This is a genomic window from Streptomyces sp. NPDC048291 (genome assembly GCF_043201715.1).
Taxonomy (GTDB): Bacteria; Actinomycetota; Actinomycetes; order Streptomycetales; family Streptomycetaceae; genus Streptomyces.
On record NZ_JBICZC010000005.1, the window covers coordinates 461,809 to 518,353 of the forward strand.

Here is a 56,545-nt window from a genome sequence, read left to right on the forward strand (position 1 = left end):
CGCGATCGTCGCGGCGTACGTCATCGTCATCCGGGCGCCCGGGGTCAGTTCGGTCGCCGGCCAGTCCGCGCGCGCCAGGTCGAGCCCCTTGTACGCCGGCAGACTGCCGCCGCACAACTTCCCGTCCGGAATCACCTGCCGGTCCCGGCCGTCGACGCCCGCCACCCGGATGTCGTCCCACGCTACGAAGTTCTGCCCGCTCGCCGTGATCGCCGCCTTGCAGGCCGCCGTCGAGGCGCTGCCGCCGCTGGGGGAGCAGGCGTAGGCCCGGCTGACCGGATAGGTGGGCGCGCCGTGCGCCCGGGCGGACCCCGCCGCCCACGACAGGAGCAGGAGCGGGGCCGCGACGGAGGCTCCCGCGACTTTCAGGCGGGCGGTCGTCCGAGTCATGAGGCACGTCTCCTCGGCGGGCGCGGGTACGGGTACGGGATTCTGCCGAGTTGAGTACGGGAACCGGCGACGCACCGTTCAACGCGGTTGGTCACAGGGCCGGTCGAAGTGCACGCCGCCGACCGGATCGTCCGTTTTGCCGACTTGCCGGGCGCCATTGAGAACCAACCGCGCGGCTCGTATCGTGGCGATCATCGACGGCCGCCCGGTCGGCCGCGGTGCTTGCGGAAGCCGGCGCGAACACGAGGGAGGGGTGCGTTCCGATCTCGTCCGTTCGTGCACCGTGGACCCTTGTTCGCGTGGTCGCAGGCGCGACTTGCACATGTCCGTCACCGGGTCCGCACAGTTGCCTCCCGTTGCCGCACGGTGAGCTATCGTGTGCACGGGGTAAAAAACAAACCGCATGCCCCGTCGGTTTGGAATGGCGTCGTCGAAGTCGAAGCCGTGAAGTCGTGATGTGTCGAGAAGCCGTGAAGGAGCGTCGAGTCGATGGCGAGGCAGTTACGCGCGGAGCAGACCCGCGCCACGATCATCACGGCCGCCGCCGACCTCTTCGACCGGCACGGGTACGAATCCACCAGCCTGAGCGAGATCGTCGAGCACGCGAAGGTCACCAAGGGCGCGCTCTACTTCCACTTCGCGGCCAAGGAGGACCTGGCGCACGCCATCATGGAGCTCCAGTCCCGCACCGCCGGCCAGTTGGTGAGGGAGATGGACAGCCGCGGCTACTCCTCGCTGGAAGCCCTGATGCGCACCACGTTCGCGGTCGCGCGGCTCTCCGTCGACGGCCCGATCCCGCGCGCCGGCCTGCGCCTGGCCACCGCGGACGTCACCGTACGGCCGCCGCTCAGACACCCGTTCACCGAGTGGCTGGAGTTCGCCACGCGCAAACTCCTGGGCGCCGTCAAGGAGTCCGACGTCCACCCGGACATAGACGTCGGCGCGGTCGCGCACTCCCTGGTCTGCTTCTTCGTCGGCACCCGGGTCGCCGGCCGCAACCTGGAGCCCGTGGGGCGGCTGCCGCGCAGGGTCGCCGAGATGTGGCACCTGATGATCCGCGGCCTGGTCCCGGTGCACCGGCGCGCCCGCTACCTGACCCTCGCCACCCAGCTGGAGCGCGAGATCAGAACGACATGACGGCATGCGGGGCGGTGTCAGGGACGGCGTGACAGGCACCGTGCGGTGCGGTGGAGCCGGGCGGTCCGCGCGATAGCGTGACGCCCATGCCCGACTCCGCCGCACCGCCCGTGATCCTCGGGACCACCGGCCCGTTCCCGCACAGCGTGCTGGCCGAACGCCACCCCGCGATCATCCGCCAGGTGCGGGACGCCTTCCCGTACGGCCCCGAGCAGCACCGCGCCCTCGACGCGCTGCTGCACAACTGCACCGAGGGCGTGATCGAACCGCTGTCCGGCGAGGCCCCCGGCGCTCCCGGTGCCCCGGGCGACTGGCGCGGCTGGGGCCTGGACGCCCACGTCGGCCGGTCCTGGTTCGACGTGCCGTGGCTGTGGTCGGAGAGCTGGTTCTACCGCCGTCTCCTGGACGCCGTCGGCTACTTCGCCCCCGGACCCTGGCAGGGCATCGACCCCTTCCGCCCGTTCAAGCTCGCCGAACTCGACGCCAAGGAGACCGACGAGGAACTGGCCGCGCTGGACGACCTCGGCGGCGACGCGGACCGGGCCCTGCTGCACGGCTCCCTGTGGGGCAACCGCGCCGACCTCGGCTTCCGGCTCTCCGCCGCCGAGTCGGGCGAGGCCGTCGCCGCCCTGGTCGCCGACGACAGCGCCGCGTTGTGGCCGCTGCTCCACGGCGGCACCCTGTGCCTGGTCGCCGACAACGCGGGCCGCGAACTCGTCCCCGACCTGCTGCTGATCGCCCACCTCCTGGACACCGAACGCGTCGCCCGCGCGGTCCTGCACGTCAAGCCCTACCCCTACTACGTCTCCGACGCCACGACCGCCGACGTGCTCGACGCCCTGCGCAGGCTCACCGCGGCCCCGGGCACCGCCGCCGGGTACGGCCGCACCCTGTGGTCGGCGATGGCCGACGGCCGCCTCACCGTGCGCGCCCACCCGTTCTCCTGCGCCCCGCTGCCGTACGCCGAGATGCCCGGCGACCTGCGCGCCGAGTTCGCCTCGGCGGCGCTGACGATCTTCAAGGGCGACCTCAACTACCGCCGTCTGGTGGGCGACCGGCTCTGGCCGCCGACCACCCCCTTCGCCGACGTCACCGCCTGGTTCCCGGGCCCGGTGGCGGCGCTGCGCACCCTCAAGTCCGATGTGATCACCGGGCTCTCCGCGGACACCGAGGCGGCCCTGGACGCGGCCGAGGGGGAGCGCTGGCGCACGGCCGGCACCCATGCCCTGATCCAGGTCAACCCAGGTGCGTCGGCAGCGACTTGAGCCCGTTGATGAAGTTCGACACGAGGCGCTCGGCGGGGCCCGCCGGCCGCAGGACGGCCGGCGCCTGCGCGTAGAGCGTGCGCAGCTGGAGCCGGGCGAAGTGGGCGCCCAGGCAGACGTGCGGCCCGTCCCCGAAGGAGACGTGCGGGTTCGGCGCCCGGGTGAGGTCGAGACGGTCGGGCCCGGCGAAGGCCCGCTCGTCCCGGTTGGCCGAGGCGTGCAGGACGACCACCTTGTCGCCCTTCCTGATCTGCCGCCCGCCCAGCTCGGTGTCCCGTGCGGCGGTACGGCGGAAGGTCAGCACCGGCGGGTGCCAGCGCAGCAACTCGTCGACCCCACCGTCCGGTCCGGCCTTCCCGGCGCGCAACAGGCGGTACGACCGCGGGTGTTCGGCCAGTGCCAGCAGTCCGCCGGGGGCGGCCGAGCGCACCGTGTCGTTGCCCGCGACGGTCAGCAGGAAGAAGAACATCTCCAGTTCGCCGTCGGCGAGTTCCGGGTCGTGGGCGAGGGCCGTCATGACGTCGTCGGCCGGGTTGCGGCGCTTGTGCGCGGCGAGTTGCCGGGCGTACCCGAACATGTCCCGGAGCATCGCCGGCGACCGCGGATTCACCGGCCTGCCCTCGCCGTCGAGCGTCTCGGGCCCGGCCTCGTCCGGGTCCTGGTAGCCGATCACCCGCTGCGTCCAGTGCAGCATCAGCCCCCGGTCGCTCTCCGGGACGCCCAGCAGATCGGCGAGGTTGAGCAGCGCGTACTCGTCGGTGACGGCGGCGACCAGGTCCACCGTGCCGTCCCCTGCCCGCGCCGACTCCAGCGCCCGGCCGAACAGCGCCCGGGCCCGCTCCCGCACCGCCGCCTCGAACCGCTCGGTCCGCCCCGGTGTGAAGGCCCGGCTCACCGTCCGCCGCAGCCGGCCGTGGTGCGGCGGATCCTGGTTGAGCATCATGCGCCGGATGAACGGCAGGTCCTCCGGGTCCGGGTCCCGGATCTGGGTCGCGCCCAGCCACGACGAGTACGTCCCCGGGTCCTTGAGCACCCGCACCACGTCCGCGTGCCGTGCCACCGCCCAGAACCCCGGCCCGGCCGGCCACCCCAGCACCTCCGGCTCCTCCTGCCAGGCCACCGGGTGGTGGTCGCGCAGGACGCGGTAGTCGGCGTACGGCACGGCGACCCCGTACCGGCGCGGATCGAACACATCGGGGACGGGCGGGGCTTCACCGGCGTCGGGAGAGGTGGTCATGCGACCACGGTGGCCCGTGCGGCGGGGCCGGGCAAGACGGGCCCCAGCAGGGACGCGGCGGGACCGCAGTCCGAGGGGGCGCTCCGGAACGTCGCGCAGGAGCCCTGTCCGCCCGGAGTTCCCGGATTCCGCCCCGGTTCACGCGATGGTGTGATCATGTGCCGCGCGCCGGATGGTCATCGAGGCGCGCGGGTAGGGCCCGGCCATGACGCAGCCGTTCGAACTCCCGCACTTCTACATGCCGTATCCCGCGCGGCTCAACCCGCACCTGGAGGAGGCCCGGGCCCATTCCACCGAGTGGGCCCGCGAGATGGGCATGCTGGAGGGTTCCGGGATCTGGACCCAGGCCGACCTGGAGGCACACGACTACGGCCTGCTGTGCGGCTACACCCACCCCGACTGCGACGGCCCCGCCCTCTCGCTGATCACCGACTGGTACGTGTGGGTGTTCTTCTTCGACGACCACTTCCTCGACATGTACAAGCGCACCCAGGACCGCGCCGCCGGCAAGGCCCACCTCGACCGGCTCCCGCTGTTCATGCCGCTCGACCCGGCGACGCCCGTGCCGGAGCCGCGGAACCCGGTCGAGGCGGGCCTCGCCGACCTGTGGGCGCGCACCGTGCCGTCGATGTCGGTCGACTGGCGGCGGCGCTTCTCGGTCGCCACCGAGCACCTGCTGAACGAGTCGATGTGGGAGCTGTCCAACATCAACGAGGGGCGGATCGCCAACCCCGTCGAGTACATCGAGATGCGCCGCAAGGTCGGCGGTGCCCCCTGGTCGGCGGGGCTGGTGGAGTACGCGACGGCCGAGGTGCCCGCCGTCGTCTCCGGCACGCGGCCGCTCAGGGTGCTCATGGAGACCTTCGCCGACGCCGTCCACCTGCGCAACGACCTGTTCTCCTACCAGCGCGAGGTGGAGGACGAGGGCGAGAACAGCAACGGCGTGCTGGTCCTGGAGACCTTCTTCGACTGCACCACCCAGGAGGCCGCCGACACGGTCAACGACATCCTCACCTCCCGCCTCCACCAGTTCGAGCACACCGCCCTCACCGAAGTCCCGGCCCTCGCCGCCGAGAAGGGCCTCACCCCCGGCCAGGCCGCCGCCGTCGCCGCCTACACCAAGGGCCTCCAGGACTGGCAGTCCGGCGGCCACGAGTGGCACCTGCGCTCCAGCCGCTACATGAACAAGGGCGCCGTCCCGGCCTCCCCCTGGCAGCAGCTCACCGGCCCCGGCACCTCCGCCGCCGACGTCGGGGCCCTGCTGGCCGCGGCTGCCGCGGAGCGCCTGCGCGCCTACTCCCATGTGCCCTTCCAGCAGGTCGGCCCCTCTCTCCTGCCCGACTTCCACATGCCGTACGAGGTCGAGCTCAGCCCGCATCTCGACGCCGCCCGGCCCCGGCTGGCCGCCTGGATGCACGGCACCGGCATGCTGTCCGAGGGCGTCTGGGACGAGGACCGGCTGGCCGCCTCCGACCTCGTGCTCTGCGCCGCGGGGCTCGACCCCGACGCCACCCCCGAGGAACTCGACCTGAGCTCCCGCTGGCTGGCCTGGGGCACCTACGCCGACGACTACTACCCCCTCTGCTTCGGCGCCCGCCGCGACCTGGCCGGCGCCCGGCTCGCCACCGCCCGCCTGTCGGCGTGCATGCCCCTCGCCGACGAACCCGTGCCGGTGCCGGCCACCGGCATGGAACGCGGCCTGATCGACCTGTGGGCCCGCACCACCGCCGGGATGAGCGCGGAGGACCGGATCGCCCTCAGGCAGTCCGTCGACGACATGACCGAGAGCTGGCTCTGGGAGCTGTCCAACCAGCTCCAGCACCGCATCCCCGACCCGGTCGACTACCTGGAGATGCGCCGGTCCACCTTCGGCTCGGACCTCACCCTGAGCCTGGGCCGCCGCGGCCACGGCCCCGTGATCCCCCCGGAGGTGTACCGCAGCGGCCCGGTGCGCTCCCTGGAGAACGCGGCCATCGACTACGGCATGCTCGTCAACGACGTCTTCTCCTACCAGAAGGAGATCCAGTACGAGGGCGAGCTGCACAACGCCGTCCTCGTCGTGCAGAACTTCTTCGGCGTCGACTACCCGACCGCGCTCCACGTCGTGCACGACCTGATGACCCAGCGGATGCAGCAGTTCGAACACGTCGTCGCGAGCGAACTCCCCGTCGTCTACGACGACTTCGAACTGTCCGCCGAGGCACGCGAGGCCATGGACGGCTACGTCCGCGACCTGCAGAACTGGATGGCCGGCATCCTCAACTGGCACCGGCACGTCGACCGCTACCGGCCCGACCACCTCGCCCGCCGGACCCACGGCTTCGTCCCGGACCGCCCCCCGCTCGCCCCGGTACTCCCGGTCGGCTGACGGTGCCCGCCGCGCGGGTCCCTACCGGAGGGAGGTGTGCAGCCCCCGGGCCCGCTCGGCCTGCGCCAGGTCGCCCAGCCGTTCGAACTCCCCGGCCAGCCAGAGCAGTGGCGCCGGATCGAGGTCCTTGCTGCTGCCGGGCCGCAGCAGCAGGCTCTGGTCCAGGTATATGTCGTCCAGTCGCCGGATCAGCGCCACCCGGGCGAGTTCGGGCATCCCCTGCTCGGCCGCCAGCCGGGTCCAGGTCGACAGCGGCTGGTCGGCCGGGTCGCCGGGCACCTCGTGCCGTACCGACTCCCACAGGGGCGGCCGGGGGTGGCGGTCCAGCAGGTCGTAGGCGCAGCCCTCGTCCGCGTTGAGGAGGAGGAAGTCGGGCTCGGTGCGCAGCAGAGCCGCGTGCAGCATGCCGAGCAGCTCGACGGGGGAGCGGTCGGGCAGGCCCAGGGCGGTGCGGAGTTCGGCGCGCTCCTCGTCGATGCCGTGGTACTCGCGGATCTCCTCCTCGATCTCGGCCACGCGCGCGAGGATCGCCGTCTCGCCGTCCGCCGGAGTCAGGCTCAGGAGGTCACGCCAGCCCGGCAGGCCGACCACGACCTCCAGCGCCTCGTCGACGGACGACCCCATGATCCCGGCCGAGCCCTCGGAGTCCGCGTACAGCAACGAGCCGTCCGCGCACACGAAGTACGTCCCGCCGGTGTCACTTCCCGCCACCACCTCCAGGGAGCCCCCGGAGGCGAGGCGAACCGGCTCGCCGTGGCCGTGGGCGGCCCGGTCCAGGTCGAAGTCGAACGGAAACGCGGCCAGTTCGGCCAGGCGGCGGTGCTGCCGGAGCAGCCGCAGGCAGTCATCGGTCATGTCACAGAACGTAACAGCCGCCACTGACAACGGCGCCCGACGACAACGGGGGACAGGCCGACCGGACTCTCCCGACCGGATGCGGCGCCGGCACACGGGTCCGGGACCCGGCCGCCGGTCGCCCGTCGGGTTGCAGAGCGAGGCGCCACTGAGTCGCGGCATGCCGGTCACAACATCCGTCGGCCTGCGCAGAGTTGGCGCGCCGGTAGGGTGACGTGTCCGTCCTGGCCGGCGGGGATACGGAGCGATGGATCACGTATGAACGGTGACGCTGACGGCAGCCCCGCGGTCGCTTCGGAGCCCGGGCCACGGGGTCGTGCCCGGAACGCCGCGCCGGACGGGGGCGTCGGCGACTTCGAGACGCTCACGATCCGCCGCGTGTCCGGCTTCGGCACCGAGCGGTCTCCCGGTCTCATGAAGTCCAGCGCTCTGATGGCGGCCGGAACCCTGGTTTCACGCCTGACCGGTTTTCTGCGCACTCTGGTCATGGGAGCCGCGCTGGGTGTGGGAACGCTCAACGACACCTATCAGGTGGCCAACACGCTCCCCACCATGATTTACGTGCTGGTCGGCGGAGGAGCCCTCAACGCGGTCTTCATTCCGCAGTTGGTGCGGTCGATGAAGGAGGACTCCGACGGGGGCGCCGCATACGCCAACCGTCTCATCACCCTGGTCGTCACGTTCCTCGGCTCGGCGACCCTGGTATGTGTCGTCGCGGCGCCGGAATTCATCCGCGTCATGTCGCCCTCGATGGCCACTCACCCCGACCAGCTGCGGGTCGCGGTCGCCTTCGCCCGCTACTGCCTGCCCACGATGTTCTTCATGGGGATCCACGTGGTGATGGGCCAGATCCTCAATGCGCGCGGGCGGTTCGGCGCCATGATGTGGACGCCCGTCCTGAACAACATCCTGATCATCGCCGCCTTCGGGTCGTTCGCCTGGGTTTTCGGTACAGCCTCCCGCTCGGGAATCTCGGCATCGACGATCACACCGCAGGGAATACGACTGCTCGGTGTCGGCACCCTTCTGGGGCTGGCGGTTCAGGCGCTGGCCATGGTCCCCTACCTGCGCGACTCGGGATTCCGGATCCGCCTCCGCTTCGACTGGCGCGGCCATGGCCTCGGGAAGGCTCTCGGCCTGGCGAAATGGACTTTCCTGTTCGTGCTCGTCAACCAGGCCGGCATGGTCGTCGTGACGCGTCTTGCCACCGCCGCCGGTGCGAGTGCGGAGAAGACCGGACACCCCGGCACCGGCATCACCGCGTACAACTACGCGCTCCTCCTCTGGCAGATGCCGCAGGCCATCATCACCGTCTCCGTGATGACAGCGGTGCTTCCCCGCATCGCCCGCGCCGCCGCCGACGGCGACCACGCAGCAGTCCGGGACGACATCTCACGGGGACTGCGTACTTCAGCGGTCGCCATCGTCCCCTGTGCCTTCGCGTTTCTCGCTCTCGGAGTGCCGCTGATCCAACTGCTCTACGCCGGAGCCGGTGAGGAAGGCGCCCGCAACATCGGCTTCGTGCTGATGGCCTTCGCCCTGGGGCTGATCCCGTACTCGGTGCAGTACGTGGTACTGCGCGGGTTCTACGCCTACGAAGACACCCGGACGCCCTTCTTCAACACCCTCGTCGTCGCGCTCGTGAACGCCGGTGGATCCTTCGCCGCCTATCTCCTGCTCCCCGCGCGGTGGGCCGTGACCGGCATGGCCCTCTCCTACGGCCTGGCCTACGTCATCGGCGTCGGCGTCGCCTGGAAACGGCTTCGCAGCCGGCTCGGCGGCGACCTCGACGGCGGGCGAGTCGTCCGTACCTACGCCCGTCTCATCGGGGCCGCCCTTCCCGCGTCCCTGGCGGCAGGATGGGTCGCCGCGCGCCTGATGACGGCGATGCACCCCCCGGCCGTTGCCGCGCTCACGGCACTCGCCGCGGGAGCGACCGTACTGGTCGCTCTGTTCGTCCTTCTCGCACGCATGCTGCGCATCGACGAAGTCGACGCCGTGGTGCGCATGGTGCGGGCACGTCTGGGCCGCTGAACAACACGGCGGCCGGGAGCCGGACGGCGGGCCCCGTTCTCACGCCGACGCGCGTACCCGTTCGTCGGCGTGCGTGACCGCAGCCCGGGCCAGTGCCCGGATCACCGGATGCGGGTGCGAGCCGTCGCCCGACAGCTCCGGCTGGAAGAGCGTGGCCAGGAAGAAGGGGTGGCCGGGCAGTTCGGCGACGCGGACGTGGCCGTCCTCGTCGTGGCCCGACAGCCGCAGCCCGTGGGCGCGCAGGGTGTCGAGGTGGCGGGAGGGGCCGTACGAGCAGAAGTAGCGCTCGACCGTGCGCCCGGAGCCGATCGCCGACTCGGCCAGGGTGCCCGGCTCGACGCGCACCGCGGCCTCGTGGCCCACCAGCGAACAGGCCAGCGGCTCGATCAGGAGGTCCTCGGCGTCGGGGTCGTTCTCGGCGTGCGCGACCCGGGTCAGGCCGCAGACGTCGCGGGCGTACTCCAGGAGCGCGTGCTGGAAACCCCCGCAGGTGCCCAGGAACGGGATGCCCTCTTCGCGGGCGGTGCGGATCGCCCGCAGCACGCCCGCCTCGCTGCGGTACGGGCTGCCCGGCAGCACCCACACCGCGTCGAAGCCGCGCACCGCGTCCGCGTCCTCGGCGTCCTCGGAGGGGATCCAGTAGGCGTCGAGGACCAGCCGGTCGCGCCGGGCCAGGGCGTCCAGGAGGAGCGGGATCCGGGTGTGCGACACGACGTTGGGGGAGCGGTCCCCGACCAGGGCGATCGTGGCGGTCCGAGCTGCGGAGTTCGTCATGGGCCCATCCTGGGCGCGCGCTCCGGTTCACGTCCAACGATGATCGGTGCACTCCCGATAAGCATCACTGATGCCATCCTGGGCGGCATGGACCCGCACCTCCTGCGCACGTACGTCACCGTGGCCCGCCTCGCCTCCTTCTCGGAGGCCGCGCGCGAGCTGGGCTACACCCAGTCCGCGGTCTCCCAGCACATCGCCGCCCTCGAACAGGACCTCGGCGCCACGCTGCTCACCCGCCGCCCGGTGACCCCGACGGCGGCCGGTTGGGGGCACCTCCCACGCCCTTAAGGCAGTGGGGGAGGCTGCTGGAACACGCCGCCCCGCTGCTGCTGCGCCTGGACGCGGCCCGCGCCGACGTCGTACGGATGGCCGCCGCGCCCGAGCCCGGCCTGACCCTCGCCGCCACCCCGACCGCCCTCGGCCCCGCCGTCCTCGCCGCGCTCCCCGCCGCCGGCGTCACCCTGCGCGTCCTGCCCCGCGACGGGATCCCGGCCGCGGTGGCCACCGGCACCGCCGACCTGGGCCTGCTCGACGGCCTCGCCGCCCCCAGCGACCCCCTGCGGGTGCCCGACGTGGCGCCCCTGACCGCGCACGGCGCCGGCGAGGAACCCGTCGCCGTCCTGCTTCCCGCCGGGCACCCGCTCGCCCGCCGCCCCGGCCTGCGCCTCGCGGACCTCGCCGACGCCCGCTGGCTCGACGCCCCCGACGCGGCCCCGCCGCTGAGCCAGTTGCGCACCGCGACCGGTGGCGGCGCCTTCCGCCCGGCCCTGCGCTACGACGGCTCCGACGTCCGCACCCTCACCGCCCTGACCGCCGCGGGACACGGCCTCACGCTGCTCCCTCTGCGCACGGCCACCGGCGTCCCCGGCACGGTAGCCGTCCCCGTCACCGCACCGCGCCTCGTCCACCGGGTGGAACTGGTGTACGGCGGGACCCCCGCAGGGGCGGCGGCGGACCTGGTGGCGAGCCTCCTCGACGGTTCCCGGGGCACAGGTCGGGCCTAAGGCTTCCCGCTCCTGACCCGGGGTCAGTCTCACTCGTTCGTGTCTCGTCGCGCCCGCGTGCGCCGGGTAGGGCTCGGGGTGGAGGCGAACCATGGAACAGACCGCATTGCGTCCCAAACCGATCCCCGGTCAGGAGCGCGGGGACAGCCCCCCACCCGACCCGGCCCACCGCCCGCACGCCGCGCGCCGGCGCGGCCGTCGGATCAGAACCCTGGTGTTCGGCCTCTGCGCCGGCACGGTCCTGGTGCTGTCCGGGGTCGGCATCGGCACGGTCGGCGCCACGGTGATCGGCATGAGCAGACTGGCCGAACTACGGCACCAGACCCCGCCGACGACCCCGCGCCCCGCACCCCCGGCCACCCCCACCCCCTCGCCGACGGCCGCCGCGACCCTGGGCGTGGAGGCCGTGGACGCAGACAAGGTGGGCGCGCTGGTGGTGGGCGTCCACGTGCCGGGCCCGGGCTACACGGCGGGGCTGGTGCGCGGCGACGTCCTGCTCCAGTTCGGCGCCCGACGGATCGACAGCGCCGCCGACCTGGTCCGAGCGGTGACCGACGCCCGCCCGGGGAAGGAAGCCAGACTCACCGTGCGCCACGCGAGCGGTGGCTACCAGCAGCTGACGGTGGTGCCGGGCGTCGTGACGTGACACTCCGGTCGGCAGGTGCGCCCCTTCAGGGGCGCGGGGAACTGCGCGACCAGCCACGACTCACCCGCACCGGCAACGCAACCGCAACCCGCGACGGCGGCTCTGCCCAAACCGGCTCGCGCGGCCCCGCCGCACCCGGCAGGATGCATGCGGAGGCCCGTACGGCCCCGTCACCCGCGCAAGGAGGCCCTGGATGACCGGCACCACCCCCGCCGCCCCCTTCACCGCCGGCGACTACAAGTCCCGTATGGCGCGTGCGGCGCACACCGCGGCGGACGCCGGACTCGCCGGCCTCCTGATCGCCCCCGGCCCCGACATGGTGTGGCTCACCGGCTACACCCCCACCGCGGTCACCGAACGGCTCACCCTCCTCGTCCTCGCCCCCGGCAGGGACCCCGTGCTGGTCGTCCCCACCCTGGAGGCCCCCGACGCCGCGAAGCCGGCCGGCGCGGACGTCCTGACGCTGCGGGACTGGACCGACGGCAAGGACCCCTACGCCGTCACCGCCGACCTGCTCGCGAGGGACGGCCGGTTCGGTATCAGCGACAACGCCTGGGCCATGCACCTGCTGGGCCTGCAGAAGACACTCCCCGACACGTCCTACGCCTCCCTCACCGACGTACTGCCCATGCTCCGCGCCGTGAAGGACGCGGCCGAGCTGGAACTCCTCGCCGCCGCCGGAGCGGCTGCGGACTCGACGTTCGAGGAGATCCGCAAGGTTCCCTTCGCCGGCCGCCGCGAGTCCGACGTCGGCCACGACCTCGCCGACCTGCTGCGCCGCTTCGGCCACGAGCAGGTCGACTTCACCATCGTCGGCTCGGGACCCAACGGCGCCAACCCGCACCACGAGGTCGGCGACCGGGTCGTCCAGGACGGCGACATGGTCGTCCTCGACTTCGGCGGCCTCAAGGACGGCTACGGCTCCGACACCACCCGCACCGTGCACGTCGGCCCGCCCACCGCCGAGGAGCGCGAGGTGCACGACATCGTGCGCGCCGCCCAGGAGGCGGGCTTCCGAGCCGTCCGCCCCGGCGCCGCCTGCCAGGAGGTCGACCGGGCCGCCCGCGCGGTCATCGCCGACGCCGGGTACGGCGAGTACTTCATCCACCGCACCGGCCACGGCATCGGCGTCACCACGCACGAGCCGCCGTACATGATCGAGGGCGAGGAACAGCCGCTCGTGCCCGGGATGTGCTTCTCCGTGGAGCCCGGCATCTACCTGCCCGGCCGCTTCGGCGTGCGCATCGAGGACATCGTCACGGTGACCGAGGACGGCGGCCGTCGTTTCAACAACACCACCCGCGAGATGGTCGTCGTGGGCTGACCGACCCGGCCCCGGCACCCACCATTCGCCCCTACCCCATCCCGAACGGCAACGGCGCGATCCATGACCCAGGCACCGACTCCCACCGCGGACACCGTCCGCCGACTGGTCCGCTCGCTGCTCAAGGAGAGCGCGGACGGCGCCGCGGGCCCCGACGTGCGGCCCGTCGCGGAGGGCGGTGAACACTCCACCTGGTGGGTCGGCACCCGGCATGTGCTGCGCCTCGCCCCCGACCGGGACGCCTCCGTCCGCCAGCGCCGCGAACTGCGCCTGCGCGACCTGATGCGGCCGCACCTGCCGGTCGCGGTCCCGGCCGGCGTGGCGCACGGCGAGTGGGCACCGGGGCTGACGTACACCCTGGACACCGTGATCCCCGGGGGGACGGCCGAGGAGCACGACGTCTCCGCGGTCGGCGAGGCGGACCTGGCCGGGCTGCTCACCGGACTGCGCGAGGTGCCGGTACGGCAGGCGGAGACGCTCGGCGTGCCGCGCACCCCGCCGCGTTCCCTGGAGGCGCTGCGCCGGATGGCCGTGCCCGCCGCCGAACGCCTCGCCGCCGCCGACGAGTTCGACCCCGCCCGGCTGCTCCAGCTCACCCCGCCGGGCGCCGCCCAGCTCGCCGCCCAGCCCGGTACGGCCGTGCTGGCCCACCACGACCTGAAGGGCGAGCACCTGGTGGTCAGCGCCGACGGCAGGGTGCGCGGCGTCCTCGACTGGACCGACGCGGCGGTCGGCGACCCCGCCGAGGACATCGCCGGGCTCGCCCTCGCGGTCGGCTCCGGCGCGGCCGTCCGCGCGGCGACCCTCGCCGGTTACGGCGCCCGCCCGTGTCTGCGCGGCCTGTGGCTGGCCCGCTGCGACACCGTCATCCGCCTCACCGACCGCCTCGAAGGCCGCGACGACAGCCCCCTGCCGCTGCTGCGCACCCAGCTCCGGCGCGCCTGGGAGGCGATCCTGCTGGAGCGGGTGACGGAACTGCGCGAGGAGCCCGAGGACGACGAGGAGCTGTAGCGGCAACCCTGGGTCAGGCCTGGGTCAGGCCTGGGTCAGGCCTGGGTGAGCACCACGCACGACTCGCCCGGCACCCGCAGTACCCCGTCCGGGTCCGGGGCGGCGACGCTGTCCCAGGCGGCCAGGACCTCCACCCGCCCGGTGCCGAGCGGGATCGCGGCCGGCTCCTTGCCCGCGTTCACCGCGACCCGTACGTCCCCGCGTCGGAACGCCAGCCAGCGGGCCGCCTCGTCGTAGGCCACCTTGGTGTCGGCGAGATCGGGATCCGTGAGGTCCGGCTGCTCGCGGCGCAGCGCCAGCAGGCGGCGGTACCAGGCCAGCACGCGCGCGTGCGGCTCGCGTTCCGGCTCCGACCAGTCCAGGCAGGACCGGTCCCGGGTCGCCGGGTCCTGCGGGTCGGGCACGTCCTCCGCGGCCCACCCGTGCGCCGCGAACTCCCGCCGCCTGCCGCGCCGTACGGCCTCCGCGAGGTCCGGGTCCGTGTGGTCGGTGAAGAACTGCCAGGGGGTGCCGGCCGCCCACTCCTCGCCCATGAAGAGCATCGGCGTGAAGGGCGCGGTCAGGCTCAGCGTCGCCGCGCAGGCCAGCAGGCCGGGGGAGAGGGCCGCCGAGAGCCGGTCGCCCTGGGCGCGGTTGCCGACCTGGTCGTGGGTCTGGGTGTAGCCGAGCAGCCGGTGCCCTGCCACCCGCGCCCGGTCCAGCGGACGGCCGTGCCGGCGGCCACGGAAGCCGGAGTACGTGCCGTCGTGGAAGTAGCCCCCGGTGAGCGTCTTGGCGAGGGCGGCGAACGGGGCGCGGGCGAAGTCGGCGTAGTAGCCCTGGGACTCGCCGGTCAGCGCGGCGTGCAGGGCGTGGTGGAAGTCGTCGTTCCACTGCGCGTCCAGGCCGAACCCGTGCTCCGCGCGCGGGGTGATGACCCGCGGGTCGTTCAGGTCTGACTCGCCGACGAGGAACAGCGGACGGCCCGACTCGGCCGACAGGGCGGCCACGGCCGCCGACAGCTCCTCCAGGAAGTGGCACGCGCGCGTGTCCCGCAACGTGTGCACCGCGTCCAGGCGCAGCCCGTCGATCCGGTAGTCCCGCAGCCAGGCCAGCGCGCTGCCCAGCAGATACGCGCGCACCTCGTCCGAGCCGGGCGCGTCCAGGTTCACGGCGGAGCCCCAGGGCGTCTGGTGCGTCTCCGTGAAGTACGGCCCGAACGCGGGCAGATAGTTGCCGGACGGACCGAGGTGGTTGTGCACGACGTCCAGGACGACGCCCAGGCCGAGTTCGTGGGCCCGGTCGACGAAGCGTTTCAGCGACTCGGGGCCGCCGTACGGCTCGTGCACCGCCCACAGCGAGACGCCCTCGTACCCCCAGCCGTGCCGGCCGGGGAACGGGCACAGCGGCATCAACTCCACGTGTGTGACGCCCAGTTCCCGCAGATGGCCGAGGCGGGCGGCGGCGGCGTCCAGGGTGCCCTCGGGGGTGTACGTGCCGACGTGCAGTTCGTAGAGCACCGCGCCGGGCAGCACCCGCCCCGGCCAGGCGGCACGCCACTCGTGGGCTTCGTGGTCGACCACCGCGCTGAGCCCGTCGGGGCCGTCCGGCTGGCGGCGCGAGCGCGGGTCCGGCAGCACGGGGCCGTCGTCCAGGGCGAACCCGTACCGCGTGCCGTCCTCGGCGTCCGCCTCCCCGGTCCACCAGCCGGACCGCTCCGGGTCGTGCTCCAACGCGTGCGTGGCGCCGTCGCAATGGAGCGTCACACGGTCTGCCTGCGGTGCCCACACCTCGAACTGCACGGACGGTCCCCTTCGTCTGGCTCATCGTGAGGTAGTACGTCCATCGTGCCGTGAAAAGAGATCAATCCGCTTTGAATCCCGGCTTTGCGGAACGGGTGTCGTCGTACGTACGCGCGCGTGACGGCCGTTTTCCCGTTTTCTGGACACCCGGGGTTCACTGACCCAGAATCGGCAGCGTGACGTCGTCCTTCGAGTTCCACACGTACCCCGCGCGGCTGTCCGACGCGGAGCGCGACAAGGCGCTGAGCGTGCTGCGTGACGGCGTCGCCATGGGACGGCTGTCGCACGACACGTTCGTGCGCCGCATGGAGCTGGCGCTGGCCGCCCGCCGCGCCGACGAACTCGCCGCGCTCACCGCCGACCTGCCCCAGGAGAACCGCTTCGCGCGCGTGCTCTTCGGCACCGTCGAGGCCGTCTCCGGCTTCACCGTGCGGCTGCGCCGGGCCTGGCAGGCCGAGCGGCTGCCCAAGCTGCTGCTGCCGCACCCGGGCAACGGCCACCCGCTGCGCATCGGCCGCGATCCCGCCAGCGGGCTGCGGCTCAACCACGAGACGGTCTCCCGGGTGCACGCCGAACTCCGCCACCAGGGCGGCCTGTGGGTCCTCAGGGACCTCGGCTCCACCAACGGCACGACCGTGAACGGCCGCCGGGTGACCGGCGCCGCCGTCGTCCGCGAGGGCGACCAGGTCGCGTTCGGCCGGATGGCCTTCCGGCTCGCGAGCGACTGAGCCACGGGCCGGGTCACGGGCCGAGTCCCGCGCCGGTCACCGCCACCTGGACGCCTCCCGCGCGATGGCCGAAAAGTGTTTGTCCGTCGCGGTGTTGACGTACCTTCCGAGTCGTGACTGACTGTGCGTACACCATGCACACCATGTGAACCGACGGCGCCGCTCAGTGGAGGTGTGACCTGCCGCCCCTCCTCCGCTACCCGTCCGTCGAGGAGCTCGCCTCGCGGGCGGCCGTGCTGGCCGCCGACCGCCCCCGGGACGCCCGGCTGCGCAGGGCCGGGACCTCCCGCGCGGGCATCCCGATGTGGCTGCTTTCCATCGGTCACGGCTCCCGTCACGTCCTCGTCGTCGCAGGACCGCACGCCAACGAGCCCGTCGGCGGCGCCACCGTGCTGCGCCTCGCCGACCGGGTCCTCGCCGACCGGAGGCTGACCGAGGACGCCGACGCCACCTGGAACCTGCTGCTGTGCCTGGACCCCGACGGCTCACGGCGCAACGAGGGCTGGCTGGCCGGGCCGTACACCCTGGGCCACTACTTCCGGAACTTCTTCCGGCCCGGCTTCCTGGAGCAGCCGGAGTGGCTGCCCGACGGGGCCGCCGCCGCCGCGCTGCCCGAGACCCGGACCCTGCTCGACCTCCAGGACGAGCTGCGGCCCTTCCTCCAGTGCTCGCTGCACGGCGTCGACGTCGGCGGCGGCTTCGTCGAGCTGACCCGCGAGCTGCCCGGCCTCGACCGGCGCCTCGCGCACACCGCGACCCGGCTCGGCATCCCCCGCGAACTCGGCGCCTACGACACCCTGTACTGGCCCACCCTGGGGCCGGCCGTCTACCGCGTTCCGCCGCCCCGCCGGGGCGACCTGGCCGCCGCCATCACCGAGGCCGCCGTCGAGTCCACCTGGTTCCACCCGTACCGGCACGGCACCGTCACCGCCATCGTCGAGGCGCCCATGTGGGGCGTGGCCGCCGTCCAGGACGGCACCCCGCCCGCCGACCGGGACGCGGCACTGCGCTCCGTCAGCCGGACCCTGCGGCGCGACACGGAGCTCCTGGACGGCGTCCTGGCCCGGGTCAGGACGCAGTTGTCCGCGGCGCCGGACGCGGCCCGGCTGCTCGCGCCCGTCGACGACTACCTGCTGGTCTGCCCCGGCCTCGCCGACGCCTGGGACCCCGGCACGGACGCCGGCAGCGCCCGCCCGCTGCCGCCGCTCAGCTCCGCCCACCTGGCCGCCCTGCGCATCGCCGGGCGCCGGCTGGCCCTGCGCACCGCCGGGATGCTGCACCAGCTCCTGCGCAGCACAGGCCGCGACCCGGCCGCCGCCCTGCCCGACCTGGACCGGCTGATCGACACCTGGTGCGCGGACTACCACGACGCCCTCGGCGCCCGCTGGATCCCGGTCGCGCGCCAGGCCGAGTACCAGACACGGATCGTCCTCAGCGCCTTCGAACTGGCGCACCGCCACATGCGCGGGCTTGCCCGATCGGGTGAGTCGGGCTGGGGTAGCGAGCCCGCCGTGCCGATGCACGGGGAATGACACATCTCAGCAAAGCGACAGCGGCCGGTGGTGCCCTGCTGGCCCTGGCCGCCCTTCTCGCCGCCGGCCCCGCCCAGGCGGCGCCGGGCGTGGCGCACGGCGGCGACTACCTGTACCTGACCGTCACCCAGGGCGAGGACCAGTCCGGCGACGCGCGCGGCGCCGTCCTGCTGTGCGACCCGCCCCAGGGATACTCCCGCGCGGCCGAGGCCTGTGCCGAACTCACCGCGACGGACGGTGACGTCACCCGCATCACCCCGGCCAAGGACGCCATGTGCCCGATGGTCTACGCCCCGGTGACCGCCCAGGCGCGCGGCGAGTGGAACGGCAGGCCGATCGAGTACCGCGAGACGTTCTCGAACTCCTGCCAGATGGCGGCCCGGACGGGTCCGGTCTTCGCCCTCGACGACTGAGCCCCGGGGCGGCGTGCGGCCCTCGGGGACCTGGCATGGAGGCCCCCGAGGGGGCCGGGCTCTCCGGGGCCCGGCCCCGGCCCCGGACCGGACCTCACGCCGCCTGCTCACGGGCGTGCTGCGCGGCCGCCAGCACTGTCCGGGACTGATGCTCCACCTGGCGCTCCAACGGCACCCAGCGGGCCCCGAAACGCTCGCCGTAGGCCTCGCACCAGGCGGCCACCAGCTCCTCCAGCCGCGGCGCCGCGCGGTCGTCCGCCTCCCGCAGCACCCGCAGCAGCATCGACGCGGCCCGCAACGGCAGCCGCCGTCCGAAGGCGTCCACGCTGCCGACGTACGCCATCGTGGTGTCGACCGGCGGTCGCTGGATCCAGTCCTCGGCAAGCCCGGGGATCAGCCCCAGCGCCCAGCGGGCGGCCCGCAGCAGCGGCCCGTCCAGGCCGCCGAGGCCGTCCAGCCGGGGCAGCGCCTCGGCCAGCACCCGCTCCACCTCCCGCGAGTCCCGCAGCAGCCGGCGCGCCAGCCGCCGCATCGCCGCCGCGGGTGCCGGGTGCGGTGCCGGGTCGTCGACCAGGTCGCTCGCCCACATCGGCACCTCGACCACCGCCGTGAGACCGCCGTACCGATGCGCGTGGTACCAGGTGCTGTGCCGTGCGTCGTCCGGCATGCTCGGGTACGCCACCCCCGTCTCCGGACCCGGCATCACCCGCACCCCGGGCCCTGAGTGCGGCCAGCCCGCGGCGTCCGAGGCGCCCGTCTCCACCGGGATGTGCAGCTCCGCCGCGGACTTGGCGAACGGTTCGGCGAGCCCCGGCACGTCCCTCGTCAGCTGTACCCAGCTGCCGCCCAGGTCGGTGCCGTGCAGGGTGACCTGGAGGTAGGGGCGCAGTTCGTCGATCACCCCGAGCAGGGCCCGGGTCTCGGGCGGCAGCCGGTCCGGCGGCAGCACCGAAGGCGACCACTCCGGCTGCTCCGGGCCGGCCGGCCGGTAGAAGCCGAGGTGGTAGTCGAACAGGCTGCGCGGGGCCGGGGTGACGTGCAGGCTCGCCCCGTCCGGGTCCGCGCAGAGCAGGAAGTGCCAGGAGTTCTCCGCCCGCAGCTCCCGCTCGTGCAGCACCCGTTCGGCCAGCACCTGGAGGGTGCCGCCCCCGGTCGGCTCGTTGGCGTGGGCACCCGCGACCACCAGGACCGCCCGCCGGGCGTGTCCGACGGAGAGCAGGTGCAGCGGTCTGCCCGCGCGGGAGAGGCCGATCTGCCGCAACGTGCACAGGCCGGGCCGGTGAGCGGCCAGCGCCCGGGCGGTGGCTTCGAGTTCGGGAACACTGGGGTAACGCAGCTCCGGCAGGAGACTCACCCCCGACTTGTCCGCCCGGCTTCGCATTCCCCAGTCCCGCACGGCATAGGTGAACTGTCAAGAACCTCCCGGGGGAGGCTCCAGGGGGCGCCCAGAGGCATATGTCGTCGGCCGGTGGGGCTCGTCGGCGCCGACAGGGGTGCGAAGCCACTACGGGGCGCGGAACGGCTCCGCGCGCCGATAACCGACGCGGCGGGCGCCCGGCAAGTTTCAGCAAACCGACGGATCAGCCGCATATTCACTCGTACGAGTGAATTCCGACGTCGGTTTCCGTCAGCCGGCGTCTCCCACCCGCTCCAGCAGCGCCACCGGCAGTCCCTCGAAAAGCTCGTCCACGCGCGCGTGCCCGGTGAACTCCCGCCCCGGCGCCAGCACGTCGGCCCACCGGCCCGGCGGCAGCGGCAGGACCGTGTCCCGCCAGCCGCCCGCGGCGGCCAGCCGCAGCGACAGCCGGGTCACCGCCGTGACCACCTCCCCGGAGCGCGCGAACGCCAGACAGTGCGCCGCGGCCGGACCCTCTGCGGTCAGCGGCGCGTACGTCGCCGTGTCGCCGAAGACCTCCGGGCGCCGCGCCCGCAGCCGCAGCGCCGCCGCGGTCACCGCGTCCTTCTCGCCGGGGCGCTCCGGCGGGAAGGAGACCGGCCGCCGGTTGTCCGGGTCCACCAGCGCCCGGTACTCGCCCTCCGTACCCTGGTAGACGTCCGGCACCCCCGGCATCGTCAGGTGGACCAGGGCCGTGCCCAGCACGTTCGCCCGGACGTGCGGCCCCAGCGAGGCCCGGAAGGCCGCCACGCGCTCTCCTGGCGGCCCGCACGGCCCCGCCGCGACGAACGAGACCACCGCCTCCTCGTAGGGCGGCTCCTGCTCCGTCCAGCTCGTGTACAGGCCCGCCTCCCGCACGTGCTTCACCAGCGCTCCCCGGACCCGCTCCGGATCCGCCGGGCCGAGCCCGAACACCGTCTGCCAGGCCGCCCAGGCCAGCTGCGCGTCCGGCACCCCTTCCCCGTCCCGGGTCACCTCGGCCAGCACGTCCGCCCAGCGCTCCGGGGCCTCCGTCAGCACCGCCAGCGCGGCCCGCACGTCGGCGCTGCGCTTGGTGTCGTGCGTCGTCACCACCGTCCCGGTCAGCGGCCAGTCGCGCTGCACGCGCGCGCAGTACGCGTGGAAGTCGCCGGGCGAGACACCCGGACCGCCCGGGTCGCCGCCCACCTCGGTCGCCGACAGCAGCGGCACATAGCGGTAGAACGCCGTGTCCTCCACGGACTTGGCCCGCAGCGCCGACGCGGTCTGCGCGAACCGCGTCCGGAACTCCGCGCGCCCCGGCCCGTCCCCCGTCAGGAGCAGCTCGCGCACCACGTCCACCGCCCCGCCCTCGGCGGGCACCACGAAGGCCCCCCGGGCCTCCTCGGCGGCCTCCTCGGTGACCACGGCCGCCACGTCACCCGAGGCGTACGGCCGGTACACCCGCAGCCGCACCAGCAGCTCCTGCAGCGCGGTGCGCAGCGCCCAGGGCGCCCGGTCGCGCAGGGCGGGATCCGGCGACGTCGCGCACACGCGCGTGGCCGCCCGTGTCAGGCGGTCCGTCTCGGCCGCCAGCTCGTGCGTGATCACCTTGTACGCCGCCCGCCGGACCGTGGCCGCCCAGTCGCCGCCCCGGTCCGTCTGCGGGGCCGCGAACCTCCGGTACCGGCCGAGCAGTTCACCGGCGCCCGCGGGATCCGTGAACACGCCGTCCACGTGCCGCAGGGCGTCGTACCCGGTGGTCCCCGCGACGGGCCAGCCGGCCGGCAGGTGCTCGCCGTCGGCCAGGATCTTCTCCACGACCGTCCAGCGCCCGCCGGTGGCCTCGTGCAGCCTCGCGAGATAGCCGTCGGGGTCGGCGAGGCCGTCCGGATGGTCCACGCGCAGCCCGTCCAGCACGCCCTCGCGCAGCAGCTGGAGGATCTTGCCGTGGGTGGCCCCGAACACCTCCGGGTCCTCCACCCGTACCCCGATCAGCTCCGAGATGCTGAAGAACCGCCGGTAGTTCAGCTCGGTGCGGGCCAGCCGCCACCACGCCGGGCGGTACCACTGGGCGTCCAGCAGCTCCGGCAGCGGCAGGTCCGCGGTGCCGTCGCGGAGCGGGAAGGCGTGCTCGTGGTAGCGCAGCACGTCCCCGTCGACCACCAGCTGCCCGAGCACCTCGCCGACCGGCCCGCCCAGCACCGGCACCAGCAGCTGCCCGCCCTGCGCCTCCCAGTCGACGTCGAACCAGCGCGCGTAGGGCGACTTGGGGCCCTCCCGGAGCACCTCCCACAGGGCGTGGTTGTGCCGGGGGGACATCGCCATGTGGTTCGGCACGATGTCGACGACGAGGCCGAGACCGTGTGCCCGAGCGGTGCGGGCGAGTGCGCGGAGCTCGTCCTCACCGCCGAGCTCCTCGCGCACGCGCGCGTGGTCCACGACGTCGTAGCCGTGGGTGGAGCCGGGGACGGCCTCCAGCACGGGGGAGAGGTGGAGGTGGGAGACACCGAGCGAGGCGAGGTACGGCACGGCCGCGGAGGCCGCCGCGAAGGGGAAGCCGGGCTGGAGCTGGAGTCGGTAGGTGGCCGTCGGGACGGTGGGTGTGCTTCGCTCGGCTGTCATGCGGACCTATGTACCCGTCTGGTCGGCTTCTGTGTCACCGGCTGCGGTACCGCGCCCCGAAGAGGCGCGGGAACTGCGCGACCAGCCCCCCCACCGGCCCGCACTTGTACGACAGCCCGTCGGAGCGCGCATCCCTACGCCGGCCTCTTCAGAACGGTCAGGCTGCGGCCCACCAGCGTCAGGCGTTCGCCCCCGTCCACCTTCAGGCCGGGTGGCACCGGCTCCACCTGCGCGGTGTCGACCACCACCTCCCACTGCCGGCCGTGGTTCACCGGCACCACGAAGTCCAGCGGGTCCGGTGACGCGTTGAACATCAGCAGGAACGAGTCGTCGGCGATCCGCTGCCCCCGCGTGCCCGGTTCCGAGATCGCGTTGCCGTTGAGGAACACCGTGAGGGCCGACGCCGGGGCCGAGTCCCAGTCCCGCTGGGCCATCTCATGGCCTTCCGGCGTGAACCAGGCGATGTCGGAGAGCTCGTCGTGGGTGCCCTCCACCGGCCGGCCGTGGAAGAAGCGCCGGCGCCGGAAGACCGGGTGCTCCTTGCGCAGCCGCGCCATCGCGCGGGTGAAGGCCAGCAGCTCGCTGTCGTCCCCGGGAGCCGGCCAGTCCACCCAGGACACCTCGTTGTCCTGGCAGTACGCGTTGTTGTTGCCCTGCTGGGTGCGCGCGAACTCGTCGCCGTGGCCGAGCATCGGCACGCCCTGGGACAGCATCAGCGTCGCGATGAAGTTCCGCATCTGCCGCTCGCGCAGTTCGAGGATCGCGGGGTCGTCGGTGTGGCCCTCGACCCCGCAGTTCCAGGACCGGTTGTGGCTCTCGCCGTCCCGGTTGTCCTCGCCGTTGGCCTGGTTGTGCTTGTCGTTGTACGAGACGAGGTCGTGCAGGGTGAAGCCGTCGTGGCAGGTGACGAAGTTGATGGACGCCAGCGGGCGGCGGCCGTCGTCCTGGTAGAGGTCGGAGGAGCCGGTGAGCCGGGACGCGAACTCGGCCAGCGCGCGGGGCTCGCCCCGCCACAGGTCGCGCACGGTGTCGCGGTACTTGCCGTTCCACTCGGTCCACAGCGGCGGGAAGTTGCCCACCTGGTAGCCGCCCTCGCCGACGTCCCAGGGCTCGGCGATCAGCTTCACCTGGGAGACGACCGGGTCCTGCTGCACCAGGTCGAAGAACGACGAAAGCCGGTCCACCTCGTGGAACTGCCTGGCCAGGGTCGCCGCGAGGTCGAACCGGAAGCCGTCGACGTGCATCTCGGTGACCCAGTACCGCAGCGAGTCCATGATCATCTGGAGGACGTGCGGGGACCGCATCAGCAGCGAGTTGCCGGTGCCGGTGGTGTCCATGTAGTAGCGCGGGTCGTCCGTCAGGCGGTAGTACGACTGGTTGTCCAGGCCGCGGAAGGACAGCGTCGGGCCCAGGTGGTTGCCCTCTGCGGTGTGGTTGTAGACCACGTCGAGGATCACCTCGATGCCGGCCTCGTGCAGTGCCCGCACCGCCGACTTGAACTCCAGGACCTGCTGGCCGCGGTCGCCCCAGGAGGCGTACGCGTTGTGCGGGGCGAAGAAGCCGATGGTGTTGTAGCCCCAGTAGTTGTTCAGGTCCATGTCGACCAGCCGGTGGTCGTTCACGAACTGGTGGACCGGCATCAGCTCCAGGGCCGTGACGCCGAGCGCCGTCAGGTGCTCGATGACGGCCGGGTGGGCCAGGCCCGCGTAGGTGCCGCGCAGTTCCTCCGGCAGGCCCGGATGGCGCATGGTCAGGCCCTTCACGTGGGCCTCGTAGATCACGGTGTGGTGGTACTCGGTGCGCGGCCGGCGGTCGTCGCCCCAGTCGAAGTACGGGTTGATCACCACCGAGGTCATGGTGTGCGGCGCCGAGTCCAGGTCGTTGCGCTTGTCGGGGTCGCCGAAGTGGTAGCCGTACACCTCCTCGCCCCAGCGCACCGATCCGCTGACCGCCTTCGCGTACGGGTCGAGCAGCAGCTTCGCCGAGTTGCAGCGCTGCCCGCGCCCGGGGTCGTACGGGCCGTGCACCCGGAAGCCGTACCGCTGCCCCGGCATCACGCCCGGCAGGTAGGCGTGCCGGACGAAGGCGTCGCTCTCCCGCAGTTCCACCGCCGTCTCGGAGCCGTCGTCGTGCAGCAGACACAGCTCCACTCGGTCCGCGGCCTCCGTGAAGACCGCGAAGTTGGTCCCGGCGCCGTCGTACGTGGCGCCGAGCGGATATGCCTCTCCAGGCCAGACCTGCATGAAGTCGACTCTTCCAGGTGTGTCCCGCGCCCGGGGGCGCCTTGGTCATGAGTCTGCCCGAAAGTAATGGAACCCCATGTGACTTACACCCCTCTTACCCGGCGACCAGTGCACACAGCGACCCATGTGGCGAAGTGTGCCGAACCAGTGGGGCATACACGTACTCCCTGTGACCAAGGGGGAGTAGGGGGAAGATGTGCGCAAGATAGTGCACCGCCATCTGGGCAAGGTGGTGGCCGGTGCGGGACTGGCGGTGGCGGGGACCGCCGTGATGGTCGGGATCACCCTGCCGGGCACGGCAGGGGCGAACGAGTCGGGAGGGAGCGACGGGACCGGCGCGGTCGCCGGGCAGCAGGCGGGCCAGGGACAGGACGCCGTCAAGCCGGGTGTGGTGGAACAGGCGCCGGCCGAGGGGAAGAAGGGCACGGGCAGTGACCCGTTGACCGACGACGAGACCAGGCGCGTCGAACAACTCGCCCTGTCCCAGCAGATGTTCAGCGCCGGGGAGAACGTCGAGGGCCGGCGCGGTCCGGAGCGGATCAGCGTCGATCTGGCCGAGCCGAACGCGAACGAACTGGACAGTTCGAACGCGCCGCGGCGCGCGGACGTGACGTTCTACGACTACCGGGACGACACCCTCGTCACCCGGACGGTCAACCTGGACACCGGCAAGGTCGAGCAGACCACCAGCCGCACGGGCGTCCAGCCGCCGCTCAGCCACGACGAGAACGTCGAGGCGGTCAAGGTGCTGATCGCCGACCCGCTCGGCGCGGGCCTGAAGGCGGACTTCAAGGACGCCACCGGCTCCGCGCTGACCGACCCGGAGCAGCAGCTGCTGCTCAACAGCGCGGTCTACCGCGCCACTCCGGGCGCCCAGCCGGCCGCGCTCGACAAGTGCGGCGAACACCGCTGCGTGCGGCTCTTCCCCAAGGTGAAGAACGGGCCGTGGATCGACGCCAGGTCGCTCATCGTCGACCTGAGCGCGCGCAAGGTCGTGAAGCTCGGCGGCTGACCCGGCCGGCCCCTCCGTTCACCTCTCCACTCCGCATCTCCCGTACCAGGAGTCACTTCGTCATGCACGTGAACCTGCGCGCGAGCACGCGCGTGCCCAGAATCCGCCATGCCCGCAGGACGGCCGCCGTCGGCCTGTCCGCGGTCGCGCTGGCGGCCGGCGCCACCACCGCGGCCGGACCCGCCGTGGCCCAGTCCAAGCAGGCCGCCGCGCCCGCCGCCGACTGCTCCGCGGCCTACCGCATCGAGCAGAAGCTCTCCACCGGCACCACCTGGCGGATGTGCTGGCGCTACGACAGCAAGGCCGGCCTGGTCCTGGAGCACATCTCCTACCAGCCCAAGGGCGAGTCCGCCCCGATCAAGGTGCTCTCCAGCGCCCGCCTCGCCCAGATCGACGTCCCCTACGACGACGGCAGCGTCGAGTACGACGACCTGACCGGCTTCGGCTTCGCCCAGGGCCTGGTGCCGCTCGCCTCGGCCGAGTGCCCCGGCGGCACCATCAAGACCGTCAAGGTCCCCGAGGCCTGGGACCCGGCCCACCCGAACGTCAACGGCCTGTGCACCACCACCCGTTCGCGCGGCCACGCGTACCGGATGCAGGCCGACACCGGCAACCGGGTGTACCAGCAGCAGGGCAAGGACCTGTTGATCTACACGGTCAACAAGGTCGGCTGGTACGAGTACATGACCGAGTGGCGGTTCCAGGACGACGGCACCGTCAACATGAACGTCGGTGCCACCGGCAGCCTTTCGCCGAACGACTACGACGCAGGCGACGGCCGCGGCTGGCCGATCGGCAAGGGCGCCCACGCCTACGCCACCAGCCACGCGCACAACGTCTTCTGGAAGCTCGACTTCGACCTCGACGGCTCGTCGAAGAGCCGCATCGAACAGTACGACTCGAAGGTCAGTGCCCCCGCGCGCGGTCAGGAAGCCCCCACCAACAAGACCACCCGCACCGACGTCACCAAGGAACTCGCCGGTGACGCCCAGAACATGCGCTGGTGGCGAGTGGTCAGCTCGGTCGGCAAGAACAAGGACGGGCACGCTCGGTCCTACGAGATCGTCCGGGGCGCCAGCAGCAAGTACCCGGGCCACCCGTTCACTTCGCACGACGTCTACTTCACCCAGTACGACAAGTGCGAGCAGTTCGCCAGCAACAACCCGGGCTGCGCGACCGGACACCCCAAGACCGTCGACAAGTTCGTCAACGGGCAGACCCTCACCAACCCCGTGGTCTGGGTGAACGTCGGCTTCCACCACATCGCGCGCGACGAGGACCAGCAGCCGATGCCGGTCCACTGGCAGGGCTTCTCCATCGCCCCGCGGGACGTCACCGCTATGAATCCGCTCACTCCGGCCGCCCTCGCTGATCAGAACGGTCAGCCCGGAAACGGTAGTTGAGAAACGACCTGTCCATCCGGCTGCACCGCCGACCACTCCCGGAGTACCCTTCCTTGATCGTTGGCACAGGGAGAGCTCGGGGGAGCGGAAGGCGGTGCACGGGTGGGCTCGGGAGGCCTGGAGCTGCCCCCTGGTGACGAGGGTCACGAGGGGAACTCCACAGACGTCCCGCCCGGCGCGGTGTCCCTGGCCCGGCCGATGGACGCCACGGGCTCCATCGGACCGGAGCTGGAGTGGGACGCCGACGCCTGGCTGGAGGTGCGTACGCGCGCCCAGCGGGCCGGCCGGGCCTACATCTGGCTGAACCTCGTCGAACAGCGGATGCGCACGGTCGTGGCCGCCGTGCTGCGGCCCATCTACGAACCCGTCCACGGCGACGAGTGGGTGGTCGCCGCGGCCGGTCCGGCCGGCCAGGAGTGGGTCCAGCGGGCCGTCGCGGTCCGCGAGGTCAGCCGCCGCAAGGGCTACCTGCTCGACCCCGCCGACGACAACGTGCTCAGCTTCCTCACCCTGCCCCAGCTGCGCGAGCTGATGGTGCAGCACTGGCCGTGCTTCGAGCCGTACTTCGACGAGCGCCGGGACGTCGAACTCGCCCTGGACGAGCTGGAGGTGACGCGCAACGTCGTCTCCCGCAACCGGGCGCTGTCCGGGGCCGTCCTCGACCAGGCCGAGCGCGCCTCCGCCCGGCTCCTGGAGATGCTCGGCGCGGGCGGCGACGTGCCCTCCGCGCGCCGGCTGCCGGTCGACGCCGTGGAGGACCTGGTCGGCGACCGCTACGCGGACGTCGTCGCCGTCCACCCCGACCGGGTCCGCCTCATGCGCCAGTTCCCGGCCGAGGACCTGTTCGGCGGCGCCCGCCGGCTCGACGCCATCGGCATCGGCCTCAACCTGCTCGTGCAGAACTTCTCCGGCCGCCGCCTGGTCCGCCTCGCCGAGACCGGCTGCCGGGTCCGCCTCCTCTTCCTCAACCCCGCCTCCAGCGCGGTCAAGCGCCGCGAGCGCGAGCTCGGGATGAAACGCGGCGAACTGGCCCGCTCGGTCGAGATGAACATCCTCCACATGCGCCGCGTCCGCTCGCGACTGCGCGACCCGGGCGCCTTCGAGATCCAGGTGTACGACGACACCCCGCGCTTCTCCGCCTACCTGGTGGACGGCGACGGCGCCGACGGTGTCGGGATCATCCAGTCCTACCTGCGCGGGGCGCGGGGGATGGAGTCACCGGTGCTGGTGCTGCGCAACGGCAGCAAGGTGGTCAAGTCGGACGACGTGGTGGAAACGGGACTCTTTCCGACCTATCGCGAGGAGTTCGAGACGGCTTGGGCGGATTCGCGCCCGGTGTCCTGACGCGTGCGTGTGCCCCTGCCGCGCCGGTAAGCGGAACGTGGTCGTCTGATTGTCAGTGGCGCATGCGAGGGTGGAGACCACTGGGGGAAAGCACCACCAAGAAGGGGGGCCGCCCATGGGCTGGCACCAGGAGCTCCTGATCGGCTTCGACCTGGAGACGACGGGTACGGATCCGCGCGAGGCACGGATCGTCACGGGGGCCGTGATCGAGGTCAGGGCCGGGCAGGAACTGGGCCGCCGCGAGTGGCTGGCGGATCCGGGCGTCGAGATCCCGGCCGACGCGGTGGCGGTGCACGGCATCAGCAACGAGCGGGCGGCGGCCGAGGGCAGACCGGCCGACCAGGTCGCCGACGCCCTCGCGGACGTCCTCACCGGCTACTGGAAGACCGGCGTCCCGGTCGTCGCCTACAACGCGACCTTCGACCTCACCCTGCTCTCGGCGGAGCTGCGCCGGCACGGACTCCCGTCCCTCTCCGACCGCCTCGGCGGCCTCGACCCGGCGCCGGTCGTCGACCCGTACACCATCGACCGCTGGGTCGACCGCTACCGCCGCGGCAAGCGGAACCTCGAAGCGGTCTGCGCCGAGTACGGCATCACCCTCGCCGCCGCCCACAACGCCTCGGCCGACGCGCTCGCCGCGGCACGCCTGGCCGGTGCGATAGCCGAACGCCATCCGAAGATCGCGGCGCTGGGGCCGGCGGAGCTGCACCGGCGCCAGGTGGAGTGGTACGCGGAGTGGGCGGCGGATTTCCAGCAGTTCCTGCGGCGCAAGGGGGAGGCCGACGCGGTGGTGGACGGGGCGTGGCCCCTGCGGGAGCTTGTCGACGCCGTCTGAGTGCCGGGCCGGTCGGGTGGTTCGTTCCGCGCGGGCCGGTGGGGGCTGGTCGCGCAGTTCCCCGCGCCCCTTACGGGGCGCGTGAGCGCGGTCAGAAGGGGTACCAGCGCACCGATTCGTCGCCCTCCCGTAGGGATGCCACCCGGCGTTCGAATTCCGCCAGGGCCTTGGGGTTGCTGGGCGCATGCTGGGCGACCCAGGCGCAGCTCGCCGTTTCCCGGGCGCCGCGGAGCACGCCGCACCCCTTCCACTCGCGTACATCCCAGCCGTAGGCCTCGGTGAACGAGTCGTAGGCCTCGGCCGGCATCCCGTAGCGGTCCCGGGACAGGGCCATCACCACCAGGTCGTGCTCGCGCAGGTCGGAGGAGAAGGTCTCCAGGTCGACCAGGACCGGGCCGTCCGGGCCGACGTGCACGTTGCGGGGGAGCGCGTCCCCGTGGATCGGCCCCGGCGTCAGGTGGGGCGTCAGCGCGGCCGCGGCCGTCGCGAAGCCGTCCCGGCGCTCCCGCAGGTATGCCGCGTCGGCGGGGTCGACCGCGTCGCCGGCCAGCCGCAGCCAGCGCTCCACACCGCCGAGGAGTTCGCGGGGCGGCAACGCGAAGGGCGGAGCGGGCAGTGCGTGCACGGTCCGCAGCAGTTCGGCCAGATCCCGTGGCTCGGCCGGCCGCACCGGATCCGGCAGCCGGTGCCACACCGTCACCGGGTGGCCGTCGACGAGCAGCGCCTTCGGCTCGGCCGCGCGTACGGCCGGCACGTCGGCCTCCGCCAGCCACCCGGCGATGTCCAGCTCCCGCCGGGCCCGGTCCAGGAGTTCGGCGTCCCGGCCGACCTTCACCACCAGGTCACCGGCCGCGAACACGGCGTTCTCGCCCAGGGCCAGGAGCGAGGCGCCGGCCGCCGCGCCGGGCAGCACCCCCGCCGCCGCCAGTACGTCCCGCGCCCTTGCCTCGTCCATCGCCCGCCTCCGTGTCCTTCGCCGATGCCCGGGTAGCCGCCGCTGTGCGGGTGCACACGGCGTCGTCTTCTCGCCATCCGGCGGTCAGTCTCGCATCCGGCGAGGTCGGACGGTGTGCGCGGTGCCTTGACGGGACAACCCGCCTTCACGACCATGTCCAGGCCCGACCGGGCCGCGCAAAGGGGGATGACGTGGCATTGGTTACCGACGTGGCGAGTACGAGGCGGCCGGCCGCCGCACGGGTCACCGGCCACGGTGCCTGGTTCCTGGTCCTGCCCGCCCTGATCCCGATCCTCGTGCTGAGCGTCGGCCCGCTGCTCTACGGGATCCTGCTGGCCTTCACCGACGCCCAGTCGGGCCGGACCGCGGCGACCCGGTGGATCGGCGGCCTCAACTTCCGGGACCTGCTGCACGACACGCTCTTCTGGGAGTCGTTCCGGATCGGCCTGGTCTGGGCCGTCGGGGTGACCGTGCCCCAGTTCCTGCTCGCTCTCGGCCTCGCCCTCCTCCTCAACCAGGAGTTACGGCTGCGCTGGCTGGCCCGTGCCCTGGCGATCGTGCCGTGGGCGATGCCCGAGGTCGTCGTCGGCATCATCTGGCGGCTGGTCTACAACCCGGACGCCGGAGTCCTCAACGAGACCCTGCACGACCTCGGCCTCGGCGACGGCCGGGACTGGCTCAGCGGCCTCGGCACCGCCCTGCCCGCCGTGATCGTCGTCGGCGTCTGGGCCGGGATGCCGCAGACCACCGTCGCCCTGCTCGCCGGGCTCCAGAACACCCCGCGCGAACTGCACGAGGCGGCGGCGGTGGACGGCGCGGGCGCCTGGCGCCGCTTCCGCACCGTCACCTGGCCCGCCCTGAGACCGATCGCGCTGGCCGTCACCGCGCTCAACCTGATCTGGAACTTCAACTCCTTCGCCCTGGTCTACGTCCTGACCAACGGCGGGCCCGGCGGCAAGACCCGGCTGCCGATGCTCTTCGCCTACGAAGAGGCCTTCCGCTACGGCCAGTTCGGGTACGCGGCGGCGATGGGCTGTGTGATGGTCGCGGTGATCGCGGTGCTGCTCGCCGTCTTCCTGACGGGCCGGCTGCGGGGAGGCGAGGACGCGTGAGGACCCGTACCGCAGCCCGCGCCGGCCAGTACGCGGCCCTGCTCGGCTATCTCGTCTTCCTGGCCTTCCCGCTCCTGTGGCTGCTCTCCACCGCCTTCAAGTCGCCGCAGGAGCTGGGCAGTCTGCACCCCACCTGGATCCCCCGGCACCCCACCCTGGCCAACTTCCGCCAGGCCTTCGACGAACAGCCCCTGCTGCGGGCCGGCCTCAACTCCCTGCTCGCCGCGCTCGGTGCCGCGCTGATCGCCGTCCTCCTCGCCACCCCGACGGCGTACGTCATGGCCCGGCGGCGTACCGCGCTCTCCCGGGCGGCCACCGGGTGGGTGGTGGTCAGCCAGGCGTTCCCCTTCGTCCTGGTGATCATCCCGCTGTTCCTGGTGCTGAAGAACCTGCGGCTGATCGACTCACTGTTCGGCCTGGTCCTGGTGTACGTGGTGTGGGCGCTGCCGTTCGCGCTGTGGATGCTCGTCGGCTACGTCCGGGCGGTGCCCGTCGAGCTGGAGGAGGCGGCGGCCGTCGACGGGGCCGGGCGGCTGCGGACGCTGGTGTCGGTGACGGCGCCGCTGCTGGCGCCCGGGATCGTGGCGACCGGGCTGTTCGCCTTCGTCACCGCGTGGAACGAGTTCTTCTTCGCGCTGGTGCTGCTGAAGACACCGGAGAAACAGACCCTGCCGGTCGTCCTCACCCATTTCATCGGCGCGGAGGGCGTGGCCGACCTGGGCCCGCTGGCGGCGGCCGCCTTCCTCGCCACCCTGCCCTCGCTGGTCGTCTTCGCGCTCGTCCAGCGGCGGATCACGGGCGGGATGCTCGCCGGGGCGGTGAAGAGCTGATGCGCACCAGGATCGGCACGGCGGCCGTCGTACTCCTCCTGCTGCTCGCGGGCTGCACCTCCGGGTCCCGGACCGGCGGACCGGTCACCCTCCGGTTCCAGTCCCTGGCCTGGCAGGACGAGTCGGTCGCCGCCAACAAGGAGCTGGTGAAGGAGTGGAACGCCACGCACGAGGACGTCAAGGTCGAGTACGTCCAGGGCAGTTGGGACAGCGTCCACGACCAGCTGCTCACCTCCTTCGAGGGCGGTGAGGCCCCGGACGTCATCCACGACGCCTCCGACGACCTCGCGGACTTCGCCTACGGCGGCTACCTCGCCGACCTGACCGGCCTGCTGTCGGCTCGCCTCAAGTCCGACATACCGGAGCGGAGTTGGCAGGCCGCCACCTTCGGCAAGGGCATCTACGGCGTGCCCTTCCTCCAGGAGCCGCGGGTGCTGATCGCCAACAGGACCTGGCTCGCGAAGGCCGGCGTGCGCATACCCACCCCCGAACACCCCTGGACCTGGACCGAGTTCCGGCAGATCACCGAGCGGCTCAGCGGCGACGGCAGGTACGGCGTCGCCTGGCCGCTCAAGGAACCCGTCTCCGCCACGCTCAACCTGTCGCTGTCGGCGGGCGGGCGGCTCTTCCACCGGGGCGCCGACGGGAAGGTGACCGTGCGGTTCGGGGCCGCCGACCAGGTCGTGCCGCGCACGGTCCACGACCAGGTCGACGTCGACCACAGCGCACCCGGCTCCACCCTGGGCAGCGGCGGCTCGGACACCCTGCCGGGCTTCTTCGGCGGGAAGTACGCGATGGTCCCGCTCGGCTTCTCCTACCGTCAGCAGATCGTCCAGCAGGCACCCAAGGGCTTCGAGTGGGAGGTGCTGCCCGCCCCGGCCGGCGCCGACGGCCTCGCCCAGGGCGTCAGCCCGCAGACGCTGTCCGTCGCCGCGGACAGCCCGCACAAGAAAGAGGCCGCCGAGTTCATCGACTTCCTGCTGCGGCCGGAGAACATGGTCCGGCTCGCCCTCGGCGACTGGATGCTGCCCACCGGCACTCAGGCCCTCCAGGACCCCGCCCTGCACACCGCAAAGTACGGCTGGGCCACCGGCACCGCCCTGGCCGGGTACCTGAGCCCGGCCCCCGCCCAGACGGTTCGCGGCTACCCCGAGTGGAAGGACAAGGTGGCCACCCCGGCCCTCCAGGAGTACTACAGCGGCGCCATTGGCCTCGGCGAGCTCCGCCACCGCCTGGAGAAGGACGGCAACCTGGTGCTCGCCCGCTACCAGCGCTGAGGCCCGCACGGGACAGGGCCCGTTGGCTCCCCCGGAGACCAACGGACCCTGTGTCGAAGGGTGTTGCCGCACCTGTTGCCGGACGGCTCAGACCGGAAGCCGGTCCTGCTCGTCCCGGCCGGCCGGCGGCGCCACCGCCTCCGGCGACTCGTCGTGCGTCAGGTCGGGCAGCCACCGCAGCCAGCTAGGCAGGTACCAGTTGCGCTCGTCGAGCAGGGCCATCACCGCCGGGAGCAGCACGCCCCGGATGACGGTCGCGTCGATGAGGACCGCGGCCGCCAGGCCCACGCCCATCTGCTTCATGGACTGCATGGACAGCGTGCCGAAGATCGCGAACACGGCGACCATGATGACGGCGGCGCTGGTGACGACCCCGGCCGTGGTGACCACGCCGTGCTGGATCGCGTCCCTCGTGGACCGGCCGCGCAGCCGGGCCTCGCGGATCCGGGAGACCACGAACACGTGGTAGTCCATGGACAGGCCGAACAGGATCACGAAGAGGAACAGCGGCAGCCAGGTCACGATCGCGCCGACGCCCTCCGCGCCCACCAGCGAGGCGCCCCAGCCGTGCTGGAAGACGGCGACGAGGATGCCGTAGGCGGCGCCCACCGAGAGCAGGTTGAGCACGATCGAGGTGACCGCGACCGTCAGCGAGCGGAAGGAGAGCAGCATCAGGAGGAAGGCGAAGACGACCACGAAGGCGAAGACCGGCACGACCGAGCCGAGCAGCTGGTCGTTGAAGTCCTGGTTGCCGGCGACGTTTCCGGTGATCGGCGCCTGCACCCCGTCGACCTTGCCGAGTGTGGCCGGCCGTACCTCGTCGCGCAGCTTCTGCAGGCTCTTGCCGGCCTTGTCGAGGTCGGAGCCGCCGACCAGCGGCACGGTGACCAGGGCGACGTTCTGGGCGTCGTGCAGCTTGATGTCGACCGGGCCGCGCGAGGCGCCCGAGCTGATCGCCCGCTCCTTGAAGTCGGTCAGCGCCTGCCTGACCTCGGGGGAGTTGATGTCCTTCGCCCTGACGACCACCTCGGCGGGTTCGGAGCCGCCGGGGAAGGCCTGGTTGAGCCGGTCGTAGGTCCCCACGATGGGCAGTGAGTGCCCGAACTCCTGGTCCAGGGTGAGCTGTGAGGTCTTCATGCCGAGGGCGGGAGCGGCGACCGCGAGCAGCGCGCCCACCGCGACGAGCACGGAGACCAGCGGCCTGGCGAGCACGCCCCGCAGCACGGCCGTCCAGAAGCGGCTCTCGGACGGCCCGTGGGCCCGCTTGCGGCGGCGCAGGAACGGTATACGACCCTTCTCCACCCGGTGGCCCAGCAGGGAGAGCAGCGCGGGCAGCACCGTCACGGAGCCGACCATGGCGACCGCGACGACCATCAGGGAGGCCAGGCCCATCGCCTCGAACTCGGCGAGGCCGGTGAAGAGCATGCCCGCCATCGCCACGCACACCGTGACACCGGAGACGATGATCGCCCGGCCGCTGGTGGCGGCGGCGATCCGCAGCGCGGCGTCCGCGCCCCGTCCGGCCTCCCGCTCCTCGCGCTCCCGGCGCAGGTAGAAGAGGCAGTAGTCGACGCCGACCGCCATGCCGACCAGCAGCATCACGGAGTTGGCGGTGTCGCTCATCGGCTGCAGATGGCTGACCAGGCCCATCAGGCCCATCGTCGCCATGATCGCGGTGATCGCCAGACCTACCGGCAGCAGGGCCGCCACCAGCGCGCCGAAGGCGATCAGCAGGATGCCGAAGGCGACCGGCACGGCGGAGTACTCGGCCCGCTGGAAGTCCTTGCCGAAGGCGTCGTCGTACTGCTTGTTCATGCTGGCGCCGCCGATCTCCTCGATCCGCAGCGTGCCGTGCGCCTTCTGCACCCCCGCCACGGCGTCCAGCACCGGCTGCACCCGGTCGCCGGCGGTCTCGGAGTCGCCGCGCATGTCGAACTGGACGAGCGCGCTGCGGCCGTCCTTCGAGATCGTCCCGGTGACGTACGGCGAGGTGACGTCCGTGACCCTGCCGGTGCCGTCGACGGCCCTCACGACATCCGTGACGGCGGCCTTGAACGCGGTGTCCGTGGCCTTGAGCGACGGGTTCCTGGACTGGATCAGGACCGTCTCGCTGGCCGGTTCCTTGATGTCCGCGTCGGCGATGATCTTCGCTGCGGTGTGGGTCTCGCCCTTGAGCTGGTCGCTCTCGTCGACGTCGACCCGTCCTGCGGCCGAGCCGAGCCCCATGGCCAGGACGACGAACAGCACCCAGATGCCGACGGCGGCCCAGCGGTGCCGGGCGCTCCAGCCGCCGGCCCGGGCGGCCAGCCCCCGCACCCGCGCCTCTCCGTTCCCCATGACGGGATCCATGACGGGAATGCCCCCTCGTGTGCGGTGACGGCCCCGGCCGCCACGGTCTCTTCCGACTTCCTTCGTTCGATTCGAAGGTATGGGCCGAATAAGACCGACTCCTCGTGCTGCCCGGTGAAGTCCGGCGGCCGTCTCTCGTCGCCTGGGAGGATGTCGGGCCCTTACATCTATCCACCCATCTCGGGGGTGATGATCAGGGACGTCCCTTCCGACGACGCGGATCCCGTTTGTGATTACGAAACCTTGTTGAACAAGTCACAGGTGCGTGTAGGAGTTGATCCGGACCGGTCCGATCGGCCAGAGTTTCGGGCAGTCCGGCATGCCCGGCACGGCCGTCGTGCCATCCCCCACGGGGCACGACGGCCGTTCTAAGGTGTTCGAATGACGACGTATGCGGCGCTGCTCCGCGGGATCAACGTGGGCGGCAACAAGAAGCTCCCGATGGCCGAACTGCGCGCGCTCCTGACCGGACTCGGGTACGACTCCGTCCAGACCTACCTGCAGAGCGGACAGGCCGTCTTCAGCACCGCCCGAGGGGACGCCGAGTCCCTGGCCGCCGAGCTGACCGGGGCGATCGAGGAGCGGTTCGGCTTCTCCGTCGACGTGCTCGTCCGCGACCACGCCTACCTCAAGGCGGTCGAGGCGGACTGCCCGTTCCCGGCCGCCGACCTGGCGGCCAAGCAACTGCACGTCACATACCTCTCCGCACCGGTCACCGCCGAGCGCTACACCGACATCGACCCGGCCGCCCACCTCCCCGAGGAGTTCCGGCTCGGCGACCGCGCCCTGTACCTGTACGCCCCGGACGGCCTCGGCCGCTCCAAGCTCGCCGAAGCGCTGTCCCGGCCCCGGATCCACAAGGGGCTGACCGCCACCACCCGGAACTGGAACACGGTGGTCAAACTGGTGGAGCTGACGGCCCCGGGAGCGTGACCGCCCGCCGCCGCGACCCTGCCCCGGGACGGGGGCCACCGCTGTGCGAGGCTCCTCCCATGCGCTACATCATCATCGGAGCGGGGGCCGTCGGCGGTGCGATCGGCGGGCGGCTGGCCGGCGCCGGACACGAGGTCGTCCTGGTGGCACGGGGCGCGCACCACGCGGCGCTGCGGGACGGCGGGCTGCGGCTGACGGTGCCGGACGGCGAGTACACCTACCGGCTCCAGGCCGTCACCGGGCCCGCGGAACTGGGCGAGCTGCGGGCGGACGACGTGCTCGTCCTCGCCGTCAAGACCCAGGACACCGTGACCGCCCTCCAGGCCTGGGGGCCGGCGCCGGTCGCGGGCGGTGGCACGGCGGCGCAGCGGCTGCCCCTGTTCTGCGCCCAGAACGGCGTGGAGGGCCAGCGGCTCGCCCTGCGCGCCTTCCGGCACGTCTACGGGGTCTGCGTGTGGCTGCCGTCGACCTTCGTCGAACCCGGCGCCGTCTCCGCCGGCGGCGCCCCGCTCACCGGCATGCTGCACCTGGGCCGCCACCCGCACGGCACCGACGCGACCGCCCGGCTGGTCGCCGCCGACCTGGAGAAGTCCCACTTCGAGGCGCCGGTCGTGCCCGACGTGGCGCGCTGGCAGTACGCCAAGCTGCTCTCCAACCTCGGCAACGCGCTGGAGGCGGTCGCCGGGCCCATCGCCGACGACGAGGCCACGACGCTGTTCGCCAGCGTGCGCGCCGAGGGCGAGGCCGTGCTCGACGCCGCGGGGATCGCCTACGCGAGCGTCGAGGAGCAGAAGGCGCTGCGCGGCCACAAGGTGGACCTGGTCCCGCTGGCGGGCGCCCCGCGCGGCGGCGGCTCCTCCTGGCAGTCGCTCAGCCGGGGTACCGGCACCATCGAGGCGGACTACCTCAACGGCGAGATCGTCCTGCTGGGCCGCCTGCACGGCGTACCCACCCCGCTCAACGACCTCCTCCAGCACCTCGCCAACGCCTTCGCACGCGAGCGCCGGGCACCCGGTTCGATGCCGGTCGGGGAACTCGCCCGGCTCGCCGGTGAGGCCGCCTCCACCACCACTTGAGACGGGGATCCGGTCACGTGCGGCGCCGTGGGGGTCGCTCGCGCAGTTCCCCGCGCCCCTTTCGGGGCGCGGGGAACTGCGCGATCAGCCACGACGGCGCGGCGGTTCGCGCGAACCGATGCCCCCTGGTGTGACGCGTTTGCCGGACGCGACGCAGAAGTAGGTGTGCCCGCCCGCGGGCCGGCTTGTTCGCGGTCCGACGGACAGGGGAGCGCCGGACCGCGAACACCAGGCCTCTCGCTCAGGCCCCCACGGCCGCCAGGGCCGGGGTGCGCGCCGCGTCGTACCGCTCCAGCAGGACCCGCGCCACCTCCGGCGCCGGGCCGAGCACCTCGGCCAGCACGTCCGCCTCCGCCGCGCCCCGCGCGATCCGGTCCGGCAGGAAGCCGGGAGCCAGGACGTACGGCGCCACCGCGACCCGGGCGCAGCCCAGCTCCCGGAGTTCGCGCACCGCGTCCTCGGTGCGGGGCAGGGACGCGGAGGCGAACGCGGGCCGCACCGCGCACCAGCCGGTGTGCCGCCACTCCCGCGCGATGTCCGCGATCACCGCGATCGCCTCCGGGTCGGAGGACCCGGCCGAGGCCAGCACGACCCCGGTCGAGGACTTGTCGGCGGCGGTCAGCCCCGCCTCGTACAGCCGCCGTTCCAGGGCCGACAGGAGCAGCGGGGAGGGGCCAAGCACCTCCGCCTGCCGGATCCGCAGCCGGGGCGGCGCGTCCCGCAGCACCGCCGGGATGTCCGCCTTCGCGTGGAACGCGCGCGTCAGCAGCAGGGGGAGGGCCACGACGTCACGGACGCCCTCCGCCGCCAGGGACTCCAGCACCGCGTGCACGGACGGGATGTTGAAGTCCAGGAAGCCCGTCTCCACGCGCAGCCCGGGCCGCAGCGACCGCACCCGGCGCACCAGGGCATGGACGGTCGCCGCGTGCCGCGGATCGCGGCTGCCGTGGGCGATGACGAGGAGAACGGGCTTCGTACGCATGGACCTCAGCTCTTCACCAGCAGGCCGCGGCTGCGCAGCACCCACCGCTCCAGCGGACTGAAGATCAGCAGGTCGATCGCGATGCCGACGAACAGGATCAGGATGATGGCCTCGAACACCATCGCCATGTCACTGGCGGTGCGCGCGTTCTCCAGCAGCTGGCCGAGGCCCACGCCGAGGTCCGGGAAGCTCGCGATGATCTCCGCGGCCATCAGCGAACGCCAGGAGAACGCCCAGCCCTGCTTGAGCCCCGCCACGTAGCCGGGCATGGCGGCCGGCAGCACGACGTGCCAGATGCCCTTGACGCCGGTCGCGCCCATGGTGCGCCCGGCCCGCAGGAACAGCGGCGGCACCTGGTCGACGCCGGACACCAGGCCGTTGGCGATGGAGGGGACCGCGCCGAGCAGGATCACGGCGTACATCATCGAGTTGTTCAGGCCCAGCCAGATCACGGCCGGCGGCACCCACGCCACCGACGGCAGCGACTGGAGGCCGGACAGGATCGGGCCGATCGCCGCGCGCACGAACCTCACCCGCGCCACCAGCAGCCCCAGCGGGGTGCCGATGACGAGGGCGAAGAGGAAGCCGAGCAGGCCGCGGCTGACGCTGGTCCAGATGTAGCCCAGCAGGTCGCCCTTGAGCCAGGCGTCCTTGAACGCGTCGCCGACCGCCGCGGGCGAGGGCAGCTTGGACGGGTCGTCGACGACCGGCACCAGCAGCGTCCAGACCACGAGGACCACGGCGAGCGCGATGATCGGCGGCAGGATCTTGCTGGTGAAGGTCTGGCGGAGGGTCGGGCGGCTGGTGGCCGTCGTCTCCAGGGCGTCGAGGCCGGCCTCGACGCTTCCGGCGTCCTTGGCCGGCGTCGTCTCAGTGCTGGCCATGACGGCGGATCTCCCCACGCAGTACATCGGTGATCTGAAGGGACAGTTCGGCCACCGGCGCGTCCTCGATACGGCGCGGCTGCGGTATGCCGACCTCCCACTCGCGGGCTATCCGGCCCGGCCGGGACGACAGCAGGATCACCCGCTGGGCGAGCCGTACCGCCTCCCGCACGTTGTGCGTGACGAACAGGACGGAGACGCCCGTCTCCTCCCAGATCCGGGTCAGTTCGTCGTGCAGCACGTCGCGGGTGATGGCGTCCAGGGCCGAGAACGGCTCGTCCATCAGCAGGAGTCTGCTCTCCTGGGCGAGCGAACGGGCCAGCGCGGCCCGCTGGCGCATGCCGCCGGACAGCTCGTGGACGCGCTTGCCGTGCGCGCCCTTCAGCCGGACCAGTTCGAGCAGCTGCTCGGCCTTGTCGCGGCGGTCGTTCTTGGGAACCCCCCTGAGCTTCAGGGCGAGTTCGATGTTCTTGCCCGCGGTCAGCCACGGGAAGAGGGCGTGCTCCTGGAACATCAGGGCGGGCCGCCCGTCCGTCGCGATGGAGCCCGCGGTGGGCCGGTCGAGCCCCGCCACCAGGTTCAGCAGCGTGGACTTGCCGCAGCCCGAGGCCCCCAGGAGGGTGACGAACTCACCCGGCGCGACATCGAGGGTGATGTCGTCCAGGACGAGCTGCTGCCCGCCCGGGGTCGCGAAGGACTTCGAGACATGCTCAAGGCGTGCCGCGTACTCGACCGACTCGTCGGCCTTGGCGAGTGTCGTGGTCGTGGCCATGGTCGTCACCTCCTGGGAACTCGTCGGGACCGGGGTCAGCTGCTGCCGAGACCGGCGGCGTCGACCGGGCTCTGGCCGTCGGCCTTCAGCACCCTGTTGAGGATCGTCAGGTCGTAGATGTTCTTCAGCAGCGGGTCGGTGAGCAGACCGGCCTTGACGGCGTGCTGGGCCTCGGTGTTGAGGGTGGAGGCCAGCGGGTCGTCGGTGAACTTGATCGACGACCAGGCCGAGTTGAGAACGTCGTCGGGCAGCGCCTTGCCGGAGTCGATCGCCAGCTGCTTGTTGGCCGACGTCTTCGCCGCGTCCGGGTTGGCGTTGATCCACTTGTTGGTCTCGACCGAGCCCTTGAGGACCGCCTCGACGACCTTCGGGTGCTCCTTGAGGAACTTCTGCGACACGATGATGTTCGTGATCACGAACTTCTTGTCGGGCCACAGCGTGGACTCGTCGAGCAGCACCTTGCCGCCCTCGGCGACCAGCTTGGACGCGGTCGGCTCCGGCACCCAGGCGCCGTCGATGGAACCGGCCTTGAAGGCGTCCGGGGTGATCTTGTTGTCGGTGCGGACGACCGTGACGTCACCCTTGCCGCTCTGCGCGTCGACCTTCCAGCCCTGGTCGGCGATCCAGTTGAGGAACGCCACGTCCTGCGTGTTGCCCAGCTGAGGCGTCGCGATCTTCTTGCCCTTGACGTCCGCCAGCGACTTGATCTTCTTCGGGTTGACGACCAGCTTCACGCCGCCGGACGCCGAACCGCCGATGATCTTCAGGTCGGTGCCGTTGGACTTGGTGTAGCCGTTGATCGCCGGGGAGGGGCCGATCCAGCCGATGTCGATCGAGCCCGAGTTCAGCGCCTCGATCTCGGAGGGGCCCGCGTTGAAGATCGCGTACTTCGCCTTGGTGGCGCCGAGCTCCTTCTGGAAGAAGCCCTTCTGGTTGCCGACCAGGGCGGTCGCGTGGGTCAGGTTGCCGAAGTAGCCGATCTTGACGGTGTCGAGCCCGTCGATCTTCTTGGCCCCGGCGGCGACCTTGGTGGTCTCGCTCTTGTCGGAGTCCGAACCGTACCCGCAGGCGGCGAGCGTGAGCAGGGGAAGTGCGGCGACCGCGGCTATGCCGCGACGGAGGAGCTGGGAGCGGTTGGCAGGCACGGGAGGCTTTCCTCTCGTTGGCCCGGCGGTCACGGTCTCTCAGGTCGTGGCCGGGAGGTCGGCAGGTCTTCGTCGCATCCGGGACGGCGGGTGGGGGGTGAGGGCGCGCAAGCGGTGCGCGTACGTCAACGCACACATCGCGCCACCCCGCCCTGCCCGCTGCCGAGGGCGCCGCTGCCGACGCGGCCGCCCTCCTTCGCGAACGTCGAGTAGACGTCGGTCATCGTCATGTCAGAAGTCCCAGCCGTCGTCTTCGGTCTCGTCCTTGACCGGCTCAGGGGAGGCGAACGACTCGCCGACCATGCCCGCGGTGAGCGTGGTGCCGTCGGCGGGGTCGATCAGGATGAACGAGCCGGTGCGGCGCGAGTCGGCGTAGGAGTCGACCGGCAGCGGCTCGGAGGTACGGATCTTCACCCGGCCGATGTCGTTGGCGACGAGCTGTCCCGGGTGCGGGTGCAGGGACAGGTCGTCGAGTGTGAGCCGGGACGGGATGTCCTTGACGACCGCCTTGACCGTGCGGGTGCCGTGCTTGAGCAGCACCCGGTGCCCGACGGTCAGCGGCTGGTCGGCGACGTGGCAGACGGTCGCCTCGACGTCCTGGGTGGTCGCCGGGGCGTCCTTCGTCGGCACGATCAGGTCGCCGCGCGAGACGTCGATGTCGTCGGTGAGCAGCAGGGTCACCGACTGGGTGGTCCACGCCGCGTCGACCGGGCTGCCCAGCAGGTCGATGCCCGAGATCGTCGTGGTACGGCCGGACGGCAGGACCGTGACCGCCTCGCCGACGTGGAAGGTGCCGGCCGCGATCTGGCCCGCGTAGCCCCGGTAGTCGGGGTGCTCGGCGGTCTGCGGGCGGATCACGTACTGCACGGGCAGCCGGGCGTGGCAGTGCGCCAGGTCGTGGCTGACCGGGACGGTCTCCAGGTGCTCCAGGACGGTCGGGCCGCCGTACCAGTCCATGTTCGCGGACGGCTCCACGACGTTGTCGCCGACGAGCGCCGAGATCGGGATCGCGGTGACCTCGGGGACGCCCAGCTCGGTCGCGTACGCCGTGAACTCCTCGGCGATCGCCGCGAAGACCGGCTCCCGGTAGCCGACCAGGTCCATCTTGTTGACGGCGAGGACGACGTGCGGGACGCGCAGCAGCGCGGCGATCGCGGCGTGCCGGCGGGTCTGCTCGACGACGCCGTTGCGGGCGTCGACCAGGACCACGGTCAGCTCGGCGGTGGAGGCGCCGGTGACCATGTTGCGGGTGTACTGCACGTGGCCCGGGGTGTCGGCGAGGATGAACCGGCGCTTCGGGGTGGCGAAGTAGCGGTACGCCACGTCGATGGTGATGCCCTGCTCGCGCTCGGCGCGCAGACCGTCGGTGAGGAGGGCGAGGTCGGGGGTGTCCTGGCCGCGCGAGGCGGACGCGCGCTCGACGGCCTCCAGCTGGTCGGTGAGGACCGACTTGGAGTCGTGCAGCAGCCGTCCGACCAGGGTGGACTTGCCGTCGTCGACCGAGCCCGCGGTCGCGAACCGCAGCAGGGTCGTCTCGGCGAGGCCGAGTTCCGTGGTGCTGGTGCTCATGCTTAGAAGTACCCCTCGCGCTTGCGGTCTTCCATCGCGGCCTCGGAGAGCTTGTCGTCGGCACGCGTGGCGCCGCGCTCGGTGAGCCGGGAGGCGGCGATCTCGGCGATCACCTTCTCGATGTCGTCGGCGTCGGAGTCGACCGCGCCCGTGCAGGACATGTCACCGACGGTCCGGTAGCGCACCTGCCGCTTCTCGACGGTCTCGCCGTCCTTCGGGCCGCCCCACTCGCCGCCGGTCAGCCACATGCCGTTGCGCCGGAAGACCTCACGCTCGTGCGCGAAGTAGATCTGCGGCAGCTCGATGCCCTCGCGGGCGATGTACTGCCAGACGTCGAGTTCGGTCCAGTTGGACAGGGGGAAGACGCGGACGTGTTCGCCGGGGGCGTGCCGGCCGTTGTACAGGTTCCAGAGTTCGGGGCGCTGGCGGCGGGGGTCCCACTGGGAGAACTCGTCGCGCAGGGAGAAGACGCGTTCCTTGGCGCGGGCCTTCTCCTCGTCCCGGCGGCCGCCGCCGAAGACGGCGTCGAACTTCTCGCTCTGGATCTTCTCCGTCAGCGGGAGGGTCTGGAGCGGGTTGCGGACGCCGTCCGGGCGCTCGCGCAGCACACCGCGGTCGATGTAGTCCTGCACGGAGGCCACGTGCAGCCGCAGCCCGTGCCGCTCGACCGCGCGGTCCCGGTACTCCAGGACCTCGGAGAAGTTGTGCCCGGTGTCCACATGCAGCAGGGAGAAGGGGATCGCGGCGGGGGCGAACGCCTTCAGCGCCAGGTGGAGCATGACGATGGAGTCCTTGCCGCCGGAGAACAGGATCACCGGCCGTTCGAACTCGCCCGCCACCTCGCGGAAGATGTGGACCGCCTCGGACTCCAGCGCGTCCAGGTGGGACAGGGCGTACGGGGTGCCCGTGCCCTCCCCGTGCGCCGCCACGGTCGTCGTCATGCCAGTCCCTTCCCGCTCAGCAGGGCGTGCACGGACGCCGCGGACTCCGCGACGGTCTGGTCCTGCGACTCGATCCGCAGATCGGGCGTCTCGGGCTCCTCGTACGGGTCGTCGACGCCGGTCAGCCCGGTCAGCTCACCGGCCGCCTGCTTGGCGTACAGACCCTTCACGTCGCGTACGGAGCACACCTCGACCGGGGTCGCCACGTGCACCTCGACGTACGCGGTGCCGTTCTCCTCGTGGCGCTTGCGCACCGCGTCGCGGCTGTCCGCGTAGGGGGCGATCACCGGGACGAGCGCCTTGACGCCGTTGCGGGCCAGCAGCTCGGCGACGAAGCCGATGCGCTGCACGTTGGTGTGCCGGTCCTCGCGGCTGAAGCCGAGGCCCGCGGAGATGAACTCGCGGATCTCGTCGCCGTCGAGCACCTCGACGAGGTGGCCCTCCTCGCGCAGCCGGGCGGCCAGCTCGTACGCGATGGTGGTCTTGCCGGCGCTCGGCAGACCCGTGAGCCAGACGGTGGCTCCGGTCGTCACGGTGTTCTCCTGGTTCGTAGGTCGGGTCGTCGAAAGCCCGGTGGTCGTCATTCGTGCAGTCCGCACTCGGTCTTGGCCCGCCCGGCCCAGCGGCCGGCGCGCGCGTCCTCGCCCTCGAGGACCCGACGGGTGCAGGGGGCGCAGCCGACGGAGGTGTAGCCGTCCATCAGCAGCGGGTTGGTCAGTACGCCGTGCTCGGCGACGTAGTCGTCCACGTCGTCCTGGGTCCAGCGGGCGATCGGGGAGATCTTGACCTTCTGCCGCTTCTCGTCCCAGCCGACGACCGGGGTGTTCGCCCGGGTCGGGGACTCGTCGCGGCGCAGCCCGGTCGCCCAGGCCGCGTACTTGGTCAGGCCCCGCTCCAGCGGCTGGACCTTGCGGAGTTTGCAGCACAGGTCGGGGTTGCGGTCGTGCAGCTTCGGGCCGTACTCCGCGTCCTGCTCGGCGACCGTCTGACGCGGGGTGAGGGTGATGACGTTGACGTCCATCACGGCCTCGACCGCGTCGCGGGTGCCGATGGTCTCCGGGAAGTGGTAACCGGTGTCGAGGAAGACGACGTCAACGCCCTTCTGGACGCGGGACGCCAGGTGGGCCACGACCGCGTCCTCCATCGAGGAGGTCACGCAGAAGCCCTTGCCGAAGGTGTCCACCGCCCACTGGAGGATCTCCAGGGCGGAGGCGTCTTCGAGATCGCGGCCGGCCTGCTCGGCCAGCGCCTTCAACTCCTCGCTCGTTCGCTCTTCCTGAGCGGTGGTCATATCCGTTCCCCTCCGGCTTCGGAATGCTTCAGCCCCTGGGCGAGCAGCCCGAGGAACTTCAGCTGGAATGCGCGGTTGCAGGCCGCGCATTCCCAGGCACCGTGGCCCTGCTCGTTCGGACGCAGGTCCTCGTCACCGCAGTAGGGGCAGTAGAAGGGGGCGGCCCGCTCGCTCATGACAGGGCCTCCTCGTCGGCGCGGGACGCCCAGGCGGCGAACCGCTCGCCGTCCGCGCGCTCCGCCTGGAAGCGCCTGAGCACCCGCTCGACGTAGTCCGGCAGCTCCTCGGAGGTCACCTTGAGACCGCGGACCTTGCGGCCGAACCCGGCCTCCAGGCCGAGTGCGCCGCCCAGGTGCACCTGGAAGCCCTCGACCTGCTCGCCCGCGTCGTTCAGGACCAGCTGGCCCTTGAGACCGATGTCCGCGACCTGGATGCGGGCGCAGGCGTTCGGGCAGCCGTTGATGTTGATGGTGAGCGGCTCGTCGAACTCGGGCAGCCGCCGCTCCAGCTCGTCGATCAGGTTGGAGCCGCGCTGCTTGGTCTCGACGATCGCGAGCTTGCAGTACTCGATGCCGGTGCAGGCCATGGTGCCGCGCCGGAACGTGGACGGCCGGGCGGTCAGGTCCAGCGCCTCAAGGGCCTCGACCAGCGACTCGACCTGGTCCTCGGTGACATCGAGGACGATCATCTTCTGTTCGACGGTGGTCCGCACCCGGCCCGAGCCGTGCGCCTCGGCGAGGTCCGCGATCTTCGCCAGGGTGGCGCCGTCCACCCGGCCGACCCGAGGGGCGAACCCGACGTAGAAGTTGCCGTCCTGCTGCCGGTGCACACCGACGTGGTCCCGCCAGCGCGACACGGGCTCGGCGGGCGCCGGGCCGTCGACGAGCTTCCGCTCGAGGTACTCGTCCTCCAGGATCTGGCGGAACTTCTCCGCGCCCCAGTCGGCGACCAGGAACTTCAGCCGGGCGCGGGTGCGCAGCCGCCGGTAGCCGTAGTCCCGGAAGATGCCGATCACGCCGGCCCAGACGTCCGGGACCTCCGCCAGCGGCACCCAGGCGCCGAGCCGGACGCCGATCTTCGGGTTGGTGGACAGGCCGCCGCCGACCCACAGGTCGAAGCCGGGGCCGTGCTCGGGGTGCTCCACGCCGACGAACGCGATGTCGTTGATCTCGTGCACCACGTCGAGGAGCGGCGAGCCGGAGATCGCGGACTTGAACTTGCGCGGCAGGTTGGAGAACTCCTTGCTGCCGATGTACCGCTTGTTGATCTCGTCGATCGCCCAGCTGCCGTCGATGATCTCGTCCTCGGCGATGCCGGCCACCGGCGAGCCGATGACGACCCGCGGGGTGTCGCCGCACGCCTCGGTGGTGGACAGGCCGACGGCCTCCAGGCGCTGCCAGATCTCCGGCACGTCCTCGATGCGGATCCAGTGCAGCTGGATGTTCTGCCGGTCGGTGACGTCCGCGCTGCCCCGGGCGAACTCCTGCGAGATCTCACCGATCACCCGCAGCTGCTGCGTGGTGAGGCGACCGCCGTCGATCCGCACCCGCAGCATGAAGTACTTGTCGTCCAGCTCCTCCGGCTCCAGGATGGCGGTCTTGCCGCCGTCGATGCCGGGCTTGCGCTGCGTGTACAGGCCCCACCAGCGCATCCGTCCGCGCAGGTCGTTGGGGTCGATCGAGTCGAAGCCGCGCTTGGAGTAGATCGTCTCAATGCGTGTCCGCACATTGAGACCGTCGTCGTCCTTCTTGAACTGCTCGTTCCCGTTGAGCGGGGTGAAGTGGCCCATGGCCCACTGACCCTCGCCACGGTGACGGCTCACCTTGCGGCGGGGCGCGGAGGCAGGGTTCTGCGGGGTGGCGGCCATGGCGATATACGTCCTTCAGACGGCGGGGAAGCGGCTCTGACCTGCGCCTGCGGGCGCACGGGGGCATGTCTGCGCGGCACTGCGCAAGGGGAGGTCTGGACAGGGAGGCGCGGCGGTGCTGTGCTCTCAGCCCGCCGGACAGATGGCGCTGGACATGCGGCCGAGGTCGACGTGCCGCCGACTCACCAAGGCAATTCCAGTTCCAGACATGACGGAAGCGTGTCACGCGGATCTCCGGGCAGTCCACCATTGTCCGGGATTCGGACTGATCTATTCTGAATAGTGAGACAGAGTGTTGTGGGTCACGCCGGGTTTCACGCGGTGGTGTACGCCCCGGGCCACGGTCCGGGCGCCGAGACGTCCGGTTCCTCCTCGACCTTCGTGTCGAAGAGCCGGAACCCCCGCCGCTGGTAGTTCGCCATCGCGTGCTCGCCGTCCAGACTGCACGTGTGCAGCCATACCCGCTTCGTCGGGGGCAGCCCGTCCCAGCGCTCCGCCAGGTCCCAGGCGCGTGCGGCGCCGTACGAGAGCAGGTGACCGCCGATGCGGCGGCCCCGGAAGGCCGGGATCAGGCCGAAGTAGACGATCTCCACCACACCGTCGTCCTGCGGTTCGAGCTCCACGTAGCCGGCCGGGGTGCCCCGGTCGTATGCGACCCAGCTCTCCACGCCCGGCCGCGCCAGGTGCTGCTCCCAGCGGGCGTGGCTCCAGCCCAGCCGGTCGGTCCAGCGGATGTCACCGCCGACCGAGGCGTACAGGAAGCGGCTGAACTCGGGGGAGGGGACCTCGGCGCGGACGATCCCGACCGTGCCGCCGTCCGGGGCGGCGGCGGGCAGGAGGTCGGCAAAGGAGGTCTGCTCCAGGGACCAGGTGGTCACGACGACGGTGCTCATGGGGCCAGGCAATCATCCCGGCCCCGGACGTGTCGACAGCCACCGCCCGGGCGAAGGCCGTCGACTGCCGTCATCCGAGCGACGCGTCGATCGAGCGCAGCGGGACCGAGAACAGCATGCGGTCGGTGACCGACCACACCTCGCCGGTGTCGGGCGCGTAGGAGAGCGAGCCGGTGCCCTCGCCCCAGCAGCGGTGCGAGGTGTCCGAGCCGCAGCGGGCCGCCTGCGCGCCCTTGGTGTCCTGCCGCCACAGACTGCCGTGCCCGTCCATGGCGCCGGGCAGGTGCCCGACGTACCACTCGGAGTCCGTCGCGCCCGGCGGCCGGTACGACAGGACGCCCCGGATCTCCGAGGCCTCGGTCCGGTACGCCTCGACCGCGTCCGCCCGGCCGAAGGTGTCGGTGGCGAGCAGTCCGGCGCGCTTCGGGTTCTCGTCGAACGCGTACCGCCACAGCCGGGCGTGCTGGTCGCTGTCGGTGGGCGTCCACTCGCCGAGGACCAGGCTGTCCGGGGCCGTCCCGCGGTCCACGGAGAGCGCGCTCGGGCAGGGTGCTCCGGTCCGGGAGCAGGCTCCGGCGGTGTAGCGGTACGAGCCGACGGCCGGCATCACGTACCGGAAGCCGTCGGCCGACCAGCCGCCGGACACCCGGCCGACCGCGTCGGTCAGCACCGAGGTGCGCTGGATGCGGTTCAGGTCGTAGACGTAGAGCGCGTCGGCGCTGCCCTGGACGGTGGTGACCATGAGCTTGTCCCCGTACCAGGCCATGCCGGAGATCTGCGAGGTCAGCCCGCGGTAGGTGCTGCCGTCGGCGCTGGGCACGGCCAGCAGGACCCAGGAGTACGACGGGTGCGCCGGGTCGTTCGCGTTGATCACCGCGACCCTGGCCAGGCCCCGGGAGGCGGCGGGGCCGCTGGAGGTGCTGTGCGTCCAGCCGGCCAGGACGACGCGGTTGGCGCCCCACAGGCCGTCGTCGTCCGCCTCCGAGGAGGTGGTCACCGAGGCCGGCTGCCAGTCGTCGGTGAGGGTGTCGGTGGGGTCCCAGCAGTACGCCTCGGTGGCGGCCGGGGTGACCGGCAGCGAGTCCCGGTCGTCGGAGTCGCAGTCGGCCGCCTCGCGCAGGGTGTGGTCGGAGGAGGCCAGCACGTCGGCCACCCCGACCGTGCCGCCCATCGCCGAGGCGAGCCGGTCCAGCGAGCGGCGCGGTACGAGGTGCTCCCGGAGCTGAAGGCGCGCGGTGTCGGCGGAGGCGGTCAGCGGCTTCAACGCGCCCGGGTCCTCGGCGACCGTGGCCTGCGAGGCACTGACGATCGTGGCCGCCGCGGTGAGCGCCAGCGCGGTGCCTGCCAGGGCAGCGCGCAGGGCCGTGCCCCGTCTGCGCCGCCGGTGTCTGCCGCGATGCTTCATGTGTCCTCCCGAGGCGGGCCAACTGCGCCTGATGGTCAAAGCGTTGACCGAGGAGCAGGTGGGGAGCCCGTACCGGGATGCTACGACAGCCGGGGCCGCCGTACCTCGAAGACCCCGCAAATACGCGGAAGATACCTCCCCGGCTGCCCCGAATGCGTTAAATACGGCTGTGTTAAATACTGCTGCGCCGAACGCGGCTGTGCTGCATGCGGCTGCGTTGGATACGGCTCTGTTGAAGACGGCTGTGCTGCATGCGGCTGCGCTAGATGCGGCCGGGTGTCCGGGACGCCGTCACCGCCGGGGCGGTCGAGGACGGCAGCAGGTCGCGTGGGTCGTCGGGGAGCAGCACCTCGATCTCCGCGTCGTCCCGGAAGCGGTAGGGCCGGTGTTCGAGCAGCGCCCCGAGGTACCGCCGGATCCTGGACATCTCCGCGCGCACGGTCACGGTCCGCGAGGCGTCGCCGAAGACGTCCTCGGCCAGCCCGGCCGCACTGCGCCCGCCTCGCCGTACCGCCAGCAGGTACAGCAACTCGGCATGCCGGGGACTGAGTTCCTGCGACCACGAGCCCGCGCCGCCGCCGACCGTCACGGAGGGCCGGCGCGGCCGGGCCAGGTCGAGCACGAGCCGGCCGCCGCCCACCGGTGCCGGCTCGTCCACCGCCCGCAGCAACCAGCCCCCGGCCAGCGGCTCCACCGCGCACAGCCCGAGCGCGGGCAGCCACCGGCGGCCCGGCGACAGCGACTTGGGCAGCATGAGCCGCCGCGGGTACGGCATGCCGGTGACCGCCGCGGTCCAGCCGTCGGCGTCCACCACCAGCGCCCGTCCGCCCAGCCGGGCCAGCACCGGCGCCGCGACCGCCCGCAGCCGCTCCAGCGCGTCCACGTGCAGCTCCCGCAGCCGCGCCTCGGCGAGCTTCGCCACCGAGTTCACCCAGGCCAGGGTCGCCGGATGCATCGTCTCCAGCGGCCCGCTGACGTCCACCACCCCGAGCAGGCTGCCGTCCCGGGGGTCCGTGATCGGCGCGCCGGAACACGTCCAGGAGACGTGCAGGCGGACGAAGTGCTCGGCGGCGAACACCTGTACGGGCCTGCGCACCACCGCCGGGGTGCCGACCCCGTTGGTCCCGGCGACGTCTTCGCGCCAGTCGGCGCCGAGTTCGAAGCCGATACCGTCCGCCTTGCGCAGCACCGGCGAGGATCCCTCCCGCCACAGCACACGGCCGTCGGCGTCCGCCACCACCATGATGTGCTGGGCGACGTCCGCGACCGAAAGCAGACCCTCGCGCAGCACCGGCAGCACGTCCTTGAGCGGTGACTCCTCGCGTCTGCGCCGCACTTCGTCGGCGGACAGCAGCCCGGGACGGAAGCCGTGGTCGGGGTCGACGCCGCGGCGCAGCATCCGCCCCCAGGACTGTTCGATCACCGGCCGGGGCGGGACGCGCCCACGCTGTCCGGCGAGTCTGGCCTCGCGCACCTCGTTCAGTACCCGCGCCGCCTGCGCCGCGTCCATCGCGGCGAGTCGCGCCGCGTCCATCGGCGGGTTCCCCACGGAGGTCCTCCCGAATACGCCTCGACAAGGCATCGATGAGTCGCTGTCAAGCCGTCCGGGCGGCGGATTCCGGTCCGACTGCGCGTCTCATACTGCCGTTTTCCGGTGCCGTAGGCACACAGTCCGCACACAGACACCGAGATGTTGCAACCCCTTGCAACCCTGGTGAACGGGCCGGGAGTGGCCGAAACTTGAGCCGACGCCGTGGCGTCAGTGGCCTGACATGGGCCGAAGAGGCGGGGGTGGTGCCGTGTCGGCGCAGCACCACCCCCGCCGCAGCCTGCGGCGCCTTGGCCGTGCGCGGCAGGGGGTGCGCTGTCCGGTGCGTTGGCGGCTGACGGTTGTGGGGGCCGGTCGCGCAGTTCCCCGCGCCCCTTCAGGTGGGGATGAGCACCCTTGCTCGATCCACCACGGCAGCCAGGTCCAGGCCGCTCGGCAGTGTGCCGAAGGTCGAGCCCCAGTCGTTGCCCAGGCGGGACGCGCAGAAGGCGTCGGCGATCTCCGGTGGGGCGAAGCGGACGAGCAGCGAGCCCTGGAGGACCGTCGCAAGCCGTTCCACCAGCCGTCGGGCTCTGCCCTCCATGCCCTCCAGGTCGGCCAGTTCGGCGAAGAGGTCCTTGACCGCGCGGTCGAGGCGGTGGTCGGCGCCGTGGGCGCGGCCGATCTCCTGGAGGTAGGCGTCCAGGGCGCCCGGTTCGCGTTGCAGGGCGCGGAGCACGTCCAGGGCCTGGATGTTGCCGGCGCCCTCCCAGACGGAGTTGAGCGGGGACTCGCGAACCAGCCGGGGCAGGCCGGACTCCTCCACGTAACCGTTGCCGCCCAGGCACTCGGCGGCCTCCACGACGAGCGGCGCGCAGCGCTTGGTCACCCAGTACTTGGCGGCCGGCAACGCGAGCCGCAGCAGGGCCCGTTCCGGCTCGCCCCCGTCGTCGTAGGCGGCGGCCAGCCGCAGCGCGAGGGTGGTCGCGGCCTCCGACTCGATCGCGAGGTCGGCCAGGACGTTGCGCATCAGCGGCTGGTCGGCGAGGTGCGCGCCGAAGGCCTCGCGGTGCGTGGCGTGGTGCACGGCCTGTGCCACCGCCTGCCGCATCAGCCCCGCCGAGCCCAGTACGCAGTCAAGCCGGGTCGCGGCGACCATGTCGATGATGGTCCGCACCCCGCGCCCCTCCGCGCCCACCCGCCGCGCCCAGGTCCCGTCGAACTCGACCTCGCCCGACGCGTTCGACCGGTTGCCGAGCTTGTCCTTGAGCCGCTGGAGGAGGAAGACGTTGCGGGTGCCGTCCGCCAGGACACGCGGCACGAGGAAGCAGGTGAGGCCGTCCGGCGCCTGGGCCAGCACCAGGAAGCCGTCCGACATGGGTGCGGAGCAGAACCACTTGTGTCCGGTCAGGGTGTACGTCCCGGCCTCGGCGAGCGGGGCGGCGGTGGTCGTGTTGGCCCGGACGTCGCTGCCGCCCTGCTTCTCCGTCATGCCCATGCCGAACAGGGCGCCGGCCTTCCGCCCGGCGGGCCGCAGCTCACGGTCGTAGACGGTGGACGTCAGCAGCGGCTCCCACACCGCGGCAAGCTCCGGGTCGGTGCGCAGCGCGGGCACCGCCGCGTTGGTCATCGACAGCGGACAGCAGTTGCCGGCCTCCACCTGGGTCCAGACCAGGAAGGCGGCGGCGCGCCGCACGTGCCCGGACGGCCGTACCCAGCCGGTGGTCAGGCCCGCGCCGACGCCCTTGCCGAGCAGCCGGTGCCAGGCGGGATGGAAGTCGACCTCGTCGATCCGGTGGCCGTAGCGGTCGTGGGTGCGCAGCCGCGGCGGGTGCTCGTTCGCCTGGGTCCCCCACTCCTGCACCTGCGCCGAGCCGGCCGAGGTGCCGATCCCGGACAGCTCGGTGCGCACCTCGCCGAGCAGTTCGGGCTCGGTGTGCCGCTCGACGGCCTCGACGAGCGCCCGGTCGGCGGCGAAGAGGTCGTATCCGGTCAGCGGGGGCGGCTGGTTGCTCACGGTATGCGTGGTGTTGCCTGCCATGTCTGCGAACCTACCCGGGGCGGTGGCGGTGGTCTCCAGCCTGACACAGCGGCCCCGTCCACCGCGTCCGCCCCGGTCGGGGACCCGGGAGGTGAGGACGGCCCCGGACGGCGGATACCGTTAGGGCGTGCAGCCAGCAAGCGATACTCCCGAGCGGCCCTCCGGCCGGCTCCACCGGGCCAGAGCCCTCTACCGGAACGTCTCCAAGCGCAGGACCGCCTGGCTGCTGATCAAGGACACCACCAATTCCTGCATCGAGTACCGCATCCTCGGCCTCGCCGCCGAGGCCGCCTTCTTCACCCTGCTGTCCGTCCCGCCGCTGCTGCTCAGCCTCATCGGACTGCTCGGCTACGTCGACGCCTGGACCGGTGCGCACACCATCGCCAGCCTGGAGGCCAACCTCCTGGACGCCTCCCGCACGGTCCTGTCCGACAAGGGCGTGAAGGAGATCGCCGAGCCGATCCTGCACGACGTGGTACGCGGCGGCCGCCCCGACGTCATCTCCATCGGCTTCCTGTTCGCCCTGTGGTCGGGTTCCCGCGCGGTGAACGTCTTCATCGACACGATCACGGTGATGTACGGCCTCGACGGCGTCCGGGGCATCGTGAAGACCCGGATCGTCTCCTTCCTGCTCTTCATCGCCGCGCTGCTGATCGGCTCGGTCGCGCTCCCGCTGATGGTGGCCGGGCCGGACGCGGTGGTCGGGATCGTGCCCTGGTCGGCGACGCTCGTCCAGGTCCTGTACTGGCCGGTCGTCATCGTCCTGTCCATCGTCTTCCTGACCACGCTCTACCACGTCTCCGTGCCGGTGCGCTCGCCGTGGGTGGAGGACGTCCCCGGCGCCCTGGTCGCCCTGGGCATGTGGGTCCTCGGCAGCTTCCTGCTGCGCATCTACCTGACCAACACCATCGAGGGCGCGACGATCTACGGCTCCCTCGCCGCGTCCGTCGCCGTGCTGCTGTGGATCGGCGTGTCCGCCTTCGCCGTGCTGGTCGGTGCCGCCGTCAACGCCGCGATCGACCGGGTCTGGCCGGCCGCCGCGACGGCCGCGGCACGCGCCGCCAACGAGCGGCTGCGGGAGGCCCAGGTCGCCGAGTACGTGGCCCGCGCGGCGGCGGCCCGGGAGGAGGGCCCGGACGACCCCGACGACCCGGACATGCCGTCGGAGTTCCCGGAGCGCTGGTCCCGGTTCCTGCCGCCGGAGGACGTCACGGCGCGGCTGCGGACGCACGTGAAGAGCAGCCACCCGCCGTCGCGGAAGCCGGAGGCCTGAGGACCGACGCCGGGTTCGTTGTGGGGGTTCGCGTTGTGGGCGGGGTGCGGGCTCGTCGTGGTTGCTCGCGCAGTTCCCCGCGCCCCTGAAGGGGGCGCGTCTACGCTGGCGTCCGTGTACAAGGAACGGGCGTCTCGGCTTCCCGGTGCCGTCGTCTGGGTGAACACGCCCGGCGCGGGCGGCGCCGGGCGGGTGCTGCCCGACGGGTGCATGGATCTGCTCTGGAACGAGGGGCGGCTGCTGGTCGCCGGGCCCGACACGCGCGCGTACGTCACCGGGGGCGCCCGAGGTGTCTGGGTCGGCCTCCGCTTCTACCCCGGTACCGCGCCCGCCCTCCTCGGGGTGCCCGCGTACGCACTGCTCGATCAGCGGGTCGAACTGGGTGACCTGTGGCCGGCCGGGGACGTACGGCGGCTGCGGGACCGGGTCGCGGCCGCGGGTGATCCGGCCGTCGCGCTGGAGGAGATCGCCCTGGAACGGACCCGGCCTTGCGACCCCTCCCTGCGGCGGCTCGTGGCAGCCCTGGACGCCGGGCGGCCCGTGGCGGCCGTCGCCGACGAACTGGGTCTCGGCGCACGCCAGTTGCACCGCCGAAGCCGGGCCGCCTTCGGCTACGGGCCCAAGACGCTGGCCCGGGTGCTGCGGATGCAGCGGGCGCTCGCGCTCGCCCGGGCCGGCGTTCCGCTCGCGGAGACGGCGGTCCGGGCGGGGTACGCGGATCAGCCGCATCTCTCGCGGGACATAAGAGAGTTGGCGGGGCTGCCGTTGAGCGGGCTGCTCGGCGGGTAGCGGGACCGTGCGGCATCGGCACCCGGCGTACGGCCTCAGGAGCCTTGATGTGACGGGTCGTCGGCCGCGTCGGCGGGCGGCAGCGGGGCGAACAGGTCGACGCCGTTGCCGTCGGGGTCGTGCACCGTGGCGTACCGCTGGCCCCAGAACGCGTCCCAGGGCTTGAGCTCGCCGTGGTACCCGGCGCCGACCAGTTCGTCGTACATCCCGTCCACCTCGGCGGGCGACCCGCAGCGGAAGGCGAGCGCCACGCGGCCTGGGCCGGTGGGTGGTTGCCAGGCCGGGTGGAAGGAGCGGACCGTCTCCTCGGTGTCCAGGGCCAGGGTGAGCCCGCCGGGCAACTCGGCCTCCACGTGCGGCTGTTCCTCGGCGCCGGGCGGGAATTCCAGGCCGAGGCGGCGGTAGAAGGCGAGGGACGCGGCCAGGTCGGAGGTGACGAGACCGAGGACGGCGAATCGTGGAGTCATGCCGTCACGGTAGGCGGGGGACCGGCCGGTGGTCTTGAAGGAATCGGACAGGCGGCACGCAGGCGGCGCGCCGAAAAACCGGTCCCCTGTGGAACGCCTGTGCGGCACGATGGGCGCATGATCCGTGCCGTGCGCGTCCTGCCGCCGCTGCTCCTCGCCGCCGCCCTGCTCACCGGGTGCGGCACCGAGAAGGCGGGCCCCGCGGCCTCCGGAGCCTCCACCGCCCCCGCCGACCCGGCCGAACTGGCCTCCAAGGCCAAGGCGTTGGGGATCGCCCCGGAGATGGTCTACGTCACCGACGCGCCCGGCTTCACCCTCTCCCAGCAGTCCGTCGGCGTGCAGGGCGACGACGGCTTCTCCGCCTCGTACGCGGACGACACCGGCGCCGTCATCCACCTCTACACCGACCACCTGCGCTACGCCGGACAGCACGAGTACGAGGTGTCGGAGAAGGGCTGCGTGGTGTGGCTGGAGGGCGAAGGCGGCGTCTCCGGCTCGGTCCTGGGCAAGGCGCTGCGCGCCGTCCGCCGTCCCACCGCCGGCGAGCTCGACACCCTGCTGCCCGCCCCCGATCCGGCCTTCACCGACGACCGGCCCGTGCAGCGCGGCGACCTGCCGACCAACGGCGACGGCGGCCCGCCGGACAACAGCGTGCCGACGCCGGGTTACTGAGCCGGCCCCTGGAGGGGGAGGGGCCGGACGGGTGTTCTGTCCGGCCCTCCGTCACGCCCCGGAGCCGGAATTCCGGCTCCGGGGCCCCTCCTGACGGGGGTGTCGCCTGGGCCGCACGGCCGGTCCAGTGACGTTTCTCCGGTGAACCGGATCCGCCATTGGGGTGAGTAAAGGTCGCG

48 protein-coding genes and 1 pseudogene (1 of these 49 cut by a window edge) are annotated in these 56,545 nt (G+C 72.3%); 23 read left to right on the forward strand and 26 right to left on the reverse strand.

All coding sequences use genetic code 11. From position 1 onward, the window contains the following. On the reverse strand, positions 1-390 hold the 5' portion of the coding sequence (locus ACGF5O_RS15960) for a lytic polysaccharide monooxygenase (protein ID WP_393810470.1). It extends 582 nt beyond the left edge of the window; 390 of the gene's 972 nt are visible here — the first part of the coding sequence; it begins with the start codon at positions 388-390; its stop codon lies beyond the left edge, outside the window. 489 nt (positions 391-879) lie between these two features. Here ACGF5O_RS15960 and ACGF5O_RS15965 point away from each other — a divergent pair, with 489 nt between their 5' ends. Then, complete coding sequence (locus ACGF5O_RS15965; RefSeq protein ID WP_393810471.1) at positions 880-1,527, forward strand: ScbR family autoregulator-binding transcription factor; 648 nt, start codon at positions 880-882, stop codon at positions 1,525-1,527. 86 nt (positions 1,528-1,613) lie between these two features. Then, the gene (locus ACGF5O_RS15970) at positions 1,614-2,792 is read left to right on the forward strand and encodes a damage-control phosphatase ARMT1 family protein (protein WP_393810472.1); all 1,179 of its coding nucleotides are present in this window, start codon (positions 1,614-1,616) and stop codon (positions 2,790-2,792) included. Here ACGF5O_RS15970 and ACGF5O_RS15975 read toward each other — a convergent pair. Next, positions 2,764-4,029 carry a cytochrome P450 gene (locus tag ACGF5O_RS15975; protein WP_393810473.1) on the reverse strand — a complete coding sequence of 422 codons (1,266 nt, stop codon included), beginning with the start codon at positions 4,027-4,029 and terminating at the stop codon, positions 2,764-2,766. The two genes, ACGF5O_RS15970 and ACGF5O_RS15975, sit on opposite strands and share 29 nt — an antisense overlap. 205 nt (positions 4,030-4,234) lie before the next feature. Between ACGF5O_RS15975 and cyc2 the strand changes: the two genes are divergently transcribed. After that, the gene (cyc2, locus tag ACGF5O_RS15980) at positions 4,235-6,397 is read left to right on the forward strand and encodes a germacradienol/geosmin synthase Cyc2 (RefSeq protein WP_393810474.1); all 2,163 of its coding nucleotides are present in this window, start codon (positions 4,235-4,237) and stop codon (positions 6,395-6,397) included. A 21-nt stretch (positions 6,398-6,418) separates the two neighbouring features. Here the strand turns inward: cyc2 and ACGF5O_RS15985 are convergent, their stop codons facing one another. Further along, positions 6,419-7,252 (reverse strand): hypothetical protein, encoded by an 834-nt coding sequence (locus ACGF5O_RS15985; protein ID WP_393810475.1) that lies wholly within the window; start codon positions 7,250-7,252, stop codon positions 6,419-6,421. A 258-nt stretch (positions 7,253-7,510) separates the two neighbouring features. Here ACGF5O_RS15985 and murJ point away from each other — a divergent pair, with 258 nt between their 5' ends. Further along, on the forward strand, positions 7,511-9,286 hold the full coding sequence (murJ, locus tag ACGF5O_RS15990; RefSeq protein WP_393810476.1) for a murein biosynthesis integral membrane protein MurJ: 1,776 nt from the start codon (positions 7,511-7,513) through the stop codon (positions 9,284-9,286). A 39-nt stretch (positions 9,287-9,325) separates the two neighbouring features. Here the strand turns inward: murJ and ACGF5O_RS15995 are convergent, their stop codons facing one another. Further along, positions 9,326-10,060, reverse strand: coding sequence for a hypothetical protein (locus tag ACGF5O_RS15995; RefSeq protein ID WP_393810477.1), 735 nt, complete (start codon positions 10,058-10,060; stop codon positions 9,326-9,328). 87 nt (positions 10,061-10,147) lie between these two features. Here ACGF5O_RS15995 and ACGF5O_RS16000 point away from each other — a divergent pair. From ACGF5O_RS16000 to ACGF5O_RS16015, 4 genes and pseudogenes are all read left to right on the forward strand, one after another. Further along, a pseudogene (locus tag ACGF5O_RS16000) lies at positions 10,148-11,064 on the forward strand (LysR family transcriptional regulator). A 91-nt stretch (positions 11,065-11,155) separates the two neighbouring features. Further along, complete coding sequence (locus ACGF5O_RS16005; RefSeq protein WP_393810478.1) at positions 11,156-11,710, forward strand: PDZ domain-containing protein; 555 nt, start codon at positions 11,156-11,158, stop codon at positions 11,708-11,710. Between the two features lie 193 nt (positions 11,711-11,903). Continuing rightward, positions 11,904-13,034 carry an aminopeptidase P family protein gene (locus ACGF5O_RS16010; RefSeq protein WP_393810479.1) on the forward strand — a complete coding sequence of 377 codons (1,131 nt, stop codon included), beginning with the start codon at positions 11,904-11,906 and terminating at the stop codon, positions 13,032-13,034. A gap of 63 nt (positions 13,035-13,097) precedes the next feature. Further along, entirely contained in the window at positions 13,098-14,045 is a 948-nt protein-coding gene (locus ACGF5O_RS16015) for an aminoglycoside phosphotransferase family protein (RefSeq protein WP_393810480.1), read from the forward strand. A gap of 35 nt (positions 14,046-14,080) precedes the next feature. Here ACGF5O_RS16015 and treZ read toward each other — a convergent pair whose 3' ends face one another. Further along, on the reverse strand, positions 14,081-15,826 hold the full coding sequence (gene treZ, locus ACGF5O_RS16020; RefSeq protein ID WP_393810481.1) for a malto-oligosyltrehalose trehalohydrolase: 1,746 nt from the start codon (positions 15,824-15,826) through the stop codon (positions 14,081-14,083). 176 nt (positions 15,827-16,002) lie between these two features. On the opposite strand from treZ, the gene ACGF5O_RS16025 reads away from it, so the two are divergent. From ACGF5O_RS16025 to ACGF5O_RS16035, 3 genes are all read left to right on the forward strand, one after another. Then, positions 16,003-16,554, forward strand: a complete 552-nt coding sequence (locus tag ACGF5O_RS16025) for an FHA domain-containing protein (RefSeq protein ID WP_393810482.1) — start codon at positions 16,003-16,005, stop codon at positions 16,552-16,554. A 179-nt stretch (positions 16,555-16,733) separates the two neighbouring features. Continuing rightward, complete coding sequence (locus ACGF5O_RS16030; RefSeq protein WP_393810629.1) at positions 16,734-18,086, forward strand: M14 family zinc carboxypeptidase; 1,353 nt, start codon at positions 16,734-16,736, stop codon at positions 18,084-18,086. Continuing rightward, on the forward strand, positions 18,083-18,499 hold the full coding sequence (locus ACGF5O_RS16035; RefSeq protein ID WP_393810483.1) for an SSI family serine proteinase inhibitor: 417 nt from the start codon (positions 18,083-18,085) through the stop codon (positions 18,497-18,499). The genes ACGF5O_RS16030 and ACGF5O_RS16035 overlap by 4 nt, the downstream gene beginning before the upstream one ends. 94 nt (positions 18,500-18,593) lie before the next feature. On the opposite strand, the gene ACGF5O_RS16040 is transcribed toward ACGF5O_RS16035, so the two are convergent. From ACGF5O_RS16040 to glgX, 3 genes are all read right to left on the reverse strand, one after another. Beyond that, positions 18,594-19,853, reverse strand: coding sequence for a M14 family zinc carboxypeptidase (locus ACGF5O_RS16040; protein ID WP_393810484.1), 1,260 nt, complete (start codon positions 19,851-19,853; stop codon positions 18,594-18,596). Between the two features lie 273 nt (positions 19,854-20,126). Further along, entirely contained in the window at positions 20,127-22,478 is a 2,352-nt protein-coding gene (gene treY / locus ACGF5O_RS16045) for a malto-oligosyltrehalose synthase (RefSeq protein WP_393810485.1), read from the reverse strand. Between the two features lie 134 nt (positions 22,479-22,612). Further along, positions 22,613-24,721: a glycogen debranching protein GlgX gene (glgX, locus tag ACGF5O_RS16050; RefSeq protein WP_393810486.1), complete on the reverse strand. Its 2,109-nt coding sequence runs from the start codon at positions 24,719-24,721 to the stop codon at positions 22,613-22,615. A 196-nt stretch (positions 24,722-24,917) separates the two neighbouring features. Here glgX and ACGF5O_RS16055 point away from each other — a divergent pair, with 196 nt between their 5' ends. From ACGF5O_RS16055 to ACGF5O_RS16070, 4 genes are all read left to right on the forward strand, one after another. Further along, positions 24,918-25,733, forward strand: coding sequence for a Tat pathway signal sequence domain protein (locus ACGF5O_RS16055; protein WP_393810487.1), 816 nt, complete (start codon positions 24,918-24,920; stop codon positions 25,731-25,733). Positions 25,734-25,795: 62 nt separating this feature from the next. After that, positions 25,796-27,136 carry a copper amine oxidase gene (locus ACGF5O_RS16060; RefSeq protein WP_393810488.1) on the forward strand — a complete coding sequence of 447 codons (1,341 nt, stop codon included), beginning with the start codon at positions 25,796-25,798 and terminating at the stop codon, positions 27,134-27,136. Positions 27,137-27,238: 102 nt separating this feature from the next. Further along, positions 27,239-28,480: an SAV2148 family HEPN domain-containing protein gene (locus tag ACGF5O_RS16065; protein WP_393810489.1), complete on the forward strand. Its 1,242-nt coding sequence runs from the start codon at positions 27,239-27,241 to the stop codon at positions 28,478-28,480. Positions 28,481-28,595: 115 nt separating this feature from the next. Further along, the gene (locus ACGF5O_RS16070) at positions 28,596-29,315 is read left to right on the forward strand and encodes a 3'-5' exonuclease (RefSeq protein WP_393810490.1); all 720 of its coding nucleotides are present in this window, start codon (positions 28,596-28,598) and stop codon (positions 29,313-29,315) included. Positions 29,316-29,406: 91 nt separating this feature from the next. On the opposite strand, the gene ACGF5O_RS16075 is transcribed toward ACGF5O_RS16070, so the two are convergent. Next, entirely contained in the window at positions 29,407-30,270 is an 864-nt protein-coding gene (locus ACGF5O_RS16075) for a phosphotransferase enzyme family protein (RefSeq protein WP_393810491.1), read from the reverse strand. 191 nt (positions 30,271-30,461) lie between these two features. Here ACGF5O_RS16075 and ACGF5O_RS16080 point away from each other — a divergent pair, with 191 nt between their 5' ends. The 3 genes from ACGF5O_RS16080 to ACGF5O_RS16090 are packed head-to-tail and all read left to right on the forward strand — an operon-like array spanning position 30,462 to position 33,489. Next, positions 30,462-31,382, forward strand: a complete 921-nt coding sequence (locus ACGF5O_RS16080) for a carbohydrate ABC transporter permease (RefSeq protein ID WP_393810492.1) — start codon at positions 30,462-30,464, stop codon at positions 31,380-31,382. Beyond that, the gene (locus tag ACGF5O_RS16085) at positions 31,379-32,212 is read left to right on the forward strand and encodes a carbohydrate ABC transporter permease (protein ID WP_393810493.1); all 834 of its coding nucleotides are present in this window, start codon (positions 31,379-31,381) and stop codon (positions 32,210-32,212) included. Before ACGF5O_RS16080 ends, ACGF5O_RS16085 begins: the two co-directional genes overlap by 4 nt. After that, positions 32,212-33,489, forward strand: coding sequence for an ABC transporter substrate-binding protein (locus tag ACGF5O_RS16090; protein WP_393810494.1), 1,278 nt, complete (start codon positions 32,212-32,214; stop codon positions 33,487-33,489). The genes ACGF5O_RS16085 and ACGF5O_RS16090 overlap by 1 nt, the downstream gene beginning before the upstream one ends. Positions 33,490-33,576: 87 nt before the next feature. Here the strand turns inward: ACGF5O_RS16090 and ACGF5O_RS16095 are convergent, their stop codons facing one another. Further along, complete coding sequence (locus ACGF5O_RS16095; protein ID WP_393810495.1) at positions 33,577-35,826, reverse strand: MMPL family transporter; 2,250 nt, start codon at positions 35,824-35,826, stop codon at positions 33,577-33,579. 393 nt (positions 35,827-36,219) lie between these two features. Between ACGF5O_RS16095 and ACGF5O_RS16100 the strand changes: the two genes are divergently transcribed. Both ACGF5O_RS16100 and ACGF5O_RS16105 read left to right on the forward strand, forming a co-directional pair. Then, entirely contained in the window at positions 36,220-36,771 is a 552-nt protein-coding gene (locus ACGF5O_RS16100) for a DUF1697 domain-containing protein (protein WP_393810496.1), read from the forward strand. Positions 36,772-36,830: 59 nt separating this feature from the next. After that, positions 36,831-37,847: a ketopantoate reductase family protein gene (locus ACGF5O_RS16105; RefSeq protein WP_393810497.1), complete on the forward strand. Its 1,017-nt coding sequence runs from the start codon at positions 36,831-36,833 to the stop codon at positions 37,845-37,847. A 241-nt stretch (positions 37,848-38,088) separates the two neighbouring features. Here ACGF5O_RS16105 and ACGF5O_RS16110 read toward each other — a convergent pair whose 3' ends face one another. The 15 genes from ACGF5O_RS16110 to ACGF5O_RS16180 all read right to left on the reverse strand — a co-directional run bounded on the left by ACGF5O_RS16110 (position 38,089) and on the right by ACGF5O_RS16180 (position 53,165). After that, a complete protein-coding gene (locus tag ACGF5O_RS16110) occupies positions 38,089-38,829 on the reverse strand; it encodes a sirohydrochlorin chelatase (protein WP_393810498.1) in 741 nt (246 codons plus the stop codon). 5 nt (positions 38,830-38,834) lie between these two features. After that, complete coding sequence (locus ACGF5O_RS16115; RefSeq protein ID WP_393810499.1) at positions 38,835-39,713, reverse strand: ABC transporter permease; 879 nt, start codon at positions 39,711-39,713, stop codon at positions 38,835-38,837. Continuing rightward, positions 39,700-40,485: an ABC transporter ATP-binding protein gene (locus ACGF5O_RS16120; RefSeq protein WP_393810500.1), complete on the reverse strand. Its 786-nt coding sequence runs from the start codon at positions 40,483-40,485 to the stop codon at positions 39,700-39,702. Before ACGF5O_RS16120 ends, ACGF5O_RS16115 begins: the two co-directional genes overlap by 14 nt. Before the next feature lie 35 nt (positions 40,486-40,520). After that, a complete protein-coding gene (locus ACGF5O_RS16125; protein ID WP_393810501.1) occupies positions 40,521-41,630 on the reverse strand; it encodes an aliphatic sulfonate ABC transporter substrate-binding protein in 1,110 nt (369 codons plus the stop codon). A gap of 231 nt (positions 41,631-41,861) precedes the next feature. Beyond that, on the reverse strand, positions 41,862-43,199 hold the full coding sequence (locus ACGF5O_RS16130; RefSeq protein ID WP_393810502.1) for a sulfate adenylyltransferase subunit 1: 1,338 nt from the start codon (positions 43,197-43,199) through the stop codon (positions 41,862-41,864). Between the two features lie 2 nt (positions 43,200-43,201). Beyond that, complete coding sequence (gene cysD / locus ACGF5O_RS16135) at positions 43,202-44,140, reverse strand: sulfate adenylyltransferase subunit CysD (RefSeq protein ID WP_393810503.1); 939 nt, start codon at positions 44,138-44,140, stop codon at positions 43,202-43,204. Then, complete coding sequence (gene cysC / locus ACGF5O_RS16140; protein ID WP_393810504.1) at positions 44,137-44,673, reverse strand: adenylyl-sulfate kinase; 537 nt, start codon at positions 44,671-44,673, stop codon at positions 44,137-44,139. The genes cysD and cysC overlap by 4 nt, the downstream gene beginning before the upstream one ends. A 47-nt stretch (positions 44,674-44,720) precedes the next feature. Further along, complete coding sequence (locus tag ACGF5O_RS16145) at positions 44,721-45,431, reverse strand: phosphoadenylyl-sulfate reductase (protein ID WP_393810505.1); 711 nt, start codon at positions 45,429-45,431, stop codon at positions 44,721-44,723. Then, positions 45,428-45,607, reverse strand: coding sequence for a hypothetical protein (locus ACGF5O_RS16150; RefSeq protein WP_393810506.1), 180 nt, complete (start codon positions 45,605-45,607; stop codon positions 45,428-45,430). The genes ACGF5O_RS16145 and ACGF5O_RS16150 overlap by 4 nt, the downstream gene beginning before the upstream one ends. Beyond that, the gene (locus ACGF5O_RS16155) at positions 45,604-47,298 is read right to left on the reverse strand and encodes a nitrite/sulfite reductase (RefSeq protein ID WP_393810507.1); all 1,695 of its coding nucleotides are present in this window, start codon (positions 47,296-47,298) and stop codon (positions 45,604-45,606) included. The genes ACGF5O_RS16150 and ACGF5O_RS16155 overlap by 4 nt, the downstream gene beginning before the upstream one ends. Before the next feature lie 126 nt (positions 47,299-47,424). Further along, positions 47,425-47,508: a putative leader peptide gene (locus tag ACGF5O_RS16160; RefSeq protein ID WP_309500612.1), complete on the reverse strand. Its 84-nt coding sequence runs from the start codon at positions 47,506-47,508 to the stop codon at positions 47,425-47,427. A gap of 104 nt (positions 47,509-47,612) precedes the next feature. After that, positions 47,613-48,191, reverse strand: a complete 579-nt coding sequence (locus tag ACGF5O_RS16165) for a GNAT family N-acetyltransferase (protein WP_393810508.1) — start codon at positions 48,189-48,191, stop codon at positions 47,613-47,615. A 70-nt stretch (positions 48,192-48,261) separates the two neighbouring features. Next, the gene (locus ACGF5O_RS16170; protein WP_393810509.1) at positions 48,262-49,596 is read right to left on the reverse strand and encodes a hypothetical protein; all 1,335 of its coding nucleotides are present in this window, start codon (positions 49,594-49,596) and stop codon (positions 48,262-48,264) included. Between the two features lie 262 nt (positions 49,597-49,858). Further along, positions 49,859-51,130: a GAF domain-containing protein gene (locus tag ACGF5O_RS16175; protein ID WP_393810510.1), complete on the reverse strand. Its 1,272-nt coding sequence runs from the start codon at positions 51,128-51,130 to the stop codon at positions 49,859-49,861. Between the two features lie 391 nt (positions 51,131-51,521). After that, positions 51,522-53,165 carry an acyl-CoA dehydrogenase family protein gene (locus tag ACGF5O_RS16180; RefSeq protein WP_393810511.1) on the reverse strand — a complete coding sequence of 548 codons (1,644 nt, stop codon included), beginning with the start codon at positions 53,163-53,165 and terminating at the stop codon, positions 51,522-51,524. Positions 53,166-53,292: 127 nt separating this feature from the next. Here ACGF5O_RS16180 and ACGF5O_RS16185 point away from each other — a divergent pair, with 127 nt between their 5' ends. Together ACGF5O_RS16185 and ACGF5O_RS16190 are read left to right on the forward strand one after the other, a co-directional pair. Next, positions 53,293-54,438, forward strand: coding sequence for a YihY/virulence factor BrkB family protein (locus tag ACGF5O_RS16185; protein WP_393810512.1), 1,146 nt, complete (start codon positions 53,293-53,295; stop codon positions 54,436-54,438). A gap of 114 nt (positions 54,439-54,552) precedes the next feature. Then, positions 54,553-55,227 (forward strand): helix-turn-helix domain-containing protein, encoded by a 675-nt coding sequence (locus tag ACGF5O_RS16190; RefSeq protein WP_393810513.1) that lies wholly within the window; start codon positions 54,553-54,555, stop codon positions 55,225-55,227. Positions 55,228-55,262: 35 nt separating this feature from the next. Here ACGF5O_RS16190 and ACGF5O_RS16195 read toward each other — a convergent pair whose 3' ends face one another. Next, entirely contained in the window at positions 55,263-55,694 is a 432-nt protein-coding gene (locus ACGF5O_RS16195; protein WP_393810514.1) for a VOC family protein, read from the reverse strand. 117 nt (positions 55,695-55,811) lie between these two features. Here ACGF5O_RS16195 and ACGF5O_RS16200 point away from each other — a divergent pair, with 117 nt between their 5' ends. Next, entirely contained in the window at positions 55,812-56,366 is a 555-nt protein-coding gene (locus tag ACGF5O_RS16200; protein ID WP_393810515.1) for a membrane lipoprotein, read from the forward strand. The last annotated feature ends 179 nt before the right edge of the window (positions 56,367-56,545 follow it).

Excerpts from the sequence above, each read along its gene's own strand:
- ACGF5O_RS15965 (WP_393810471.1), top strand. The coding sequence starts at position 880 with ATGGCGAGGCAGTTACGCGCGGAGCAGACCCGCGCCACGATCATCACG.
- ACGF5O_RS15970 (WP_393810472.1), top strand. The coding sequence starts at position 1,614 with ATGCCCGACTCCGCCGCACCGCCCGTGATCCTCGGGACCACCGGCCCG.
- ACGF5O_RS15975 (WP_393810473.1), bottom strand. The coding sequence starts at position 4,029 with ATGACCACCTCTCCCGACGCCGGTGAAGCCCCGCCCGTCCCCGATGTG.
- cyc2 (WP_393810474.1), top strand. The coding sequence starts at position 4,235 with ATGACGCAGCCGTTCGAACTCCCGCACTTCTACATGCCGTATCCCGCG.
- ACGF5O_RS15985 (WP_393810475.1), bottom strand. The coding sequence starts at position 7,252 with ATGACCGATGACTGCCTGCGGCTGCTCCGGCAGCACCGCCGCCTGGCC.
- murJ (WP_393810476.1), top strand. The coding sequence starts at position 7,511 with ATGAACGGTGACGCTGACGGCAGCCCCGCGGTCGCTTCGGAGCCCGGG.
- ACGF5O_RS15995 (WP_393810477.1), bottom strand. The coding sequence starts at position 10,060 with ATGACGAACTCCGCAGCTCGGACCGCCACGATCGCCCTGGTCGGGGAC.
- ACGF5O_RS16005 (WP_393810478.1), top strand. The coding sequence starts at position 11,156 with ATGGAACAGACCGCATTGCGTCCCAAACCGATCCCCGGTCAGGAGCGC.
- ACGF5O_RS16010 (WP_393810479.1), top strand. The coding sequence starts at position 11,904 with ATGACCGGCACCACCCCCGCCGCCCCCTTCACCGCCGGCGACTACAAG.
- ACGF5O_RS16015 (WP_393810480.1), top strand. The coding sequence starts at position 13,098 with ATGACCCAGGCACCGACTCCCACCGCGGACACCGTCCGCCGACTGGTC.
- ACGF5O_RS16035 (WP_393810483.1), top strand. The coding sequence starts at position 18,083 with ATGACACATCTCAGCAAAGCGACAGCGGCCGGTGGTGCCCTGCTGGCC.
- treY (WP_393810485.1), bottom strand. The coding sequence starts at position 22,478 with ATGACAGCCGAGCGAAGCACACCCACCGTCCCGACGGCCACCTACCGA.
- glgX (WP_393810486.1), bottom strand. The coding sequence starts at position 24,721 with ATGCAGGTCTGGCCTGGAGAGGCATATCCGCTCGGCGCCACGTACGAC.
- ACGF5O_RS16060 (WP_393810488.1), top strand. The coding sequence starts at position 25,796 with ATGCACGTGAACCTGCGCGCGAGCACGCGCGTGCCCAGAATCCGCCAT.
- ACGF5O_RS16070 (WP_393810490.1), top strand. The coding sequence starts at position 28,596 with ATGGGCTGGCACCAGGAGCTCCTGATCGGCTTCGACCTGGAGACGACG.
- ACGF5O_RS16075 (WP_393810491.1), bottom strand. The coding sequence starts at position 30,270 with ATGGACGAGGCAAGGGCGCGGGACGTACTGGCGGCGGCGGGGGTGCTG.
- ACGF5O_RS16090 (WP_393810494.1), top strand. The coding sequence starts at position 32,212 with ATGCGCACCAGGATCGGCACGGCGGCCGTCGTACTCCTCCTGCTGCTC.
- ACGF5O_RS16095 (WP_393810495.1), bottom strand. The coding sequence starts at position 35,826 with ATGGGGAACGGAGAGGCGCGGGTGCGGGGGCTGGCCGCCCGGGCCGGC.
- ACGF5O_RS16100 (WP_393810496.1), top strand. The coding sequence starts at position 36,220 with ATGACGACGTATGCGGCGCTGCTCCGCGGGATCAACGTGGGCGGCAAC.
- ACGF5O_RS16105 (WP_393810497.1), top strand. The coding sequence starts at position 36,831 with ATGCGCTACATCATCATCGGAGCGGGGGCCGTCGGCGGTGCGATCGGC.
- ACGF5O_RS16110 (WP_393810498.1), bottom strand. The coding sequence starts at position 38,829 with ATGCGTACGAAGCCCGTTCTCCTCGTCATCGCCCACGGCAGCCGCGAT.
- ACGF5O_RS16115 (WP_393810499.1), bottom strand. The coding sequence starts at position 39,713 with ATGGCCAGCACTGAGACGACGCCGGCCAAGGACGCCGGAAGCGTCGAG.
- ACGF5O_RS16120 (WP_393810500.1), bottom strand. The coding sequence starts at position 40,485 with ATGGCCACGACCACGACACTCGCCAAGGCCGACGAGTCGGTCGAGTAC.
- ACGF5O_RS16130 (WP_393810502.1), bottom strand. The coding sequence starts at position 43,199 with ATGAGCACCAGCACCACGGAACTCGGCCTCGCCGAGACGACCCTGCTG.
- cysD (WP_393810503.1), bottom strand. The coding sequence starts at position 44,140 with ATGACGACGACCGTGGCGGCGCACGGGGAGGGCACGGGCACCCCGTAC.
- ACGF5O_RS16145 (WP_393810505.1), bottom strand. The coding sequence starts at position 45,431 with ATGACCACCGCTCAGGAAGAGCGAACGAGCGAGGAGTTGAAGGCGCTG.
- ACGF5O_RS16150 (WP_393810506.1), bottom strand. The coding sequence starts at position 45,607 with ATGAGCGAGCGGGCCGCCCCCTTCTACTGCCCCTACTGCGGTGACGAG.
- ACGF5O_RS16155 (WP_393810507.1), bottom strand. The coding sequence starts at position 47,298 with ATGGCCGCCACCCCGCAGAACCCTGCCTCCGCGCCCCGCCGCAAGGTG.
- ACGF5O_RS16160 (WP_309500612.1), bottom strand. The coding sequence starts at position 47,508 with ATGTCTGGAACTGGAATTGCCTTGGTGAGTCGGCGGCACGTCGACCTC.
- ACGF5O_RS16165 (WP_393810508.1), bottom strand. The coding sequence starts at position 48,191 with ATGAGCACCGTCGTCGTGACCACCTGGTCCCTGGAGCAGACCTCCTTT.
- ACGF5O_RS16170 (WP_393810509.1), bottom strand. The coding sequence starts at position 49,596 with ATGAAGCATCGCGGCAGACACCGGCGGCGCAGACGGGGCACGGCCCTG.
- ACGF5O_RS16175 (WP_393810510.1), bottom strand. The coding sequence starts at position 51,130 with ATGGACGCGGCGCGACTCGCCGCGATGGACGCGGCGCAGGCGGCGCGG.
- ACGF5O_RS16180 (WP_393810511.1), bottom strand. The coding sequence starts at position 53,165 with ATGGCAGGCAACACCACGCATACCGTGAGCAACCAGCCGCCCCCGCTG.
- ACGF5O_RS16195 (WP_393810514.1), bottom strand. The coding sequence starts at position 55,694 with ATGACTCCACGATTCGCCGTCCTCGGTCTCGTCACCTCCGACCTGGCC.
- ACGF5O_RS16200 (WP_393810515.1), top strand. The coding sequence starts at position 55,812 with ATGATCCGTGCCGTGCGCGTCCTGCCGCCGCTGCTCCTCGCCGCCGCC.